At 35.9% G+C, this 57,671-nt stretch carries 60 protein-coding genes, 2 pseudogenes and 1 riboswitch; of the genes and pseudogenes, 54 read left to right on the forward strand and 8 right to left on the reverse strand.

The features are described 5' to 3' along the window. Positions 1-270: 270 nt before the first annotated feature. The 6 genes from crcB (Q1A47_RS00590) to Q1A47_RS00615 are packed head-to-tail and all read right to left on the reverse strand — an operon-like array spanning position 271 to position 4,042. A complete protein-coding gene (gene crcB / locus Q1A47_RS00590; RefSeq protein ID WP_026681611.1) occupies positions 271-615 on the reverse strand; it encodes a fluoride efflux transporter CrcB in 345 nt (114 codons plus the stop codon). Next, positions 612-1,010 carry a fluoride efflux transporter CrcB gene (crcB, locus tag Q1A47_RS00595; protein ID WP_051388332.1) on the reverse strand — a complete coding sequence of 133 codons (399 nt, stop codon included), beginning with the start codon at positions 1,008-1,010 and terminating at the stop codon, positions 612-614. Before crcB (Q1A47_RS00595) ends, crcB (Q1A47_RS00590) begins: the two co-directional genes overlap by 4 nt. Next, positions 989-1,408: a Fur family transcriptional regulator gene (locus Q1A47_RS00600; RefSeq protein WP_026681609.1), complete on the reverse strand. Its 420-nt coding sequence runs from the start codon at positions 1,406-1,408 to the stop codon at positions 989-991. Before Q1A47_RS00600 ends, crcB (Q1A47_RS00595) begins: the two co-directional genes overlap by 22 nt. Before the next feature lie 10 nt (positions 1,409-1,418). Next, on the reverse strand, positions 1,419-2,255 hold the full coding sequence (locus Q1A47_RS00605; protein WP_026681608.1) for a metal ABC transporter permease: 837 nt from the start codon (positions 2,253-2,255) through the stop codon (positions 1,419-1,421). Between the two features lie 17 nt (positions 2,256-2,272). Next, a complete protein-coding gene (locus Q1A47_RS00610; protein ID WP_026681607.1) occupies positions 2,273-3,028 on the reverse strand; it encodes a metal ABC transporter ATP-binding protein in 756 nt (251 codons plus the stop codon). Between the two features lie 51 nt (positions 3,029-3,079). After that, complete coding sequence (locus tag Q1A47_RS00615; protein WP_026681606.1) at positions 3,080-4,042, reverse strand: metal ABC transporter solute-binding protein, Zn/Mn family; 963 nt, start codon at positions 4,040-4,042, stop codon at positions 3,080-3,082. A gap of 225 nt (positions 4,043-4,267) precedes the next feature. Between Q1A47_RS00615 and Q1A47_RS00620 the strand changes: the two genes are divergently transcribed. The 4 genes from Q1A47_RS00620 to Q1A47_RS00635 all read left to right on the forward strand — a co-directional run bounded on the left by Q1A47_RS00620 (position 4,268) and on the right by Q1A47_RS00635 (position 10,997). Further along, complete coding sequence (locus Q1A47_RS00620) at positions 4,268-5,188, forward strand: proline dehydrogenase family protein (RefSeq protein ID WP_166529764.1); 921 nt, start codon at positions 4,268-4,270, stop codon at positions 5,186-5,188. Positions 5,189-5,537: 349 nt separating this feature from the next. Continuing rightward, complete coding sequence (locus Q1A47_RS00625) at positions 5,538-7,937, forward strand: 3-hydroxyacyl-CoA dehydrogenase/enoyl-CoA hydratase family protein (protein ID WP_026681604.1); 2,400 nt, start codon at positions 5,538-5,540, stop codon at positions 7,935-7,937. A 19-nt stretch (positions 7,938-7,956) separates the two neighbouring features. Next, positions 7,957-9,132, forward strand: coding sequence for an acetyl-CoA C-acetyltransferase (locus Q1A47_RS00630; RefSeq protein WP_121605614.1), 1,176 nt, complete (start codon positions 7,957-7,959; stop codon positions 9,130-9,132). 80 nt (positions 9,133-9,212) lie between these two features. Beyond that, the gene (locus Q1A47_RS00635) at positions 9,213-10,997 is read left to right on the forward strand and encodes an acyl-CoA dehydrogenase family protein (protein WP_026681602.1); all 1,785 of its coding nucleotides are present in this window, start codon (positions 9,213-9,215) and stop codon (positions 10,995-10,997) included. A gap of 346 nt (positions 10,998-11,343) precedes the next feature. Here the strand turns inward: Q1A47_RS00635 and Q1A47_RS00640 are convergent, their stop codons facing one another. Further along, positions 11,344-11,511 (reverse strand): hypothetical protein, encoded by a 168-nt coding sequence (locus tag Q1A47_RS00640; protein WP_299629745.1) that lies wholly within the window; start codon positions 11,509-11,511, stop codon positions 11,344-11,346. A 645-nt stretch (positions 11,512-12,156) separates the two neighbouring features. On the opposite strand from Q1A47_RS00640, the gene Q1A47_RS00645 reads away from it, so the two are divergent. The 44 genes and pseudogenes from Q1A47_RS00645 to Q1A47_RS00860 all read left to right on the forward strand — a co-directional run bounded on the left by Q1A47_RS00645 (position 12,157) and on the right by Q1A47_RS00860 (position 49,512). Continuing rightward, positions 12,157-12,513, forward strand: coding sequence for an arsenate reductase family protein (locus Q1A47_RS00645; protein WP_026681601.1), 357 nt, complete (start codon positions 12,157-12,159; stop codon positions 12,511-12,513). A 199-nt stretch (positions 12,514-12,712) separates the two neighbouring features. Beyond that, positions 12,713-13,096, forward strand: coding sequence for a glycine cleavage system protein GcvH (gcvH, locus tag Q1A47_RS00650; RefSeq protein WP_026681600.1), 384 nt, complete (start codon positions 12,713-12,715; stop codon positions 13,094-13,096). A gap of 227 nt (positions 13,097-13,323) precedes the next feature. Beyond that, complete coding sequence (locus Q1A47_RS00655) at positions 13,324-13,680, forward strand: toprim domain-containing protein (RefSeq protein WP_026681599.1); 357 nt, start codon at positions 13,324-13,326, stop codon at positions 13,678-13,680. Positions 13,681-13,723: 43 nt separating this feature from the next. Continuing rightward, positions 13,724-14,062 (forward strand): thioredoxin family protein, encoded by a 339-nt coding sequence (locus tag Q1A47_RS00660; protein WP_080668689.1) that lies wholly within the window; start codon positions 13,724-13,726, stop codon positions 14,060-14,062. A gap of 68 nt (positions 14,063-14,130) precedes the next feature. Then, a riboswitch (SAM riboswitch) is annotated at positions 14,131-14,241 on the forward strand. 104 nt (positions 14,242-14,345) lie between these two features. Next, positions 14,346-15,377, forward strand: a complete 1,032-nt coding sequence (locus Q1A47_RS00665) for a methionine ABC transporter ATP-binding protein (protein ID WP_121605610.1) — start codon at positions 14,346-14,348, stop codon at positions 15,375-15,377. Next, positions 15,367-16,035 (forward strand): methionine ABC transporter permease, encoded by a 669-nt coding sequence (locus Q1A47_RS00670; RefSeq protein WP_026681596.1) that lies wholly within the window; start codon positions 15,367-15,369, stop codon positions 16,033-16,035. Before Q1A47_RS00665 ends, Q1A47_RS00670 begins: the two co-directional genes overlap by 11 nt. Before the next feature lie 39 nt (positions 16,036-16,074). After that, positions 16,075-16,905, forward strand: a complete 831-nt coding sequence (locus Q1A47_RS00675; RefSeq protein ID WP_026681595.1) for a MetQ/NlpA family ABC transporter substrate-binding protein — start codon at positions 16,075-16,077, stop codon at positions 16,903-16,905. Between the two features lie 282 nt (positions 16,906-17,187). Beyond that, on the forward strand, positions 17,188-17,358 hold the full coding sequence (locus Q1A47_RS00680) for a hypothetical protein (protein WP_166529766.1): 171 nt from the start codon (positions 17,188-17,190) through the stop codon (positions 17,356-17,358). Positions 17,359-17,635: 277 nt separating this feature from the next. Then, the gene (sufC, locus tag Q1A47_RS00685; RefSeq protein WP_026681594.1) at positions 17,636-18,421 is read left to right on the forward strand and encodes a Fe-S cluster assembly ATPase SufC; all 786 of its coding nucleotides are present in this window, start codon (positions 17,636-17,638) and stop codon (positions 18,419-18,421) included. A gap of 18 nt (positions 18,422-18,439) precedes the next feature. Next, positions 18,440-19,747 carry a Fe-S cluster assembly protein SufD gene (gene sufD, locus Q1A47_RS00690; RefSeq protein ID WP_026681593.1) on the forward strand — a complete coding sequence of 436 codons (1,308 nt, stop codon included), beginning with the start codon at positions 18,440-18,442 and terminating at the stop codon, positions 19,745-19,747. Next, on the forward strand, positions 19,747-20,967 hold the full coding sequence (locus Q1A47_RS00695) for a cysteine desulfurase (RefSeq protein WP_121605609.1): 1,221 nt from the start codon (positions 19,747-19,749) through the stop codon (positions 20,965-20,967). The genes sufD and Q1A47_RS00695 overlap by 1 nt, the downstream gene beginning before the upstream one ends. After that, positions 20,957-21,388 carry a Fe-S cluster assembly sulfur transfer protein SufU gene (sufU, locus tag Q1A47_RS00700; protein WP_026681591.1) on the forward strand — a complete coding sequence of 144 codons (432 nt, stop codon included), beginning with the start codon at positions 20,957-20,959 and terminating at the stop codon, positions 21,386-21,388. The genes Q1A47_RS00695 and sufU overlap by 11 nt, the downstream gene beginning before the upstream one ends. A 61-nt stretch (positions 21,389-21,449) precedes the next feature. Next, on the forward strand, positions 21,450-22,847 hold the full coding sequence (sufB, locus tag Q1A47_RS00705) for a Fe-S cluster assembly protein SufB (protein ID WP_026681590.1): 1,398 nt from the start codon (positions 21,450-21,452) through the stop codon (positions 22,845-22,847). Between the two features lie 82 nt (positions 22,848-22,929). After that, positions 22,930-23,117, forward strand: a pseudogene (locus Q1A47_RS00710) (ketoacyl-ACP synthase III); the annotation flags it as partial. Between the two features lie 192 nt (positions 23,118-23,309). After that, a complete protein-coding gene (locus Q1A47_RS00715; protein WP_166529788.1) occupies positions 23,310-23,966 on the forward strand; it encodes a Type 1 glutamine amidotransferase-like domain-containing protein in 657 nt (218 codons plus the stop codon). A 301-nt stretch (positions 23,967-24,267) separates the two neighbouring features. Further along, a pseudogene (locus Q1A47_RS00720) lies at positions 24,268-24,552 on the forward strand (hypothetical protein); the annotation flags it as partial. Between the two features lie 37 nt (positions 24,553-24,589). After that, positions 24,590-25,105, forward strand: coding sequence for a GrpB family protein (locus Q1A47_RS00725; RefSeq protein WP_166529767.1), 516 nt, complete (start codon positions 24,590-24,592; stop codon positions 25,103-25,105). A 165-nt stretch (positions 25,106-25,270) separates the two neighbouring features. Continuing rightward, positions 25,271-25,798: a GNAT family N-acetyltransferase gene (locus Q1A47_RS00730; protein WP_166529768.1), complete on the forward strand. Its 528-nt coding sequence runs from the start codon at positions 25,271-25,273 to the stop codon at positions 25,796-25,798. Positions 25,799-25,928: 130 nt separating this feature from the next. Beyond that, on the forward strand, positions 25,929-26,246 hold the full coding sequence (locus Q1A47_RS00735) for a hypothetical protein (protein WP_166529769.1): 318 nt from the start codon (positions 25,929-25,931) through the stop codon (positions 26,244-26,246). 157 nt (positions 26,247-26,403) lie between these two features. Beyond that, entirely contained in the window at positions 26,404-26,595 is a 192-nt protein-coding gene (locus Q1A47_RS00740; RefSeq protein WP_026681585.1) for a hypothetical protein, read from the forward strand. Positions 26,596-26,986: 391 nt separating this feature from the next. Then, complete coding sequence (locus tag Q1A47_RS00745) at positions 26,987-27,754, forward strand: GNAT family N-acetyltransferase (RefSeq protein ID WP_026681584.1); 768 nt, start codon at positions 26,987-26,989, stop codon at positions 27,752-27,754. 165 nt (positions 27,755-27,919) lie between these two features. After that, on the forward strand, positions 27,920-28,801 hold the full coding sequence (locus Q1A47_RS00750; RefSeq protein ID WP_026681583.1) for a GNAT family N-acetyltransferase: 882 nt from the start codon (positions 27,920-27,922) through the stop codon (positions 28,799-28,801). A gap of 211 nt (positions 28,802-29,012) precedes the next feature. Next, positions 29,013-29,246, forward strand: coding sequence for a hypothetical protein (locus Q1A47_RS00755; protein WP_299629766.1), 234 nt, complete (start codon positions 29,013-29,015; stop codon positions 29,244-29,246). Positions 29,247-29,367: 121 nt separating this feature from the next. Beyond that, positions 29,368-29,790, forward strand: coding sequence for a PH domain-containing protein (locus Q1A47_RS00760; RefSeq protein WP_026681581.1), 423 nt, complete (start codon positions 29,368-29,370; stop codon positions 29,788-29,790). A 106-nt stretch (positions 29,791-29,896) separates the two neighbouring features. After that, entirely contained in the window at positions 29,897-30,184 is a 288-nt protein-coding gene (locus Q1A47_RS00765; protein WP_026681580.1) for a hypothetical protein, read from the forward strand. 300 nt (positions 30,185-30,484) lie between these two features. Then, positions 30,485-30,790 (forward strand): hypothetical protein, encoded by a 306-nt coding sequence (locus tag Q1A47_RS00770; RefSeq protein ID WP_026681579.1) that lies wholly within the window; start codon positions 30,485-30,487, stop codon positions 30,788-30,790. A gap of 158 nt (positions 30,791-30,948) precedes the next feature. Then, positions 30,949-31,938: a zinc-dependent alcohol dehydrogenase family protein gene (locus tag Q1A47_RS00775; RefSeq protein WP_166529770.1), complete on the forward strand. Its 990-nt coding sequence runs from the start codon at positions 30,949-30,951 to the stop codon at positions 31,936-31,938. Positions 31,939-32,117: 179 nt separating this feature from the next. Continuing rightward, positions 32,118-32,966: a sialate O-acetylesterase gene (locus Q1A47_RS00780; RefSeq protein ID WP_026681577.1), complete on the forward strand. Its 849-nt coding sequence runs from the start codon at positions 32,118-32,120 to the stop codon at positions 32,964-32,966. A gap of 246 nt (positions 32,967-33,212) precedes the next feature. Next, complete coding sequence (gene asnB, locus Q1A47_RS00785; RefSeq protein ID WP_166529771.1) at positions 33,213-35,147, forward strand: asparagine synthase (glutamine-hydrolyzing); 1,935 nt, start codon at positions 33,213-33,215, stop codon at positions 35,145-35,147. A gap of 224 nt (positions 35,148-35,371) precedes the next feature. Beyond that, positions 35,372-35,596 (forward strand): hypothetical protein, encoded by a 225-nt coding sequence (locus Q1A47_RS00790; RefSeq protein WP_121605591.1) that lies wholly within the window; start codon positions 35,372-35,374, stop codon positions 35,594-35,596. 64 nt (positions 35,597-35,660) lie between these two features. After that, on the forward strand, positions 35,661-35,888 hold the full coding sequence (locus Q1A47_RS00795; protein WP_026681575.1) for a DUF3953 domain-containing protein: 228 nt from the start codon (positions 35,661-35,663) through the stop codon (positions 35,886-35,888). A gap of 69 nt (positions 35,889-35,957) precedes the next feature. Next, positions 35,958-36,269 carry a TIGR04104 family putative zinc finger protein gene (locus tag Q1A47_RS00800; RefSeq protein WP_166529772.1) on the forward strand — a complete coding sequence of 104 codons (312 nt, stop codon included), beginning with the start codon at positions 35,958-35,960 and terminating at the stop codon, positions 36,267-36,269. A 163-nt stretch (positions 36,270-36,432) separates the two neighbouring features. Next, positions 36,433-36,774 carry a hypothetical protein gene (locus Q1A47_RS00805; protein WP_281948873.1) on the forward strand — a complete coding sequence of 114 codons (342 nt, stop codon included), beginning with the start codon at positions 36,433-36,435 and terminating at the stop codon, positions 36,772-36,774. A 60-nt stretch (positions 36,775-36,834) separates the two neighbouring features. Further along, entirely contained in the window at positions 36,835-36,951 is a 117-nt protein-coding gene (locus Q1A47_RS00810; protein ID WP_080668688.1) for a helix-turn-helix transcriptional regulator, read from the forward strand. Positions 36,952-37,144: 193 nt separating this feature from the next. Next, positions 37,145-37,948 carry a CPBP family intramembrane glutamic endopeptidase gene (locus Q1A47_RS00815; protein ID WP_034679140.1) on the forward strand — a complete coding sequence of 268 codons (804 nt, stop codon included), beginning with the start codon at positions 37,145-37,147 and terminating at the stop codon, positions 37,946-37,948. Between the two features lie 415 nt (positions 37,949-38,363). Then, positions 38,364-38,915 (forward strand): AAA family ATPase, encoded by a 552-nt coding sequence (locus Q1A47_RS00820; RefSeq protein ID WP_026681571.1) that lies wholly within the window; start codon positions 38,364-38,366, stop codon positions 38,913-38,915. A gap of 597 nt (positions 38,916-39,512) precedes the next feature. Beyond that, entirely contained in the window at positions 39,513-40,979 is a 1,467-nt protein-coding gene (locus Q1A47_RS00825) for a PTS fructose transporter subunit IIC (protein ID WP_166529773.1), read from the forward strand. A gap of 3 nt (positions 40,980-40,982) precedes the next feature. Next, complete coding sequence (locus Q1A47_RS00830) at positions 40,983-41,438, forward strand: PTS sugar transporter subunit IIA (RefSeq protein WP_166529774.1); 456 nt, start codon at positions 40,983-40,985, stop codon at positions 41,436-41,438. A gap of 32 nt (positions 41,439-41,470) precedes the next feature. Continuing rightward, a complete protein-coding gene (locus Q1A47_RS00835) occupies positions 41,471-44,110 on the forward strand; it encodes a glycoside hydrolase family 38 C-terminal domain-containing protein (protein ID WP_166529775.1) in 2,640 nt (879 codons plus the stop codon). 48 nt (positions 44,111-44,158) lie between these two features. Beyond that, positions 44,159-44,962, forward strand: a complete 804-nt coding sequence (locus Q1A47_RS00840) for a MurR/RpiR family transcriptional regulator (RefSeq protein WP_121605584.1) — start codon at positions 44,159-44,161, stop codon at positions 44,960-44,962. A gap of 85 nt (positions 44,963-45,047) precedes the next feature. After that, the gene (locus Q1A47_RS00845) at positions 45,048-46,433 is read left to right on the forward strand and encodes a glycoside hydrolase family 1 protein (protein WP_166529776.1); all 1,386 of its coding nucleotides are present in this window, start codon (positions 45,048-45,050) and stop codon (positions 46,431-46,433) included. A gap of 34 nt (positions 46,434-46,467) precedes the next feature. Beyond that, a complete protein-coding gene (locus tag Q1A47_RS00850) occupies positions 46,468-47,367 on the forward strand; it encodes an ROK family protein (RefSeq protein WP_121605582.1) in 900 nt (299 codons plus the stop codon). A 454-nt stretch (positions 47,368-47,821) separates the two neighbouring features. After that, positions 47,822-48,913: a hypothetical protein gene (locus Q1A47_RS00855; RefSeq protein WP_166529777.1), complete on the forward strand. Its 1,092-nt coding sequence runs from the start codon at positions 47,822-47,824 to the stop codon at positions 48,911-48,913. A 185-nt stretch (positions 48,914-49,098) separates the two neighbouring features. After that, complete coding sequence (locus tag Q1A47_RS00860; protein WP_258469539.1) at positions 49,099-49,512, forward strand: YbaN family protein; 414 nt, start codon at positions 49,099-49,101, stop codon at positions 49,510-49,512. An 83-nt stretch (positions 49,513-49,595) separates the two neighbouring features. On the opposite strand, the gene Q1A47_RS00865 is transcribed toward Q1A47_RS00860, so the two are convergent. After that, a complete protein-coding gene (locus Q1A47_RS00865) occupies positions 49,596-50,261 on the reverse strand; it encodes a Crp/Fnr family transcriptional regulator (protein WP_121605580.1) in 666 nt (221 codons plus the stop codon). Between the two features lie 73 nt (positions 50,262-50,334). On the opposite strand from Q1A47_RS00865, the gene Q1A47_RS00870 reads away from it, so the two are divergent. The 6 genes from Q1A47_RS00870 to Q1A47_RS00895 all read left to right on the forward strand — a co-directional run bounded on the left by Q1A47_RS00870 (position 50,335) and on the right by Q1A47_RS00895 (position 57,389). After that, positions 50,335-51,093, forward strand: a complete 759-nt coding sequence (locus Q1A47_RS00870) for an HAD-IIB family hydrolase (protein ID WP_166529778.1) — start codon at positions 50,335-50,337, stop codon at positions 51,091-51,093. Between the two features lie 721 nt (positions 51,094-51,814). Next, positions 51,815-53,122 carry an NtaA/DmoA family FMN-dependent monooxygenase gene (locus Q1A47_RS00875; RefSeq protein WP_121605578.1) on the forward strand — a complete coding sequence of 436 codons (1,308 nt, stop codon included), beginning with the start codon at positions 51,815-51,817 and terminating at the stop codon, positions 53,120-53,122. A gap of 116 nt (positions 53,123-53,238) precedes the next feature. Further along, positions 53,239-54,225: an ABC transporter substrate-binding protein gene (locus Q1A47_RS00880; RefSeq protein WP_026681560.1), complete on the forward strand. Its 987-nt coding sequence runs from the start codon at positions 53,239-53,241 to the stop codon at positions 54,223-54,225. 552 nt (positions 54,226-54,777) lie between these two features. Next, positions 54,778-55,596 carry a sulfite exporter TauE/SafE family protein gene (locus tag Q1A47_RS00885; protein ID WP_121605577.1) on the forward strand — a complete coding sequence of 273 codons (819 nt, stop codon included), beginning with the start codon at positions 54,778-54,780 and terminating at the stop codon, positions 55,594-55,596. A gap of 13 nt (positions 55,597-55,609) precedes the next feature. Continuing rightward, complete coding sequence (locus Q1A47_RS00890) at positions 55,610-57,007, forward strand: bifunctional UDP-sugar hydrolase/5'-nucleotidase (RefSeq protein ID WP_166529779.1); 1,398 nt, start codon at positions 55,610-55,612, stop codon at positions 57,005-57,007. Between the two features lie 79 nt (positions 57,008-57,086). Further along, the gene (locus Q1A47_RS00895) at positions 57,087-57,389 is read left to right on the forward strand and encodes a YunC family protein (protein ID WP_026681557.1); all 303 of its coding nucleotides are present in this window, start codon (positions 57,087-57,089) and stop codon (positions 57,387-57,389) included. Positions 57,390-57,671 lie beyond the last annotated feature (282 nt).

Here is a 57,671-nt window from a genome sequence, read left to right on the forward strand (position 1 = left end):
GGTGGTCAAGCAGTAGCTATTATTCCATAATAGCTACTAGAGGAAGCGTAAATCTGAGCATTTAGTGATAAGGACTGAGCGAATTTTGCCCGGTTTTTCTTATCTAGGAAATGATAAAATTAGCTCAAGTGGATAAATAGGGGCGTGTTCAGCTCCAGCGCCTAGAAACTAGGGGACTTCACGAATCGAATAACTGTAAGATATGAAAGTAAAAAAGGCCGGCGCGCAAGTTTTTTAACGTATGGGCCAAATACCTGTTTTAACATAATCTTATAGAATATAAAAAATGCTAGCAACAGTTATAAATGATATGAGAAGCGAAGCAAACACATAACAAATCGCTAATTTGTATTCTTTGTTTTGGAGTAGCTTCATTGTTTCATTACCAAATGTTGAAAAGGTGGTATATGCTCCGCAGAATCCTACTCCAAATAGTAGCCACCAGAATTCAGAGATAAACTGGGTTATGTAAAAATGCCATAGTACGGCTAATAACATTGATCCTGTTATATTGGCTATCCATGTACCTATTAAACGTCTCGTAGTAAATAATGAAATCTGGTAACGTGCAATACTTCCTATAAATCCTCCTAGGGCAACTAATAGAAAATTCATACATTTCCCCTCTTTCTTCCAGTCAATGAGCTTTTAAACCCTAGGAAACAAAAGAAAAGACCACCAAGAACACTAATTATACAATAAAGAACAGCTAATAGCTGACTTTTATTCCATAGCTCTATGGTTTCCACTGAAAATGTAGAAAACGTCGTAAAGGAGCCTATTAAACCAACGCTTAATGACGCAAACATTGGAGGAGATAGAATTTTTTTCACTTTATCATTATGTAAGATATAGCTTAATATAAAGCATCCCATTAAATTTACACATAAAGTAGCAAAGGGAAACCCCTCTGCTATTATAATTAATGATATTAAGTAGCGAAACAAAGATCCCACTACGCCACCTAATCCAATTGCTAGGGAGTTCTTTACGTTAACGCTAGCTTGCATCCTGGACACCTTCCATAAATTTCAAACTTATGTCCTTCGATTGCATAGTCGGCTAAAGCTTGTTCCACTTCATCCATTGGACAAACTTTGATTTCCTTTGTTTTACCACAATCTTTACAAATAAAATGATGGTGGTGATGATGTGTGCAATTTATACGAAAATGTTTTTCACCATTTAATTCCGTCGTTTCTAGTATACCTATTTCATTATATAAATGGAGATTTCGATAAACTGTATCAAAGCTAATACCGTCATAGCTTGATTCTAAATACTGAATTAGATCTTTTGCTGTACGGTAGCCGTCTGCATCAGCGAAAAAGGATAGTATTTCTTTTCGTTTACCGGTTGTTTTATATCCTTTTTCCTTTAAAAGTTCGATAGCTTCATTAATATCCATTCAGCATCCCTCACTTTTTTATTGTATGTTTGAATCGCTTTATAAATATAGAAAGTAATAAAATAATAATGGAGACCATTACAATGGTTCCACCTGGAGGTATACTTAAATAATATCCAGATATTAATCCTATAATAACAGCTAGTTCACCAAATACAATAGATAAAAGTAACATTTGCTTAAATCCTTTTGCTAAACGCATACTTGCTGCTACTGGTAACGTCATTAGTGCAGAGACGAGTAAAACACCAACAATGCGGATGGATGCAGCAATGACAAGTGCTGTTAAAACGATAAAGAGCAGATGAATAGATTTAGCATGTAGACCTGATATTGTTGCGTGTTCTTCATCAAATGATAGGGTAAACAACTCTTTAAAAAACAAAGCAATTACAATCATTATAAACGCGGATATTCCAGCAATGGTATATAAATCATTTTTACTCACAGCAGAAACAGAACCAAATAAATAATTAAACAACTCGGTGTTAAAGCCGTCAGCAAGAGAAATGAAAATAACACTTAGACCAACACCACCGGAGAGAATAATTGGAATTGCTATTTCTTGATAGGCTTTATAAACACCTCTAAGCTTTTCTATAAAGATTGATCCAAAAACAGAGAAAGCCATCCCACTATACAAAGGACTTAGCATGATAGCAAATTTCTTTTCTAATAAAAGACCAAATGCTATCCCTGCTAGTGTAACATGAGATAATGCATCAGCTATTAAAGAAAGTCGTCTTACTACAATAAAAGTACCTAGTAATGGGGCAATAATGCCTATTAGTAGTCCTGTTAAAAATGTATGTCGTAAAAAATCAAATTCTAAAAAGTCGGCAATCATACTTCTTCCTCCAAAGGTTAATGATCGTGTGTAATGATATTTACATGATGGCCATGTAGACGAGATAAATCTGTATCTGTTAAAGCTTGATATTCTTCTGGATTCCCATGGAAATGCAGGGTTTTATTCAAACATACTATTTCAGTGGCATGCTTAGTCATGGTTCCTGTATCATGTGTAACCATTAACATGGTAATCTTTTTCTGACTATTTAATTGATATAATAATTCGTAAAATCGCTGCACATTTTCTTTATCGACGCCAACAGTTGGTTCATCAAGAATTAATAATTCAGGATCATTTACGAGTGCTCTAGCGATAAAAATACGTTGCTGTTGGCCACCGGACAGGTTGCCAATATTTTCATGTGTGTATGCTCCCATGCCAACCTGTGCAATCGCATCGATTATTTTTGCTTTGTGCTTTCTAGTAAAGAATTTAAAATACCCGACTTTTGCAGTCAAGCCCATAGATACTACTTCAAACACGGTAGCAGGAAAACCTTTATTAAAGGAATTGGCTTTTTGTGAAACAAAGCCAATTTTATTCCAATCTGAAAAGTGTTCTAGTGATTGACCAAAAAGCTCAACGGAACCTGTATCTGGTTTTTGCAGGCCAAGAATGATCTTGATTAACGTTGTTTTCCCCCCACCATTAGGTCCGATTAGGCCCATAAACGAACCACGCGGAATAGCAAAATTGATATGATCGAGTACTTTTTTATTCTCATATGAAAAGTCAATGTCTTTCATTGTAACAATAGTCTCTGCCATATATTTACTCCTTTCCGAAATTCAACGAATGAGGCGCATGCTAAAAACGGCTCATTTCGTTACTGTATCTAGTGTTTGTAAATTTTGTCTCATTAATGACAGATAATCCTCTTTATTCGCTACATCCTCTTCCGTTAACACAGCTAAGTTATGAATGGTTACCGCTTCTGCTCCGATATGTTCTTGTATAATTTTAGATACTCGGTTGGAGGTATTTTGTTCAAAAATTAAATAATCAAGTTGATACTCATTTGCTTGTTCAATAATTTTTGTTAACTCCTTTTGGGATGGCTCACTGCTCGATGACAAACCATTAATGGAAATTTGTTCAAGGCCATAACGATCCTCCCAATACCCATACGCTGCATGAGAAACTAATATATGCTTATTCTCTTTATTAGTTAGTACCTGTTTAAACGCATTGTCCAATTCATGTAGCTGAGATTCGAGGTTTGCAAAGTTCGTTTCATACAATTTTTGTTTATCTGGATTTAATGTAATGAGTTCATCTTTAATTAATTCGGCTAATTGCACCATTCGTAAAGGGTCTAACCAAATGTGAGGATCATGATCACCGTGATCGTGTCCGTCATGTGAGTGATCAGCATGTTTTTCATTATGGCTACTGTGCTCACCATCCACTTCAGTATGAAATAATGATTCCTGTTCTCCTAGTTCAATAAGGGCTACGTCTTCTGCAGAGAGCGCATCGGCTGCACTTTCAGCAAAACCCTCCATACCAGCGCCAAGGTAAATAAATGCGTTACTCTTTGCAATTTCCGTAATATCCTTGGAGGTGGGCTCATACGTGTGGGCATCTATTCCAGCAGGATAAACGGATTGAACATCAGCCGTATCTCCAGCTATTTGTTCAACAGCAAATTGAATGGGGTAGATTGAAGTATAGATGGTCAAATCCCCATTCTTCTTCGTAGATGCTTTATTAGAGGAACATCCAGTAAAGATGATTCCTACTATAATAATAGAAATAAGAACGATGTAAGACTTTTTCACGTTTTTGTTCCTCCCTGTTCAAATGTCTTCCATTATATTACCGTAATCATTACGAAATGTAAATAGGAATGATTACGATTGATTTAGCTGATTAGTAGTCCTTTCGAAATAATTTCGATATGAATGAATTATAGTAGGAAAAAATCATTTAAAAATGCTAAAATAACTTTATAATAAATGAGTAGAAAGAAAAATTAAATTTTTTAAAATATAGGGGGCGTGTAAGTGGAACAGCTAATGCGCAGCTTCTTCTTATTCTTATCAAAAAATAAATCGTTAACGAAATTAGCCAAAAGGTATGGTTTTAAATTTGGAGCTGGAAGATTTGTAGCTGGTGAAACCATTGAGCAGGCATCTCGAAAAATAAAGGGAATGAATGCAGCTGGATTTGTAGTAACGGTGGATCATTTAGGTGAATTTATTGATAATGAACAAGAAGCTAGAGAGTCTGCTAAGGAATGTGTCCACGCCATAACAGTGTTAGCTAAGGAAGAATTAAATGCTGAACTATCACTGAAGCTTACTTCAATTGGATTAGATATATCCAGAGAACTTGTCATGCAGAACATGCGAATGATTTTAGATGTGGCTAAACAGCATCAAGTTAACGTTACTATTGATATGGAGGATTTTGAACGGACTGAACAAACGTTACATATATTTAAAGAGCTTCGAAATGAATATAGTAATATTGGAACTGTACTACAGGCTTATTTATATCGAGTAGAAGCGGATATTGAAGAGTTAACCGCCTTTGATCCATACTTACGACTTGTGAAAGGAGCATATAAGGAGTCACATGAAGTAGCATTTCCAGAGAAAAAAGATGTTGACGAAAATTATAGGAAGATTATTAAATTAAACTTGCTTCAAGGCAATTATACTGCAATAGCAACCCATGACGAAGCTATTATTAACTATGTAAAACAATTAGAGCTAGAGTATCGTATTCCAAAAGAGCGCTTCGAATTCCAAATGCTTTATGGAATTCGGATTGATTTGCAAAAGGAGCTTTTAAACGAAGGATATACGATGCGTGTCTATGTCCCTTATGGAAGGGATTGGTATGGTTATAACATGCGACGACTTGCTGAACGTCCAGCAAATGTTATGTTTGTATTGAAAGGAATCGTAAATAAGAAATAGGATTGATATTGTCTTCATAATATTTACCTAGCATCATTAATTTACTTATATTAAAGCAGTACGGATACAGTTGATAAGTGCCAAACAAGTGAACATAACACTTGCTTTATCGATGCATATAACTGGCAGGAAGTACGTATAGTAGCTAAAGGCTTTCATTTAAGAAACCAAATAAGGAAATGATGAGGAGAGTAGCAACAACCGTGGTACGTGATAAAAAATTTTATAAATGGATTGCGAAAAATCTGTAAATACTTTATAGTTATAGATAAGTGGATAGGAAACTATCTTTTATTTTTCGAAATAAAATGAATGAGTATTCATTCAAAAAGAGATTGGGGGATAAAGTATGAAGCAATCAATCAGGCGTGCAGCTGTTTTAGGGTCTGGTGTTATGGGATCTGGAATTGCTGCTCACTTGGCTAATGTTGGAATTCCTACATTAATGCTTGATATTGCACCAAAACAATTAACGAAAGATGAAGAACAAAAAGGTCTTACCTTGGATGATCGTGTTGTTCGGAATAGAATTGCAGCACAAAGTAAGCAAGCACTTCTAAAGCAGAAGCCATCACCACTTACTACGAGGCAGAGCCTCGACTTAATTGAAATTGGGAATATGGATGATGATATGGAGAGGCTTGCAGAGGTAGACTGGATTATTGAAGTTGTAGTTGAAAATCTGGACGTTAAGAAGAAAGTATTTGCAAATGTAGATAAATATCGAAAACAAGGTACGATTGTTACTTCGAACACTTCGGGTATATCCATTGAAGCAATGGCAAGTGATTGTTCAGTAGATTTTCGAAAGCACTTTTTAGGAACACATTTTTTTAATCCACCACGCTATTTAAAGTTATTAGAAGTAATACCTACGAAGGATACCGATCCAGAAGTATTAGCATTTATGAAAGCGTTTGGAGAGAATGTGTTAGGTAAAGGAGTAGTGGAAGCAAAGGATACGCCTAATTTTATCGCTAACCGTATTGGCACCTATGGGTTGTTAGTAACGGTTCGTGAAATGCTAAGAGGAGGCTATAGTGTAGGAGAAGTGGATTCTGTTACAGGGCCAATGATTGGGCGACCGAAAAGTGCAACATTTCGAACCCTTGATGTCGTGGGGCTGGATACCTTCATTCATGTAGCGAAAAATGTTTATGACCAAGTTGAAGGTAAAGAGAAGGAAATATTTGATATACCTAACTTTGTCATGGAAATGAAGGAAAAAGGCTGGCTAGGTGCTAAGTCTGGTCAAGGATTCTTCTTTAAGAAAAAAGATAAAAGTGGCAGTACAATTTATGAATTAAATCCAGAAACACTAGAATATGAGAATCGCAAAAAACTTAAAACAGCTGCTACTGAAATGGCGAAGCAGGAAAAAGGGTCTCGTCGGAAATTGAAAACGCTTATATCGAATAAAGGAGATCGTGCAGGTGATCTCGTATGGTCCATTCTGAAGCCGGTTTTCATTTATTCTGCAGAGCTTACTGGAGAGATTGCAGATGATATTGTAGCAGTCGATGAGGCTATGAAATGGGGATTCGGATGGGAAATAGGACCATTCGAAACATGGGATGCAATTGGTTTGCGAAAATCAGTGGAGCGAATGCAGGCTGAAGGCGAACGTGTTCCTGAATGGGTATTACAATTATTAGCAGATGGAAATGAATCATTCTATAAAACAGATAATGGCAATGTTTATTATTATGACGAAGGTACGTATAAACAACAGAAGTTTAATAAAAAGGAAATTAATCTAAAGCGATTAAAAGATGTGAATGGCATCATAAAAAAGAATGTCGGAGCTAGTTTTATAGATCTTGGAGATGGAGTAGCGGGATTAGAGTTCCATTCACAAAGTAATGCTATAGGCCTTGATATTATCCAAATGGTTAATTATGCACTGGAAGAGGTTAGTAAGAATTATGAAGGACTAGTTATTGGGAATCAAGGGAAAAATTTCTGTGTTGGAGCTAACTTAGGAATGATGCTGATGGAAGCACAAGACGATAATTTCTTTGAACTGGATATGGTTATTCGTCAATTTCAAAATATGGCAATGGCCATCAAGTATGCTGATAAACCAGTAGTAACTGCTCCGTTTAATATGACACTTGGTGGCGGTGCAGAAGTATCTCTACCAGCTGCATCCATACAAGCATCAGCTGAAACCTATATGGGGCTAGTTGAGTTTGGAGTTGGGTTAATACCAGGTGGCGGAGGAACAAAGGAGCTATATCTGAAGCAACTTCGAAATATGCCTAAAGGGATTCATTTCGACTTAACAAAAGTGGCAAATGACGTATTTGAAAAAGTTGCTATGGCTAAAGTATCAACTTCGGCTGCCGAAGCTCGTGATAATGGCTACTTGGATCAAAGAGACAAAATTAGTGTTAATCCTGATCACCTTTTATATGATGCGAAGGAAAATGTGTTAGCTCTTGCGAAGTCTGGTTACCGAGCACCAATACGTGAAAAGATTCCGGTTGTAGGTGATCCTGGCTATGCAGCAATGCTTTTGGGAGTTAAGTCATTACAGCTCAGTGGGTATGCATCAGAACATGATGTTAAGATTGCAGAAAAGCTAGCATATGTTTTATCTGGTGGAAGGATCAAAGAAGGAACAAAGATTGATGAGCAGGTCATGCTTGATCTAGAAAGAGAAGCATTTTTAAGTTTAATCGGAGAGCCTAAAACACAACAACGGATGCAGCACATGCTAGTAAAAGGGAAACCATTACGTAATTAATGAAAAAGGGGGAAACATTGTGAAGGAAGCAGTCATTGTTGCAGGTGCAAGGACCCCTGTAGGAAAAGCAAAAAAAGGATCGCTTGCCAATTCTAGACCGGATGATTTGGCAGCGATAACAATAAAGGAAACCTTAAAACGAGCAGGGGATTACGATGGAAATATCGATGATGTCATAATTGGCTGTGCAATGCCTGAAGCAGAACAGGGAATGAATATGGCGCGTAATATCGCTGGGCTTGCAGGCCTGAAGCATGACGTACCAGGGATTACAATTAATCGCTACTGTTCCTCGGGATTACAAAGTATAGCGTATGCAGCTGAACGAATTATGGTAGGTGCTAGTGACACGATAATAGCTGGTGGAGCAGAATCAATGAGTCTAATCCCGATGGCCGGCCATGTCATTAAGCCTAATTCAAAGCTTGTTCAGGATGCACCGGGTTACTATATGGGAATGGGCCATACAGCCGAAGAAGTAGCAAATCGTTTCAACATCTCCAGAGAAGATCAGGATGCGTTTGCTGTTCGTAGTCATGAGCGTGCAGGGAAAGCGCTAAAAGAAGGAAAGTTTAAGGATGAAATTGTTCCAGTAGAAGTTATTCACCGTTTTATTAACGCCAAGCATAAGCCAGAAGAAAAGCAAATAACGTTTTCAATGGATGAAGGTGTGCGTGAAGGAACTTCAATGGATATTCTAAATAAATTGAAGCCAGCTTTTCATGTGCAGGGAACCGTTACAGCAGGCAATTCATCACAAATGAGTGATGGTGCAGCATCAGTACTTGTAATGGACCGTGAGAAAGCGGAAGCAGAAGGATTAAAACCCATTGTTAAATTTCGATCATTTGCAGTAGCTGGAGTAGAGCCGGAAATTATGGGGGTAGGTCCAGTAAAAGCCATTCCTAAAGCATTAAAAATTGCTGGACTTGAATTATCTGATATTGGTTTATTTGAGTTAAATGAAGCATTTGCTTCACAGTCAGTTCGAGTAATTGAAGCATTGGGTTTAGATATCGATAAAGTGAATGTAAACGGTGGAGCGATTGCTTTAGGGCATCCACTAGGAATGACTGGTACAAAGCTAACGTTAAGTTTAATGCATGAAATGAAGAGACAGCAAATACAATATGGAGTTGTAACGATGTGTATAGGTGGCGGAATGGGAGCCGCTGGAGTATTTGAACTAATTTGAACTACTCGATGACTAGGAAACGATTAATTTAAGATAATCACATCGGTATTTCAGAAAAAATAAAGAAGGGATAGATGAAAATGAGTGAAACGAAGGAGAAGGTGTTTAAAGGTGGCGGTTTTTTAGTAGAAGATTTATCGAGTGATGATGTAATAACACCGGAAGATTTTACAGAAGAACATAAGATGATTGCAAAAACGACAGAAGAATTCGTATCCGGTGAAGTCCTTCCGAAATTAGAGAATTTGGAGAATCATGAGTTTGAACATTCCGTGGATTTATTAAAGAAAGCAGGAGAATTAGGATTACTTGGAGCCGATGTTCCGGAAGAGTATGGCGGGTTAGGATTAGATAAAATTAGTTCGTCACTAATTACAGAGAAATTTTCACGCGCTGGTGGTTTTTCTGTAACACATGGTGCCCATGTCGGCATCGGTTCTTTACCAATTGTTTTCTTTGGAAACGAACAACAAAAACAAACCTATTTACCTAAACTGGCAACTGGAGAATTGTTAGCTGCATATGCATTGACAGAGCCTAGCTCTGGTTCCGATGCGCTCGGTGCAAAAACAACAGCAAAATTAAATGAAGCCGGAACACACTATATACTAAATGGTGAAAAGCAATGGATCACCAATTCAGCCTTTGCAGATGTATTTGTTGTATACGCAAAAATTGATGGTGAGCACTTTTCAGCGTTTATTGTGGAAAGGGACTTTCCAGGTGTATCTACCGGACCGGAAGAAAAGAAAATGGGGATAAAGAGTTCCTCTACGCGTACATTAATCTTGGAAGATGCTGAAGTTCCAGTAGAAAATTTATTAGGAGAAAAGGGACGTGGCCATATTATAGCGTTCAATATTTTAAATGTAGGGCGTTATAAGCTAGCTATTGGCGGAGTTGGTGGTTCAAAGCGAGCGCTGGAATTAGCTGTAAAATATGTGAATGAGCGTAAGCAATTTAATACACCAATCTCCAGCTTCTCTTTAACACAAGAAAAACTAGCTACGATTGCTGCAGAGACGTATGCGAATGAAAGCTCTGTTTACCGAACCGTCGGATTGTTCGAACAGCGTATGGGAGCTTTAACACAAGAACAATTAAATGATGGTAGAGAAGTGGCACGAGCTATTGCAGAGTATCAGATTGAATGTTCCATGAATAAATATACGTGTACGGAATTACTAGATTATGCGGCAGATGAAGCAGTTCAAATGCATGGTGGATATGGATTTATGCAAGAATATGAAGTGGAACGTATCTATCGTGACTCGCGAATAAATCGTATTTTTGAGGGAACTAACGAAATTAATCGTTTACTCGTTCCAGGCACATTATTGAAAAAGGCGATGAAAGGCGAGCTACCACTTCTTCAAAAAGCACAGGCACTCCAAGAAGAGCTGATGATGCTTATGCCGGAAGAGGTAGGTACTGAAACACTTGAGCAAGAAAAGCATCTACTGAAAAATGCGAAGAAAATTGTCTTACTTGGTGCAGGGCTTGCAGCTCAAAAATATATGCAAAAAATAGAAAAAGAACAAGAAATATTAGTGAATTTAGCAGATATGGTAGCTGAGGTTTACAATATGGAAGCTGCTATTCTACGTACTGAAAAGGCAATTAAAAAAGATGGAGAAGCAAAGCATAAACAAAAGCTACTCTATACGCAAGTATTCGTACAAGAAGCATTTAATCGTATAGAAGCTGATGCAAAAGAAACATTAATTGCTGTAGAAGAAGGAGATACACTAAGAATGATGTTATCTTCATTACGGAAGCTAACTCGCCATACGCCTACAAATGTAATTGCCAAGAAACGAGAAATAGCAAAGCAAATTATTAAAGAAGAAAAATATGTGTTGTAATATCATGCTGAGACAACAGCCCATTAAATGAACGAAACATCGAGACTAAGACAAAAGAATGAAGAAACAATTAAAAACGAACGATGTGGTACCACCCCCCTGAAGTTAGAGTGAAAAACTAATTTCAGGGGGGTTTGTGGCTAAATATAGTGAAGAATATAAAGTGAAGGTTGTGAACTACTAAGGCTAGAGAATGCCTACTTAAAAAAGCTAAAAGCTTTTCGGGAGAATCCGAATGCCTTCTACGAAAAGCACAGGCAAAGGTGGCATTCGAACTCAAAGAAGAAGGATTCCGATTAAAAGATATTTTTCCTATTGTGGGTATTCCTGAAGCAACCTATCACTATCATGTGAAAACATGTAAGAAGGCACATATACTTAAGAAATCTTCCGGCATTATCTTCTTCAATCGTTGTACAAAACCTGATTCTCGAGCAACATTGCGAAGTTCAGAAATAGATAAAATATCGTGCACACTCTTTACAAACGAGTCAAAATGATATTGCTTAGCCATACGTAATCCCTCCAAATTATTCCATTTATAATGTCAGAATAACGAATAACTTTTTGGTTTTTAAAATATCCTGCTTAACTTGACGGCTATGTGCTGTGCCCGCGGAAAGAGCGTATAGTTTCACGGTGCGGCGATGATATCTCTATTGATAACATGATTATTCGCATTTTGAGTAAAGAAGTTGTGTTTTGTCCCTGCCTCAGTGTTTCGTTTGGTTTGTATTAATTTGAAATTCCGCCTTCACCCATTTTATTTTGTATAAGTTAAAAAGTTCGATATCATCCCTAATTTAGTTATAACTTTATCGTAGATCCCTCATAAACAATCAGTTCACTTTTGTTTTTGGTTGGTGAAGTACAATATGATGAAAGGGGCGATGTTCTAGTGTCTAATTGCCGAGAGGATGGCGGAGATGCCTGTGGGAATAGCATGAGCGAAAGATCTCGCAGGTAGTAAACATAAGATACGGAAAAAGTTGACTCTGGGACCATGGCAAGCCTTCGACAAGAACCAATTTTTTCAATGTTGACCAGAGACATGACTTTCGAATCAGACCATCACTTTTTATAGGTCAACATTTTAGTCGAATTTACATCCGCTATTTTGCTATAATAAATCTAAACTAGATTACAAAGGAGAGTCTACATGGCAGTCACCGTTTATTGGTATCCAAATTGTGATACATGCAAAAAAGCAAAGAAATGGTTGGATGATCATCAGGTTAAATATCAGTTAATTCATATTGTTGAATCTCCACCGAAAAAAGAAGAATTATTAGATCTGTTTGATAAAAGTGAGCTTCCTGCCAAAAAGTTTTTTAATACAAGCGGAAAAAAATATCGAGAACTAAATATCAAGGATAAAATAAAAGATGCATCTGATGAAGAGATGGCAACAATATTAGCCACCGATGGCATGCTAATTAAGCGTCCAATTGTCGCAGATGACTCAAAAGTAACAGTCGGTTTTAAAGAGGAGATGTTTGAAAATACGTGGCTTTAATTTCTCTTTGAACAGAGCATGTTTAGGATAGACTTACGTAAAATAACAGACATAAAGAAACGTCCAAAATAAGACATGTATTTATGGACTTTTGGAAAAAACCGTATGAACAAATAATATGAAAAGTTAAAAAGAAATACTGGATAATTGCGCGTATACCTTGTATAGTAAAAGTGAATTACATATTGGAGGGGATAGTTTGAGCGTACCTAAAGAATTATTATACTCAAAAGAACATGAATGGGTAAAAAAAGAAGATGGAAAAGTTCGTATTGGGATTACTGATTTTGCTCAGGATGAATTAGGAGATATTGTGTTCGTAGAGCTCCCTGAACCTGGTGATGAATTAGAAGTAAATGAACCATTTGGTAGTGTAGAATCAGTGAAAACAGTTTCTGAATTATATGCTCCAATTAGCGGTAAGGTTATTGAAGTGAATGAAGAGCTAGAGGATAGCCCTGAATTCGTAAATGAATCTCCTTACGAGAAAGCTTGGATGGTCGTGATTGAACCATCTGAAGAGACAGAGCTTGATGATTTATTATCTGCTGATGCATATGATGAGATCGTAAATCAAGACTAATTGCATATCAGAAAAATAAATGGCTGATAAACAACCTTTGGTTGGAATCAGCCATGTTTTTACAGCTATACTAATTGCTCAACATTACGAATTGGACGTATCACTAAATAACTACATTTCATCATATAATAAAGGAAAGTCACATTTCGAAAAGACAACTACTGATAACATAGTAGAAGTGAGCGATATTAAAACCTTCCGCTTGATTTACTGAGGAGTGCTATGTGATGATAACTGACGAATTAGAAAAAATTATTATCGTAGAAGGCTTAACAGATAAAAAGCAAATTAGAAAGGTTATTACTGACGATGTAACGATTATATGTACGAATGGAACATTAGGTGTTGAACGATTCGATCAAATGTTAGAGGATTACGCATTAGATGATAAAGACGTCTACATTTTAGTAGATGAGGATGAATCAGGCCAAAAACTGCGAAAGCAATTGGCAAGAGAACTACCACATGCAGAACACATCTATGTTAGTAGTGAATATCGAGAAGTAGCAACAACTCCTGAAAATATTTTAGCTCAAGTATTAGTGAGTAAACGAATCGCTGTTAATCCGATTTTCTTAATCTAAACAAGGTGTAAAAGTAATGGGTAGGACTTAGCAAGCACTATGAATGAGTTTAAATAAGGTGATATGTTTGCAACAAATTACAGCCGAACTTTTGAAAAGAGACCACTACCTTCTTTATATATTTACTCCTTTTTGTGGTACGTGCAATTTAGCAAGGTCCATGCTAAAGAAAATTGAGTCTGTACATCAAGAAGACATTTTTTATGAGATGAATGCATCCTTGTATCCAGAATTTATGCAGGATAATCAAATAGAAAGTGTACCGTGTCTTGTTGTTAAGAAGGATAATCGAATTGTAGAAAAAGTGTACGCATTTCATTCCATACCTAATATTTATCGATATTTATTAGATTATAAGCCGGAAATGTTTAAGAATAGTTAGCTGAAAATCGTTGACATTGTTTATACAGCATGCTAATATATCTTTTATCGTAATTAAATAGTTGAAAACTCTTATCTTGAGCGGTGGAGGGACTGGCCCTATGAAACCGCGGCAACCTTCAAGCTATCATGCTTGAAAGGTGCTAATTCCTGCAAAGCCTAGGCTTTGATAGATGAGGGGACGAAAAGGCAAACAAACGTCTTTCTGTTCTCTTACAGAAAGGCGTTTTTAATTGTATTTAAGGACATAATACAAATGTATGTAAATAAAAGGAGGATTACGTGTGATATCGATACAGGGTTTGAGTAAGGTCTTTACTTCAAACAAAAGCAATACAGCAGCTGTAGATAATTTGACCCTTTCGATTGATCAAGGAGACATCTTTGGTGTTATTGGTTATAGCGGAGCGGGTAAAAGTACGTTCGTTCGATTATTAAATCGCCTTGAAGAACCAACCAGTGGTCGAATTACAATGAATGACAAGGAAATTACGACATTAAATAAACGAGAACTTCGATTAGTAAGGCAAGATATTGGGATGGTATTCCAGCATTTTAATTTGCTCTGGTCGCGAACTGTTGCCGATAATATTGCTTTTCCTTTGGAAATAGCTGGGATTCCTAAAGCGGAAAGGGATAATCGTGTAAAAACATTGATTGAGCTAGTTGGGTTAACGGGAAAAGAAACATCCTACCCCGCCCAGCTAAGTGGTGGTCAGAAGCAGCGAGTCGGTATTGCACGTGCCTTGGCAAATAAGCCAAAGGTTTTATTATGTGATGAAGCAACTTCGGCACTTGACCCAGAAACGACGAACGCAATATTAGATTTACTTGTTAATATTAATAAAAATTTAGGGTTAACTATTATTCTTATTACACATGAAATGCAAGTGATTCGAAAAATATGTAATCAAGTTGCTGTTATGGAAAATGGAAAGATTGTAGAACAAGGGAATGTACTCGATGTGTTTCTACATCCAAAGCAAACTGTTACTAAAAAGTTCGTCAAACAAATTATGGGGTCTGACGAGGAAGATAGTGATATATCACATGTTATGAACCGTTATCAAAATGGAAAGCTAATCAGACTTCATTTTGTTGGAGAAACAACGAACGACGCATTAATTAGTCAAATTATAAAAAAATATGGTGTGGACATTAGCATTTTACAAGGGAAAATAACGCAAACACAGGCTGGTGCCTATGGAACCTTATTTATTCAAATGGACGGTAATGAAAAAGATATGAACAAAGCTATTTCGTTTGTTCGTGAAGAAACCTCCGTAGAATTGGAGGTTATCCACGATGCTAACTAATTTATTACCAAATATTAAAGTAGAAGATTTTATAGAAGCAACTTATGAGACTTTTTATATGACGATCATTGCTTTAGTTGGAACGTTTATTATTGGGTTATTGTTAGGATTGCTTCTATTCCTTACTCAAAAAGGTGGAATTTGGCAGAATAAGTTATTAAATCTTGTTATAGCGACGGTAGTAAATGTATTTCGAGCTATTCCCTTTATTATATTGATTTTGTTGCTTTTCCCGTTTACTAACTTTTTAATTGGAACTATCCGTGGTCCAAACGCGGCGTTACCAGCATTAATTATTGGCGCAGCTCCATTTTATGGAAGGCTTGTAGAAATAGCACTGAGAGAGGTTGACAAAGGTGTCGTTGAGGCTGCAAAGGCAATGGGAGCAAAGACCAGTACGATTATTTTTAAAGTATTGTTACCTGAATCAATGCCAGCATTGATCTCAGGTATTACGGTAACAGCTATTGCATTAATTGGTTATACAGCGATGGCAGGTGCAATTGGTGCAGGTGGATTAGGCAGCTACGCCTACTACTCTGGCTTTCAACGTAGGGACTTTGATGTTGTACTTATATGTTCCATCATTATTGTATGCATTGTTTTTCTATTTCAATTTATTGGCGATTATGTATCAAGAAAGTTAGACAAAAGATAAGAACGATATAAAATGAACAAGTTAAGAGGAGCGAATAAAATGAAAAAATTGTGGTTATCCGTGTTAATCATTATAAGTTTAGGATTTGTGTTAGCTGCATGCGGCGGAGATGATGAAGCTTCCTCCGATGCAAATACGATTAAAGTAGGCGCTTCTAGCACACCTCACGCTGAAATTCTTGAAGAGGCTAAGCCATTATTAAAAGAAGAAGGCATTACATTGGAAATAACTGAATATGAGGATTACGTATTACCGAATGATGACTTAGCTAATGGAGAAATAGACGCTAATTATTTTCAACATATTCCGTATTTAGAGCAAACAATAAGTGATACTGGATATAAGTTGGATTATATCGATGGAATTCATATTGAACCCATTGGTGTTTATTCCAAAGGCATTTCGAGTATAGAGGAGATTCCAGAAGGAACAGAAGTAGTCTTAAGTAATTCTGTGTCTGATCGTGGTCGTGTACTAGGTTTATTTGAAAAGAATGGGATAATAAAATTGGCAGATGGAGTAAAGACATCAGAAGCAACGCTTGATGATATTACTGAAAACCCTAAGAATTTAACGTTTTCACCAGATTATGACCCAGCACTTTTACCAGAAATTTATGAAACAGATGAAGAATCATTAGTAGTCATAAACACAAATTATGCTATTGGTGCAGGGTTAATCCCAACTGACGATGCATTATTCATAGAAGATGAGGATTCACCATATGTTAATGTTATCGCAGTAAGAGCAGAGGATAAGGACAATAAAGCATTAAATAAGCTTGTAGACGTACTACATTCTGAAAAAATTCAGAAGTTTATTGAAGAAGAATACGAAGGTGCAGTCGTACCTGTTGGCGACAAAAAATAAGCAGACTAACGTTTTAAAAAAATTACTTTTAACAAAGTGAATATCAACAAGACATTGATCCAGCAGTTTGATGTAATAGCTTTTATGAAGAATAGGGAGTATATGTGCGTTATCAGTAGAAACTGTATGAGGATGTTTATTTGGCTTAAATAACCGTTAAATACTGATCAATAAACTGAATAATACGTTTAAATTCGTTTTGTTTTGGGAATCACCTCTGTGTTAACCTTATTATTGTCATAAAATAAGAAAGGATGATTCCCTATCAATAGCGGAATAGAAATGAATTACACTTCTGAAATGGAGAAGGCTATGCAACAGACGCATCATATCGGATTTGCTGAGTATGAAAGAAAGTTAGAAAAGCGATTGGCAATTGAAAAAAAGCGTCAGCAAGAGCATGAGAAGTGTAAGCATTTTGCTGCTGAGTATGACGGACACATGAAAAAATAATGAAATCGACTGAGAAAGTAAAGCGTTATTTAGAAATATAGATGAGAAAATAAAAGGTACGTATGTACAATAAGCATACGTACCTTTTATTTTTGATGATAATTGGGTATGCATGATATCCTATTAAATAAAGGATTTATTATACAATACTGACTCTGTTTAAAAGAGTTGATAATAAATTCTAAATGCTTTAAGATTGTAATGAGAATAAAGTGAGAATGAATCTTGCATTCATTTCAAAGTAACAATAAAACTAATTGTATTTGGAGGTATCGATATGGCAGGATCAACATTAGAAATTAAGAATCTACATGTCTCAATTGAGGATAAAGAAATATTAAAAGGTGTAGACCTTACAATAAAAGGTGGAGAATTCCACGCAGTAATGGGACCAAATGGTACAGGGAAGTCTACATTAGCTTCTGCAATTATGGGACATCCGAAGTATGAGATTACAGAAGGGTCTGTTCTATTAGATGGTGAAGATGTATTAGAAATGGAAGTTGATGAACGTGCTCGTGCTGGGCTATTCCTCGCTATGCAATATCCAAGTGAGATCAGTGGAGTAACTACTTCTGATTTCCTTCGCTCATCTATAAATGCTCGCCGTGGTGAAGGTAATGAAATCTCATTAATGAATTTCATTAAAGAAATGGATAGTGCGCTTGACTATCTTGACATTGATAAAAACATGGCACAACGATACTTAAACGAAGGATTCTCCGGTGGAGAGAAGAAACGTAATGAAATCCTTCAATTATTACTATTAAAACCAGAAATCGCAATTCTAGACGAAATTGATTCTGGATTGGACATTGATGCGCTTAAGATTGTATCAAAAGGTATTAACAGGCTACGTGATGAGAACTTCGGTTGCTTAATTATTACGCACTATCAGCGTCTATTGAACTATATTACACCTGACAAAGTACATGTAATGATGCAAGGTCGAGTGGTTAAGTCTGGTGGACCAGAGTTAGCGAAACGCCTTGAGGCTGAAGGTTATGAGTGGATTAAAGAAGAGCTTGGTATCGAAGACGAAACTGTTGAGCAAAAAGCGTAAGTAAGGAGGGGTACTACTATGACTGTTGAAACAAAGCTGCCATACGATAAAGAATATATTGATCAGTTTTCCAAGGAAAGAAATGAACCGGAATGGATGCTGGAATTGCGCCTTCAAGCACTAGAACAAGCGGACGCTCTAGAATTACCAAAGCCTGATAAAACTAAAATTGGAAAATGGAATTTTAGCCAGTTTAAACACACGGCTACTGGTGCTGCTATTCAGTCGCTAAAAGAACTTCCAAATGAACTTCAGGAATTCTTGGATCAGGAAAATGCTCCAGAAAACCTCTTAATTCAACGAAACCATTCGGTTGCTTATAATACACTAAGCAAAGAATTGAAAGATAAAGGAGTAATTTTTACAGATATCTTTACAGCGCTGCAGAAGCATGATGATCTAGTGAAACGCTATTATATGAAGGATGCAGTATCAATTGATGAACATCGCTTAACTGCATTACATGCTGCTTTAATGAATGGTGGGGTCTTTGTATACGTTCCGAAAAACGTTGAAGTAGAAGTTCCTCTACAAACTATTTTTTGGCAGGAAGATCCTGAAGTAGCGTTATTTAATCATGTACTTGTCGTAGCTGATGAGGGTAGTTCGTTAACTTATGTAGAGAATTATTTCTCACATAATGAGAAGGAAGCTACAGTTGCTAATGTAGTAACAGAGGTTATTGCACAAGATAATGCGAAAATTTCCTTTGGTGCTGTGGATAACTTTGCTCATGGAACAACGGCATATAATAATCGTCGCGGTGTTGCTTATCGTGATGCAACAGTTGATTGGGCATTAGGACAGATGAATGACGGGAATACCGTTTCTGAGAATATCACACACTTAGTTGGTGAAAATTCACTTTCTAATGCCAAAACGGTATCCGTCGGCCGTGGTGATCAAACACAAAACTTCACTGCGAAAATTGTTCACTTTGGTAAGAATTCCGAGGGCTACATTTTACAGCATGGCGTTATGAAAGATAAATCTACTTCTATTTTTAATGGAATTGGTAAAATTGAGCATGGTGCTTCTAAAGCAAACGCGGAGCAAGAATCTCGTGTACTTATGCTAAGTGAAAAAGCTCGCGGAGATGCGAATCCAATTCTCTTAATAGATGAAGATGACGTTACAGCTGGTCACGCTGCTTCTGTTGGTCGAGTTGACCCAATTCAGCTATATTATCTTATGAGTCGTGGAATTACGCAAGAGGAAGCTGAACGTTTAATTATACATGGCTTCTTGGCTCCAGTTGTAAATCAATTACCAATTGAAGCTGTAAAAAATCAATTAACGCAGGTAATTGAAAGGAAGGTTTACTAATGGATGTAAAGGCCATTCGAGAACAGTTTCCGATACTCAATCAGGAAGTGAATGGTCATCCTTTTGTTTATTTAGATTCTTCAGCAACTTCACAGAAACCAAAAGCTGTTATTGAAGCTGTAGATACCTATTATCGAAACTATAATTCCAATGTACATCGTGGTGTGCATACACTGGGAACAAAAGCAACGGAGGCTTATGAAGGGGCACGCGAAAAAGTTCGACGTTTTATTCATGCGAGTAGTACAGCTGAAGTGATTTTCACACGTGGAACTACTACTTCAATTAACACTGTTGCATACAGTTATGCAAGAGCAAATCTAAAGCCAGGGGATGAGATTGTTATTACGCCAATGGAGCATCATAGTAATATCATTCCTTGGCAACAGGCTGCTAAAGCTACAGGTGCTACATTAAAATATATTCCGTTACAGGAGGATGGCACGATTAGCTTGGATGCTGTTCGGCAAACAGTAACAAATCAAACCAAACTTGTCGCTATAACTCATATCTCTAATGTACTTGGTACTGTGAATCCAATTAAGGAAATTGCAAGAATTGCGCATGATCATGGTGCCGTCATACTGATTGATGGTGCACAGGGTGCCCCGCATATGAAGGTTGATGTTCAAGATTTGGACTGCGATTTTTATACATTTTCTGGTCATAAAATGGGAGCACCAACAGGGATAGGTGTTATGTACGGAAAAAAAGAACTACTTGAAAATATGGAGCCAGTTGAATTTGGTGGGGAAATGATTGACTTTGTAAACCTTTATGATTCCACCTGGAAGGAGCTTCCTTGGAAATTTGAAGGGGGAACACCAATTATCGCTGGTGCTATCGGTTTAGGAGCAGCAATTGACTTTCTTAACCAAGTCGGTATGGAGGAAATTACTGCGCATGAACAAAAATTAGCTGATTATGCCATGCAGCAAATGAAAACAATAGATGGAATAAAGATCTATGGTCCAGAAAAACGGGCTGCATTGGTTACGTTTAATCTAGAGGATGTTCACCCTCATGATACTGCAACGGTTCTAGATGCAGAAGGAATTGCTGTGCGCGCAGGTCATCATTGTGCGCAACCATTAATGCGTTGGCTTGATGTGACAGCAACTGCGAGAGCAAGCTTTTATATGTACAACACAGAGAAGGACATTGATCGGTTAATCGATGGACTTCAGATAACAAAGGAGTATTTTGGTAATGTCTTCTAATAACCTTGATACACTTTACAGACAAGTTATAATGGATCACTATAAAAACCCACGTAACAAAGGAAGTTTGGAAGGAGACATATTAACTGTCGATATGAACAATCCTACTTGTGGGGATCGTATTCAACTTCAAATGCAGGTAAAAGATGGTGTCGTAGAAGATGCGAAGTTTGATGGAGAAGGATGTTCTATAAGCATGGCTTCCGCTTCCATGATGACACAAGCTATTAAAGGTAAAAAAGTAGATGACGCATTGGAAATGTCCAGTCTCTTTTCAAAAATGATGCTGGGAGAAGATGTTGATACGGATAAGTTAGATTTAGGAGATATTCAGGCACTTCAAGGTGTATCGAAATTTCCTGCACGTATTAAATGTGCAACTCTTTCCTGGAAAGCAATGGAAAAGGGTGTAAAAGAGTAATAATAAGGTAATTGCTATTTCTCTATTAGCTTTATACTTATACCTGAAGGAGGGTTTATCAATGGCAAAAAACATGCCGGAAATCGAAGAGTATAAATATGGATTTCATGATCGTGATGTCTCGGTTTTTCGTTCAGGCAAAGGTCTTACTCGCGAAGTAGTTGAAGAAATTTCAAAAATGAAAGAAGAGCCGCAATGGATGCTTGACTATCGTTTAAAAGCACTTGAGCATTTCTACGAGCGCCCAATGCCGCAATGGGGTGGCGATCTATCTGAACTAAATTTCGATGAAATTGTGTACTATGTAAAGCCATCAGAAAGACAAGGAAGAACTTGGGATGAAGTACCAGACGAAATCAAACAGACATTTGATAAATTAGGAATTCCTGAGGCCGAACAAAAATACTTGGCAGGTGTATCTGCACAGTATGAATCTGAGGTTGTATATCACAGTTTAAAAGAAGATCTAGAAGAGCTAGGAATTGTGTTTAAAGATACAGATACTGCTCTTAAAGAAAATGAAGAACTCTTTAAAGAATATTTTGGGAAAGTTATTCCTGCTACGGATAATAAATTTGCAGCGTTAAATTCAGCAGTTTGGTCAGGTGGATCTTTCATTTATGTACCAAAAGGTGTTCAGACTTCAACACCTCTACAAGCGTATTTCCGTATTAACTCGGAAAATATGGGACAATTCGAAAGAACATTGATCATTGTCGATGAAGGTGCATCTGTGCATTATGTTGAAGGATGTACTGCACCAGTGTATACAACGAATTCCTTGCATAGTGCGGTAGTTGAAATTTTCGTTAAGAAAGATGGGTATTGCCGCTATACAACTATCCAAAACTGGGCAAACAATGTATATAATCTAGTTACCAAGCGTGCGACTTGTGATGCGAACGCAACGATGGAATGGATTGATGGTAATATTGGCTCGAAGTTAACAATGAAATATCCAGCAGTTCTACTAAAAGGAGAAGGTGCACGTGGAATGACGTTATCTATCGCACTTGCTGGTAAAGGTCAGCTACAGGATGCTGGTGCAAAAATGCATCACTTAGCACCAAATACGTCATCGTCCATTGTTTCAAAATCTATTTCGAAGCATGGTGGTAAGGTATCTTACCGTGGCCTTGTTCACTTTGGAAGAAAAGCGACAGGTGCCCGCTCTAACATTGAATGTGATACGCTAATTATGGATAACGAATCGACTTCTGATACAATTCCATACAATGAAATTAATAATGACAATATTTCATTGGAGCACGAAGCAAAAGTGTCCAAAGTATCCGAAGAGCAGCTTTTTTACTTGATGAGCCGTGGCTTATCTGAAGAAGAAGCTACAGAAATGATTGTAATGGGCTTCATTGAGCCATTTACAAAAGAACTTCCAATGGAATATGCAGTCGAAATGAACCGTCTTATCAAGTTTGAAATGGAAGGTTCTATAGGTTAACAACTAGGAACCCTTGTCACATCGATGTTTGTGGCAAGGGTTTTTATAATGGATTTTATGTTTGTGCCCAATTTGTGCTCTGATAGTTTTAAACGCTGCTTGTACAGGATTTACTTATGGATTGCATGTAGCCAATGGATTAATCACTTTGAATTTACAAAAAATTCTTGACATTGGAGTAGAAGCTGTATCTAAAGTTACTGATTATAAGATCGATCTACCTGTATTTTATTTGGTGATGGTGTAGGAGCAGTACCTGTAGAGTTTGAATAAAAAAACAAGTTTTTGTCCTAGTATTTGGCTTCAGACGGTGAATTGGGCAACAACTATATTGTTCAAACTGCAGTTGTGGAACAACAAACACTATGCCTGAATCGGGCCAGATTCTTGAAGAAGAAAAGGGGCATTAAACTTAGAAAGTAGAAATCTTATTTATATTTTGCTACGGGGGTACTTATGAAAATGAAAACTCACTATTATTTAGGTTGGTTTAACGATTTTTTTCCAAAGAACTTGAGTAGGGCTTTACAAGAGGATATAGTAGATAGAAAATCGCTTGTAATGATTAGCTCAAATCCATTTTTATATGAAGATGATGGTGCTACTGAACGATCGTGGCTTGATCAGGCTGACATTATATTTGATGAATATTATTTAATTAATTATCGCGTACAAAAGGAAGAGGCCCAAGTATTAATTCAAAATGCATCAACCATTTTCTTGTTGGGTGGAAACACCCTTAATCAAAATGACTTTTTGATGGAATATGAAATGTCGGATTTGATTAAAAAGAGTAAAGCCGTTGTGATGGGAGCAAGTGCTGGTGCAATCAACATGTCCGCAAAATGGTTATGCTCAAAAAGCCTTGGATATAAAGTTGAAATAAGCTCTGTTTACGACGGGATCGGCCTTGACGACTTTTCCGTCCTGTCACATTTTGATCTTGAAAATAACATTGCGCTGGTTCAAAGTGAACTGTCTCCCTTATCGGAACAAATGAATATTTATGCGTCGAACAAAGACTGCGCTGTCCGTATAAAGGGAGACAAAATCGACATTTTAGGCAATGTGTATTTAATTTCCCAGTCAAAGATTCAGAAATTGGATGAGACGCTTTAGTTGTAATAAATGACTTTGATATACATAGATGTACAGAACGGTATTCTGCAAAAGGGCGCAGTTGTAGAATAAGGGCTGCGCTTCAATAGGGCCATTTAATTGAAGATCAAGGAGTGAATGAGTTGCCTAAAGATATTGTTATCCGAACAGCAAAAGCTGAAGATGCTTCAAGAGTTTTACAAATACAAAAAGAGGTTGTACTAGAATGAACTTTCTTAACAACTGCTTCAGATGAATTTAATAAGACAGTAGAGCAGCAAAGGGATTGGATAGAAAATGTTTTGCATAATGATAAAGAAACTATGTATTTCTTGCTAATTTACCAGATGAAGTTCATATTCATACTCCCTTAAACACTGACGAAGGTATATTAGAATGGAAGTCAATCAATTGGATATTAGATTATGATAATAGGGGTGTAATGAGCAACTTAAAAAGATATCTACCAAGAGTATTGGAAGATGAGAACAATTTAGAGCATCCATTTACTTATGATAATCATACTATAATCGATTACTCAACTATTATACTTAATGAAGATGATACTAATAAACTATGTGGTGAAACGGGCCATTATGTGGAGTAAGGATAAATTACAAAATGCTTTACGAGGGGAGATACAATTGAAAGTTAGGTTATCGGAGTATGATGAAAATTGGAGTAAAATGTTTGAAGATGAGGCTCAATTTTTGGGCGAAGTGTTGGGTGATGAAATAATCAGGTTTGAACATTTTGGGAGTACTTCCGTCTTAGGGATGAATGCAAAGCCTGTTATTGATATGATGTGTCTAGTTAAAGACATTGAAAAAATTGATATGTTCAATGACCAAATGCGCTTACTTGGATATGACGTTGCTGGAGAATGGGGCATACAAGGTAGACGATTATTTCGCAAAGGGGGAGAGAAGAGAACCCATCATATCCATGTTTACCAGTTTGATAATCCCCAAATTAAACGGCATTTAGTTTTTCGGGATTATTTAAGAACCCATCCCAAAGAAGTTGAGCAATACAGATGTTTGAAAGAAGAATTGGCTCAACGATATGACGATACAGCTTACTACAGCAAAGCTAAAAAACTTTTCATAAAAGAAATGGAACAAAGGGCATTGAAGTGGTTTGAAGAACAGGGAAAGTAGCAACTGTTCCAGAAAAGGGTGCTTTTCCGGAATAAGAGTCAGTGGTCATTTTCATTAAAGGGCCATTTTCTGGAATATGGGGATTGTGGAATTTATAGCACTTTGAAATAATTGTTATTAAAGGGAAATCTCCAAATTAAGAAACTAAAAAAAGGGTGAGATTATATGTTTCCTACATTAGAGACAGATAGACTAGTATTACGAGAATTAACAAATGAAGATGCAGAAGGTATTTTTGCTTGTTTTTCTAACGACGATCTAACACGTTTTTACGGACAGGAAACATTGAAAAGTATTGAAGAGGCAGAAAAATTCGTAGACTTCTTCTCAAAAAACTATAGTGAAAAAAGAGGCATACGATGGGGTATTGAGCGAAAAGGAACCAACGGCATAATTGGAACAATTGGCTTCAATGCTTGGTCTCCAAAACATAAACGAGCTGAAATTGGTTACGAAATTCACCCAGAACAGTGGAGAAAAGGATACATTTCAGAAGCTGTATCTAAAGTTCTTTCATATGGTTTTGATCTTATGGGTTTAAACCGTATAGGTGCTGTTGTATTTATTGAAAATGATGCATCGAATAAATTATTAGAAAAAGTAGGTTTTCAAAAAGAGGGAGTTTTAAGAGACTATATGTACCAGGGTGGAAAAGCATATGATACATATGTTTATTCCCTTCTTAGGAAGTAATCTTCCGGAATCGGGTGCTTTAATGGAAGTAAGAAGCGCCTTGATTTCATTATCGGGCCATTTAATTGAATAATTTATTGTTAATTAGGCTTTGAGAAGGTGAATCGAAAAAAATGAGGTGGGATGAAATATGTTCGATGCTGGTTGGCTTAACATCGGCAGTTTGATACTTGGATTAGTAGCTTGGATAATTCCTATTGTTAGTCTTTTGGGAAATAAAAACCAAAATAATAAGAAATGGGTCACCCTTTCTATCATCAGTTTCAGCGCTTGTGCAATCGCTATATGTTTACAAATTTTTTTCAATCTTCATTTGGTGAAAATTGAAGATTGGGCTGCCTTGATGGATACAATAGGCGCTGTGGCCTTTCTTTCAGCAGTACTTGTTGTTGTCACCATTTTACTAAATGTATTTACGTTGATTTTATATCGAGATAAAGCTGCATAGTAAGACAATCGGGCGCTTTTCGGAATAAGGGTCAGCGCTCATTTTCATTATCGGACCAGTTTGTTGGAGAAGTGATTTTCATTTCCCAATTAAAAATCATAAGGAAATATAAACGGAGGAAATAGCATGATTGTAGTTAAAAGAGGATTGCCAGAGCATGTTGAAGGAATTTCTAAAGTTTTCCGAAGGTTGGCTGGACACATATGAGGGTATTAGAAGTCCAGAAAATATAAGAAGGAATAAGGAGACATTTTATAATTATGACCGTATACTTCATGAGTTAGATGAAGTGGACGGTTGGGACGGCTATTTTGTAGCACTTGACCTTGACAATAGTGAGATCAATTAAGGTAAAAGGAAATGGGAACTGGAGAATCAATGGCGAGAAGTAGAATTCTATACTAAGGAAGAAGATCATTTCTTTATTTATATAGAAAATAAGAATATGGTGCATCACTTAAAATCAGGTAGTAAAACTGATGAAGTGGAAGATTTCTTAAAGGTTATAGGTTTAAATGAAAAAGTGTAGGTTTAAGTATCGGTTTACAGTTTCCTGCAATCGGGCTATATCCTGAATAAGCACTTAATTAATCGGGCCAGATTACTGAGAAAAGAAAATGAATCGCTTCCATGTTTTCTGAAAATTATGGGAGGATATAAATACTGTGAACACAGTTTATTTAGAATTTAATTGACCTTAAAAAATAGCGCGCTACAAATATATTGAAAGGTGCAAAAACATGATTAAAAATCAACAATTTGTAATCAACAATTTTGAAGAAAAATTAAAAGTATTTACGCATGCAGTTAGTGGGGAACTTACAAGTGAAGAAGATTTCGTCATAGCGAATACAAAAGTCCCCACTGATACATTCAATGTATTATTACCAAAATCTCCAACTATCAAAAATGCAGTTAAGATTAGATATGGAATCGATAATTTTTCTTTTAAAGGATATCCCTTTAGTACTTGGATTGATGCTCAATTTTTAAACGATGAATGGAAAGAACTTATGCAAGAATATGACCTTAAAGAAACAGAACGTAATGTAATGATGAAACTTGAAAATACGCTTAATGTTAGTCAAAGTAATTCCCATCAGCTTATAATTACCCCTGTGAAAAGTAATGAAGAACTTATGAAATATAAAGAGGTTTTTATGAGCCTATTTGGAGGTTCACCAGAAAAAGATGCATTAGAAAGTTATTTTAATAGGTTTTCACAAGAAAAATTAGGTGTAGAAGTTCAAATGTTTATTGGATGCATAGGTGAACTGACTGTAACTACTGGTTTATTAATAGAAAGCAAAGATAGTTACGGTATTTATGATGTGATGACAAAAGAAGCATTTAGAGGTAAAGGTTTTGGCAGCGAAATGTTTCAATTTCTTTTAAATCAAACAAAGGATAAACAAAAACCAGTTGTATTACAGGCTTCAGATGATGGGAAAAGTATCTATAAGCGATTTGGATTTATAGATGTCGGAGAAATGGTAGTATTTGAATAAGGGGTTTTCTTATTAAGTTAAAGGGCGCTTTTCTTAAATAAGGAAAGCGCCTTCTTCATAAAAAGAACCATATTGTAGAATAAAATTGAAGAGTCAGTACAGCCAAGTTCTATTATAGGAAGAATTTCTTGAAAATTACTAAATAAGATTGGCGGAATTAAAAACATGATTAAAATTAAAAGGTTGATAGATTGTACAATAGCTGAAGCTGTAAAATCTTGGAATGAAGGTTTTGCGGGGTATTATATTGATACGACAACGACTCCTGAAAATCTTATAAAAAGGATGGTCAATGAAGATCTTTCACCTTTATTATCTATAGTAGCCTTTAAAGATAACCAACCTATAGGAATTGTAATGAATGGTGTAAGAAAGGTTAAAGGAAAAAAAGTTGCCTGGAATGGAGGAACAGGTGTTGCTAAGGAATATAGAAGCAAAGGAGTTGGAAAAATATTAATAGAGTCAACTCTCTCTATTTTAAAAGAAGAAGGAGTAGATCTAGCAACACTTGAGGCAATAAGTAATAATACTAAAGCCATTTCTCTATATAAAAATATGGGCTATTTAATCTATGACAATTTAGAGTATTTAACACTCAAGGGAAAGTTATTACAAAATCCGATTAAAGATTCAAATAGAAAATATAATGTCGAACGAGTAGCACCTCAGCAAATAGGTCAACTTCTGTTTTATAAAACAATGAATCCTTGGCAAACGCAATGGCAAAGTGCCAAAAATGGTGAAGGGATCATCGTCAAAGATGATAGTGGAAATGAACTTGGCTATGCTTATTATCAAAAAATATTTAATTCTCAAGGGAGACATCTAAGTACTATTTTGTTTCAGTGTGAGTCGAAACCAGACCTGACAGATAGTGAGGAAATTGTCTATTTTATGTTAGGGGAGGTTTTTGGAGATTTTAAGGATGATATCATTCGAACAATTCCTAATTTACCGATTACCAAAAGCGAATTACCTCTTACCATTTTGAAACAGATTGGATTTCAAACAATAGCTCAACAGGTTTACATGACGAAAGAAATGTAATCATTTTTTCTCAGTTTGATGTAGAAGTATGTTAACAAATAATATTAGAAGAGAAAGTAAAAGATACTAGATTAAAATTTTTTTGGGGAGGAAACAAATTATATCTACACCATACATATAGGTAATTATAACATTATTAGTTACGCTTACAGTGCTTTATATGACTGGGCTCATACGAATGGGGATCAATTTGATGGTCCTTTTATTGATTATGGCTAAAATATACAGCTCAGAAGTTCAAGTTTTTTCTGAACGTACTGTTTACATTTTATCCAGTGTAATCGATTTCTTCTTAGCATTATCTTTAATTACAAATAATTGGGGATTCTTTTTATTAAGTTTACTGCCAGTTTTTATAAATGTAATTTTTGCGTTTTTTACTAAGAAAAACAAATATATAAAAAGATTCAATCAAAGTCATTCCGAAAATATAAAGCCACAGTAATTCAGGAAGTGTATCTCGGGAATCATAACATTTACATTATGCCGCAACGGGCGCAGTTGTTGAATAAGTAGTGTTCTAGAATTGGGCCATTTGATTGAGTAAAACAAGGGGGACGATTAATTTGTATTTCCCATCCAAGAAAGACAATTGGTTAGCTTTAATAATTTGGGGAGTAACACTTTTAATGGGCTGGCAGATGATAACTTATAAAAGCGTAGTAAGCTATATTATAGGTTTGCTAATAATTTGTCTGCTTTTATGGTTGTGGTTTGGAACTGGTTATAAAATTGAAGAAGGACTTATTAAAATCAAATCAGGCCCATTTAGAAGCACAGTGAAGATTAATGAAATAAAAAGATTGAATGCTACAAAAAATCCATTGGCAGGACCTGCACTATCCATTGATAGAATAGAGATTATTCATCGGAAATATGATATAGCGATAGTCTCTCCAAAAAATGTAGCCGAGTTTATTCGAGTTTTATTAACTGAAAATCAATATATTCAGGTCGACAATAATCTTTCCAACGACAAGAATAATTAAGGTAAGACTATTCCAGAAAAGGGCGCGCTTCGCTTCTTGAATATGTGTGTGCTTCAGAGCTGGGTCATATTGTTGTATAATTTCGTGAAATATTGGGGGAACTGATATGAACTTTATTGAATCGATAGACCAGTTTTTAATGCAATTGGTCATAGTCCCTATTGTAGTAATTGGATTAGGTGTTTTGTCAGCAGTTACTACTAAAAGAATCTTTGTCGGACCTTTAGTGACATTAATTCTTAATTTGTTGTATGAAGTATGGTATGCAAAATATTATTATCCTGATTTGGAGATTAGTTTCACATCTTGGAATATATATTTTCCAATTATATCTCTAGTTATTTCTGGAATCTTTATATCAGCAAGGAAAACGAAACCAAAGGAGTCTCATTGAAAAATTAATAACAGGTAACACTTAGGTCACCTATCTGGAATTGCGCCTCAATCGGGCCATATTGTTATAGAAATGCTTATCCACATCTACGATTGTAGAAACCGAGTTTCCTTTTTTTCTTCAGTTAAAAGCCTAGTTAATGATTGTTTCTACTCAGAGATCTTATAACCGTACTCCAGAATAGGTCGCAGTTGTAGAATAAGAGCTGCGCTTCTATAGGTCCCATAATGTTTAATAAAATGAAACCTTTCATAAGAGCAGTCGTATTTCAATTAAATGCTTTATTTCAGGAGGGGTAATTTGAAACTTATATTTTATTTTTTCATCCTAGCTTTGATTGTATTTTTAAATATTGGTCTTTATTTACCTTTTTTAAAAGGCGATGAAGAAGATATTTGTAGTAATATAAACCGCTTGAAGAAATATAAGTGGTTTCAAGACCTTTTAAATAATAAAAACTATAAAGAACTAATTGTTTATGATAAAGATGTGCGTAAAGTCATTGGAAAGTTCAGTGGTAATAAAATTGATAGCAAACTTTTTCAGAATATATACCGAAAAAAGCTGCATAACACTTTACATCAAAAATCAAACCGTTTGGCTTAATAATAATGAAACATTCATTAATCGGGCGCGATTCTGGAATAAACAACTGCGTCCTGTGTTTAAGAAAAGGGGCAGATTGCTTAAGAACATGGAACTGTTTAGGAAAGAAAATGTGTTTACAATAAATGTAATTTTTTATGACCAAAGGAGAGGGTTTCTTGAAAGCTAAATGCCTTAAATTCAATGAATTTGGCAACCCCCAAGAAGTACTTAAAGTTGAATATAAAGACATTCAACCCCCAAAAGAAAACGAGGTTCTTGTACGCATGGTAGCTAGACCAATTAACCCATCTGATTTAATACCGATAAGGGGTGCTTACTCTCACAGAATTTCTTTACCAAATATTCCGGGTTATGAGGGAGTTGGAATTGTCGAAAACGTAGGTTCCTTGTTATCTCAAAATCTTATCGGCAAGCGGGTTTTGCCTATAAGGGGAGAAGGTACTTGGCAGGAGTTTGTTAAAACATCAGCAGAATTTACAGTGGCAATTCCAGATTCTATTGATGACTTTACAGCTGCGCAAATGTACATAAATCCAATTACAGCCTTGGTCATCTGTACTCAGGAGTTAGGATTAAGACCAAATGATATCCTCTTAGTCAATGCCTGTGGTTCATCTATCGGGCATATTTTTGCCCAATTATCTAAAGTGCTGGGCTTCCGGCTAATTGCGATAACTAGGAATGATGAGTATTCAAAGGATCTAATAAGGCTTGGTGCTTCTTATGTAATTAATACCTCTATAGATCCATTACGTGAAACAGTTATGGATTTATCTGGTGGGTTTGGGGCCGATGCAGCTATTGATTCAATTGGGGGATCAGTCGGTAATGATCTAGCTTTTTGCGTTCGTCCTGAAAGTACTTTTTTAACCTTAGGTCTTTTATCAGGAATCCAAGTAGACTGGGCTAGGATTACAAATGAGGCAAAAGTGAACGCAAAGTTATTTCATTTGCGGCATTGGAATAAAAGAGTCTCAGCCGATGTTTGGCAGGAGACATTTAACCATTTAATAACATTGGTTAATGGTAAAAAATTAAGGCTTATGAGACCTAAATCATATCACAGTTTATCGGAAATACAGGAAGCTGTTCGGATTGTTGAATTATCGAGGGGAAATCAAGGCAAAGTGATTTTAACGAACTGATAGGACTGCTTATTCCGTTAACGGGCGCTTTTCCGAATAAGGGTCAGCGCTCATTTTCATTAAAGGGCTATTTAGTTGAATAAAGACAAAATTGACTTGACAAAAAGACTAATTGAGTAATACTCTTAACCCCATTTAGTCTAATTAGACCATTGCAAACAAAGAAAGAAGGTTTTTCGATGAAATCTATATTATTAATCGGACAATCAAATATGGCAGGCAGAGGATTTATTGAGGATGTACCGCCAATTTATAATGAGTACATACATATGTTGCGAAACGGCAGATGGCAAATGATGGCAGAACCGCTTAATTTTGATCGTCACGTATCTGGTATTGGGCCGGCAGCCTCTTTTGCTCAGGCATGGACAGAGGATCATCAGGGCGAGTCCATTGGGCTAATAACCTGTGCCGAGGGAGGAAGCTCTATTGATGAGTGGTCAATTGATGGACTATTAACAAGACATGCGATTTCTGAAGCAAAATTCGCTATGGAAACAAGTGAAATAGTGGGAATTCTGTGGCATCAAGGAGAAAGCGACAGTTACGGAGAACGTTATCAGACGTATGAAGATAAATTGCTTTCATTATTTAAACACTTGAGAAAAGAATTGAATGCACCAGATATCCCGATTATTATCGGTGAATTGGGCCATTACCTTGGAGAGGTCGGATTTGGAAAAAGCGCTGTAGAATATAAACAAATAAACCAGATATTATCTAAAGTAGCTCATACCGAAAAAAATTGCTATATTGTAACATCAAAAGACTTAACAGCAAATCCAGATGGCATTCATATTGATGCAATCTCCCAAAGAAAATTTGGATTAAGATACTATGAAGCTTTTTCAAAACAAAAGCATGTTTTGGATATTTTGGACATAGAGCATGAATGGATTGAAAAGGAAGCAAAACGAGAACTAACTAAAAATGAACGTATATTTGTTCAAAGTATGAAGTTTGCCTTAGGACAATTAAGTTTTGAGGAGTTTTCTATGAATGTCTCCAATATTAATGAAAGCAAGTAAATTCTCTAATGTAATAATGCTTCACTTCTAAAAATGTCTTATCATGAAGAAATTGCTTAATTTCTATAGGATCGTGTGTACTCAGATATAATTTTGATTCTCATGTAAAACCATTATTTTACATATCATTTAAATGATGGTTCTTTATTTAAATTCATGTTAAAATATTTCTATTGCATTACTTTAATGTAACGTTAATATTACAATTTTGATAGGGCCTTCCCTTTTTTAGAGAGGATATATGATATGTGTGGATTTGTAGGTATGTTATTTGATACTCCAATGGAAAGATCTGAACAAGATATTGCGCAATTTAAGGAACAAAATAATATTATAACCCACCGCGGTCCGGATGAGGAGCAATATTATTTTGACTCCTATGTATCATTTGGGTTCCGCCGATTAAGTATTATTGATATAGAGAGTGGAACACAACCATTAAGCTATAATGATAAGCAAATATGGATGGTTTTTAATGGGGAGATTTATAATTATTTAGAACTTAGACAAGACCTGATTAAAGAGGGTTATCACTTTGACACTGATTCAGACACAGAAGTGATTGCAGCTTTATTTGTTAAGTATAGAGAGGAGGCATTTAAATACTTAAGAGGAATGTTTTCTATTCTAATCTGGGATAAAGAAAGGAAAGAATTTTATGGTGCAAGAGATCCATTTGGAATTAAACCGCTTTTCTATTATGAAAATGATTTAGGGACATGCTTTGCCTCAGAGAAGAAAAGTATCTCATTAATGATGGAAAAGGAGGAAGTAAATCTAGATGCATTACAACACTACTTCAGCTTTCAATACGTCCCAGAACCAATGACATTGTCCCGTAGGATAAAAAAGGTAAAACCTGGTCACTATTTTAAAAAGAAACCAGGTGAATCAATTGTATTTACTCAATATTGGCATGCTACATTTCAGCCAGTAACTAAGGACAAACATGATTGGATAAAACAAATTCAAGATGTAATGTACGATTCGGTGAATAAGCATTTGCGTAGCGATGTGCCGGTAGGATCATTTTTGTCTGGAGGGATTGATTCAACCTTAATTGTTTCTATTGCGAGGGAATTCAATCCAAATATTAAAACATTTTCAGTAGGATTTGAGCGAGAAGGATTTTCCGAAATGGATGTAGCTAAAAAAACTGCAGATAAATTAAATGTGGAAAATATAGCTACAATTATTTCTCCTGAAGAATATATAAATAGCCTACCAAAAATAATGTGGCATATGGATGATCCATTGGCTGACCCCTCTTGTGTGCCACTTTATTTTGTGTCAACGGAAGCAAGTCAACATGTAAAAGTAGTTTTATCCGGAGAAGGGTCTGATGAACTATTTGGTGGCTATAATATATACCGTGAACCGGAATCCCTAAAGGTATTTGATTCCGTTCCAGCACCTGTAAGAGGTTTGCTAGCTAAAGTTTCAGCTGTTTTACCTGAAGGTGTAAAAGGTAAAAGCTTCCTGTATCGTGGTACAACTCCTTTACGTGACCGCTATATTGGAAATGCTAAGATGTTTGAAGAAGAAGAAAAACGAAAACTATTAAAGAAATACAACGACCATGTACAATATCAGCAAATCACTGAATCACTATTTGATAATGTAGAGGAATATCCATTGGTAAATCAAATGCAATATATTGATATTAATACATGGATGCGTGGTGACATACTATTAAAAGCAGATCGAGTAACAATGGCTAATTCCCTTGAATTACGCGTGCCTTTTTTGGATAAAGAAGTCTTTCAGGTTGCTAGGCAACTTCCTGTTGATATGAAAATTGCTAATGGTACAACAAAACAGATTCTCCGAGAAGCTTCTCGTGGGATTATTCCTGATCATGTACTTGATCGTAAGAAGTTAGGCTTCCCAGTACCTATTCGCCATTGGTTGAAAAATGAATTGAACAGTTGGGCTAAACAACTTATTCGAAACAGTGAAACAGATCATTTGCTACACAAGGATTACATTTTACAATTACTTCAAGCGCATTGTCAGGGAAAAGTTGATTATAGCAGGAAAATTTGGACAGTTCTTATGTTTATGGTGTGGCATCAGAACTTTATAGAAGGAACATTCAAAAAGGAAGATATTCAAAAAATGGAACAAGAAAAGAAGTGCTGGTATACAGCTGAAGGTAAGACAACTTGTATCAATATGTAAAACAAGAATCGAAGATTGCTAGCAGTAACCATTTATCTATGGAAAGTATTATGGATAGGTCATCGAAAAAGCAAAGCCCCCACTATCTTTTAGGAAGGGGCTTTAACTTTTAACTTAAAAGCAGTCAAACTACTTTGATAATTGGTATGAAACAATAGGGATACCATGTTCCATTAATTTTCTTGGCTCGAGCCTGTTCGTAAATCTGAAAGGAGAGATTTGATATGGAAAATAGTACGGAACGCCAAATCTTAGAGGAGTTAAAAAATATAAATAAATCATTACAGCATAGGAGCAATAAAATAGATGACATGGAAAACGGTGGCAAACCACTCTTCATTATAGGAGATATATTAAAATCATTGTTCATTGGAGTTCTTATCGTTGGTCCAGCTATAGCAGTTGCAATAGTAGCTTTTCAAGTTATTAGTGGTTGGCTATTTAATTAATCATTTTCCTTATATAACTATTAATAAATAGCATATTACATTTTAGTTTTTGGGGGAGATATTATTGAAAGTACTTAGACTTGTGTTAGCTATTATTGTAGTTTCATTATCAAGTTATGGTTTGATAACGGATACATCTGAAGTAATAATTCCTTATATATTATTATTTTTAGGGACAATGCTCTTTGTTACAGGCATTATTGAATTTAAAAAACGAAAGCCAACTGCCATTACGCTTATGCTTGCATCTGGTTTTAGCTTTTTTGTTACAATCTATACTTTAATAAGCTAACAGTGCTAGCATTGCATAAATGTTGCACCTCGATTGAAACTCAGTGTTTAACAAGGAGTGATAAATTCAATGCCTATCTGTCAAAAGTGCAATAACAAGTGGAGCTGGAAACAAACCCTTAAGAAGATGTTTACATTGGATACCGGAATGACTTGCCCCTATTGTAGAGAAAAACAATATCTAACACAAAAGTCAAAAAAGAAAGCAGGGCTTCTGAATTTTTTCGTTCCTCTACCACTATTATTTAATATTTTCTTTGATATTCCTGGAATTATCTTGCTTCGTTTATTTCCTGTTTTGTTCTTTTTGATTATGTCACTTCATCCGTTTTTAATAAGACTAAGCAATATAGAAGAAGACTTTAATTTTTTTGAAAAATAAAGCAACCGACCAAGCTCTTCCCGAAGGCATAAGAATGAGCGTGTTTTGCTTTGCTATCATCTTTTATGTAGCACGGTGCTGGATAATTTATGTAAAAATGTTTTGACATAAGCAAGTCTTTTACGATACAGTAAATGGAAAGAATTTTTGACATTTTTAGAAGGTGATAGCATTGTTAGTAAAATGGACGGTTCCGTTTTTGGTTGGATTGGCTGTGTTTTTTATTATAGGCTGGGTTACTGGCACGGATGAATATGGTGGAGTTAAGACAAAGGATGATGAGCGTTCGCAGTTGATTAAACAAAAGGCAATCGTAAACAGTTGGTTACTGCTAATTGTATTTTTTATTATTAATTTTGTTTTTGACTTTTTTAACTTAAATGATGAGCGTTTAGCAATGGTAGAGTTTGAATATCCAGGCTTATTTTACTTTTTTATTGCGATTATTAGCTACTTTGTATATTACTGGATTTATAGACGGCGGATGAGTGGAAATGGAAAATAAAATTACAAAGCTTCGGAAAAACTAAGGGTTCACACAAGATCGTTAGCAAAAAAATGTAATGTGTCAAGGCAAACAATTAATGCAATTGAAAACGACCGATATGACCCTACACTGCAGCTTGCGTTTAAAATAGCAGCTGTTCTTGGTACAACTGTAGATGATGTTTTCAAAAAATAAGCTACCTCTATCCTGAAACATGAAGGGTACCATTCTCACATAAGAAGGTGACTTTCTAAATCGAGCCAGCTTGTTTAATGATTGTTACTGGAGTATTCAACAAAAAACATAGCGTTTCAGCCTCTAGTCTGAAGCATTTGATTATTAATAATTATATAATCCATTTACGAACGATTTAACGAGGTGGATTATTATGATAAAAGTGAAAAAAGCATTAAAGCACCCATTACTAAGTTTTGTTAGTACAAGCTATGTAATATTCTTTGTATTTTTTATATTTATCGGGATAAGTATGATTTTTGGAGCACCTAGTAGCATAACAAACCTCTTGCAAATCATCTCTGCATGGTCACCAACCTTTGCCTTCGTTATTTTATTTAGAAAGATCTATCCGGGTTTAAAGTTAAAAGACTTTGTAAAGGACCAATTTTCTCCCAAAATTAGGTTTTCCTCTCTTAGTACCATGGTGATTATTCAGGTTATGATTATCGCTGTGACTTTATTTCTTCTAACCATTACAAACGATACTCAAAACTTGGCACTATCCTTTACAGGTCTTGGATTATTGTTCTTTGCATTCTTAGATAATTTAGTAAGGGGACCTTTAGGTGAAGAATTAGGTTGGAGAGGATATGCTTTAAATGAACTTCAAAAAAAGTACTCTCCCTTGAAATCAGCCCTATTAGTAGGCGTTTTATGGGGATTTTGGCATACCCCACTATGGTTTGTCTCAGGCTATACTGCAGTCAATTTAATCAAGTACATCGTACTTTTTATGATTGGAATTATATCTTTTTCAATTATTATGACGCTGTTCTACAACCTAAATAAGAACCTAATGATACCAATTATTTCTCACCAACTATTTAATTTTTCTCTTGTGTTGATAAAAGGAGAATTATTAGATATTTTGGTATATGTTATGCTTGCTTATTTTGCTTTCGCAATTATATTAATTATAATAAATCCGAAGGAAATTCTATACAAGAAAACCTAGGTTAGTGATAAAGCTGAGGCGTGTGAATAATTGAAAGCGTGTGGAACACTTTGGAACATTTGCTTCTTTCAATTATTAGCGGTCATAAGAGGCGATGGTATTCTAGCACGAAGTTTATTCTGTTAACGGAGTAGGAGTTGAAAATCACTATTTCTAACAGGGATATATTATTATCTATCTGAGCTTATAACATTTGCGATTGTTAAAACGTTAAACTTTACCCGAATCCTTTTTTCCCCAATCAGCCCAATAAGATTTGAGCCTTCTCTTTATTTTTCCTATAACGCCAGGATTTTAATAATTCTTCTACATATATCATGCCGAAATTACATAAACGATTCACTACTATTTATTACTTCACAGTATGCTACAAATAGATTGCATCTTATTTTTGAACAAAGAAAGGAATTTTTTAATGATAGTAAGAAATGACTTTATCATTATTACCGGAGGACCAGGATCTGGAAAAACGACCCTGTTGCATGAATTAAAGAAACATAATCAATCGTTTGTTCCTGAGGTTGCAAGGGAGATTATTAAAGCACAGCTTGCTTCGAATGGTGATGCTCTGCCTTGGGGAAATGTAACAAAATATCGTGATCTCATGCTAGTTCAATCCATAGAAAGTTATCTTTCAGCATTGACGAATCCTTCTAGCCAACCCCTATTTTTCGATCGGGGCATTCCAGATACGCTTACCTATACATATTTAATAAACATTCCTGTTTCGGAACAGCTTGACTACGCCGTCAAAAGCTACAGGTATAATAAAAAGGTATTTATTTTACCACCTTGGAAGGACATATACCAAAATGATGATGAGAGAAAACAAGATTATGAAGAAGCGGTCGTAACTTATCAAGCTATGTTTAGGATTTATGAGCAACTTGATTATGAGCTTATTGAGGTACCAAAAATAGGGGTGAAGCAGAGAGCAAGCTTTGTCCTTAAGAATGTTAAATCATGAAGGTAATTGTTGTAATGGCCGTGCTAATTGAGTCGTGTATCCTTCGAAAGTATTTCGTAGCTAAAATATCTCTTCCTGTATTCTGCTATGACTGTTAATAAGCATGAACCATACTAGAAAAACAAGCTTTTTTTGTATGAGAAGTTTGATAGGAATTGCTACTTTGGGAAGGAAAAATACGAATCCTGCTAGCTACAATACATTACTTTCCCAATCTTACAAAGTGCCCCATAGGCTTTTTTCGATATTTTCTCTATAAGCCCCTGAGCCTTTAATTTCAATAGTTGATTTCCTCAGTCCCCTACTTTCCTAATCAGCTACATCTTTATATTCGCTTAAAACTGAATAATTGATTTATGAAAGTATTTTCATTAAATGCTGTAAAATTGATAGTTAAAACAGGTTTCATTGAAAGTATATACATTCAAACGATTTGAACATATAATGAGGTGCAAGAGCTAGAAGGCATTGTAATTATTATATTCATATAAGTATTCATTAAATGATTAGGCGGTGAGAGGTTATATTTAAGTACCATAGAAAGTGTAAGAGGAAAATAGTTCATAAATAAACGTTGTAAAGGAAGGTGGAATATACATGTCACAGAAAAAGATTGTTGGGGTTACAGCTTGTTCTGCTGGAATAGCTCATACTTACATGGCTGCTGAATCTCTTGAAAAAGCTGGAAAAGAAAAAGGATATCAGATTAAGGTGGAGACGCAGGGGTCAATTGGTATTGAAAACGGTTTGACTGATCAGGAAATTGAAGAAGCTGATGTGGTTATATTAGCTATTGAAATAAATATTGATATGTCTCGGTTTATTGGGAAGCGTGTCATGCGTGTCAGGGCATCTGAAGCAATAAAAAATCCTGATGCATTAATTGAAAGCGCTTTGAATGAAGCGAAACCTTATGGAGAAAAAGGTACAAAGGCTGGTATTGCAAAAATGGGAAAAACGGATGAGGGTGGTTTTTTCCAACATATTATGGCTGGAATTTCATATATGATTCCAATGGTAATTGCTTCTGGTCTTATTTTAGCTATAGCAAATGTTTATGCATTTCAACGCGATGAGGCAGGAAGAATTGTTGAATGGGGATTTGATATATCAACAGCAATGGGCGAATTAATGGCCAATTTATTTAGTGTTGGACAAGTCGGATTCTTATTAATGATTCCACTTTTTGCTGGGTTTGTTGCAAATTCAATTGCAGGCAAACCAGCTATCGCTGCTGCTATGATAGGGACTTATATTGCTAATGATGCAGAAATGCTTGGTGCAGAAGCCGGAGGAGGCTTCTTAGCCGCGATACTTGTTGCTTTTACTGCCGGGTATTTGGTAAAGCTACTTAAAAAAATCCCATATCCTAAATTGATTCAACCAATCGTTCCGATTATGCTGATTCCATTAATAAGTACCCTCTTAATAGCACTATTTGTCTTATATGTGGTCGGAAATCCAATGGCATCCATGATGAACTTTTTATACGATGGGTTAACGACCTTAAATGAAAACTATGCGGCAGCTCCTGTTATTATCGGTGTCATTATCGGAGCTATGGTTGGATTTGATTTAGGGGGACCGATTAACAAGACAGCTTTAGTGTTTGGTACCGCCGTTTTTACAGATACAGTTGCAAAATATGGAATCGAGGGAGCAAATTTTGTTCCACAAACAGCAACACAGGCTGCTATTTCAGTCGCTCCACTAGGAATTTGGTTAGCATCTTTACTGTTTAAGAAAAAGTTTTCCCAAACAGAAAAGGTGTCTGCAAACAGTGCATTTGGCATGGGAATTGTTGGGGTGACAGAAGGGGCTATCCCATTTGCAGCACAAGATCCTATTCGAATGATACCTGCTTTTGTTGCTGGCTCCGCTGTCGCTGGTGGTCTTGCTGCTGGATTAGGAATTAAGTTTTATGGAGGAATAGGATCACCATTAGGAGCATTTATAGGGTATATTGAGCAGCCAATTCCTTTTGTTACGTGGATATTTAGCGTCATGATGGGTGTATTAGTAACCGCCATAATTATTGGACTTACGAAAAGAAAGGTCGAGTAAAAGATGATAAATGAAATGTTTGATGCAAATCATGTTGTATTTAAATCAGATATAGAAACGAAAGATGACGCATTGCGTTTTATTGCTTCATTTGCAGAGCGTATTGGAATTGTTAAATCTTCTAAATCCTATTATAAAGGACTAAAAAAGAGAGAAAAAGAAGTGACCACAGGGTTTAAAGATGGAATAGCGATTCCGCATTGTAAACATAAAACGGTATTAAAACCTACATTGATGCTTGTGAAATTTACTCAACCAATTGAATGGGAATCAATGGATAAAAAAGCTGTCCATATCACATTTGCATTAGCGATTCCTGAGGGAGAAAATCAAGAGCATTTAAAAGCACTAAGTACCATTTCTCGTGCATTAATTGATGAAACATTTATCGATTCGCTTTTATCTGTTACATCTGAAGCGGGGATGTACGAATTGATTAGGAGAAAATTTAGTAATTAAAACAATTAGGATTAGACGAGGTAGGGTGTTAAATGACAAATAAGATTCATGTAATAGCGCATACACATTGGGATTATGAATGGTATTTCACAAGTAGTGAGTCGTTCATCCAACTTTGTTATCATGTAGATGAAGTGATTAAAGCATTAGAAGAAGGTGTCTTGGATTATTATATGCTTGATGGACAAATGAGTATTGTCGAGGATTATCTTGAAGTAAATACAGACAAAAAGGAAAGGCTTATGGCCTTAATTAAAAAAGGCAAATTGAAGGTTGGGCCATGGTACACACAGTCAGATCAAATGATTATACGTGGAGAATCGCTTGTACGTAACCTGCAAATCGGAATGGAGTTGGGAGATTCACTAGGAGGAGCAGATCGATTAGGCTATGTACCTGATGCGTTCGGACAATCTATCGATATGCCGAAAATATTTGCACAAATGGGGATAGATAAAGCTGTATTTTGGAGGGGATTATCATCTGATAAAGCTAATCAACGAGAATTATTTTGGGAATCCGAGGATGGTAGCCGGGTCTTAGCTTATAATCTAAAAGACGGGTATTTTGTGGGAGTTCAACTTATTGAAAGCAATAACAGTGAAGCTTTAATGAAGCAAATTAAGATAGGAACAACCTCATCCCATATTGCACTTCCTGTGGGTGGAGATCAACGATATGTAGACTTTAATCTAAAAGAAAGAATTGCTGACTACAATAAAGCTTTGTCATCTGATAGATTAATAGAAAGTAATTATGATGACTTGTTTGAAGGAATAAACAGCGAAAGAAAAGATTTGCCAAAGGTTCAAGGTGAATTATTGAATGCGGAAGTATCGAAAATTCATCGTTCTATATACTCCTCTAGGTATGATCATAAATATATAAATGATAAAGTGGAACGTCGGTTAATATATCAATTAGAACCTTTAATGGCTATTGCAACTCAGATAGGTATTCCTTATAAAAAGGAATTAGTGGATAAAATTTGGAAGCTAACCTTAAAAAATCATGCACATGATAGTGCAGGGGCGTGTAATAGCGATAAAACAAATCAAGCTATTCTACAAAGGCTTATTGATGCTGATCAGTTATCCTATTCTATGGTTGATTACTTAACAAGGAAGATTAGTGAATCTAGGAAAGAGATAAAGGATAATCAAATTACTGTTTTTAATACATTGCCAATGCGCAGGGAACAAGTGTTGAGGCTGAAGATTTCATTATCTCAATCCGACTTTGTAATTTATCATAATGGAAAAGAACTTCCTTATGAAATTATCAGTATGGAAAAACATTCAAATGAACCAATACGAAAGAAAGCAAACACGTCTCCAAAATCATATTATTTTGAGTTAGAAATAGCACTTAAACTAGAGCTTGCTCCACTAGGATATGAAGTTTTAGATGTTATCGAAGGGAATAAAGGAGATACTCCTCAAATAGTTGAAAATAAGCATAAAAGTTATATAGAAAATGAATATTATAAGATAGACTATGTCAATGGAGAGATTAATGTATATGATAAAGTCTCTGATACATTCTATGAAAATCTCTTCATGATTGAAGACACTGGTGATGATGGAGATAACTATGATTATTCGCCACCATTAGAGGATAAATCGATAATGCTTGGATTTTCGAATAGTTTCATCGAATGTTCTCAAGGGACGTTCGCGTGTTGTCTCAAATTATCTGGAACATTCATTGTTCCTTTATCTCAGGAAGAACGGATTCAGATGAAAAATACTTGCGAAATCCCTTATGAATGTTATATTACATTGAAAACAGGAGAAAGATCCATTGGTATTCAACTAGAGCTAGAAAACAACGCGTTAGATCACCGAATGCGACTACTTATAAATGGAAATGTAAATACGCAACAAAGCATATCAGATACTCCATTTGGAACAATTTCTCGCCCGATAACCGATCCAAATCTACAGTCATGGCAAGAAAAAGCATGGAAAGAAGAGCCAACTGGAATTTACCCAATGTTGAATTTTGTGAACATACATGACGGGCAAAGAAGTGTTACTGTCTTTTCAAAAGGGGTTAAAGAGTATGAAATAATTGGAAAAGATGACATGAAAATCGCGCTTACCTTATTCCGAGCAGTTGGATATTTAGGGAAGCCAGATCTACTTAGACGACCTGGTGTAGCTTCTGGAAATCAATTTAAATACATTCAAACACCAGATAGTCAGTTGCAGAAGAAGCTAAAATATAAGTTTTCGTTAATGCTTGGAAAGTCCTTTTCCGAGTCTGAAGCTTTTAGACACTATCAAGAATATGCTATTTCTGTGCCATATTATCAGCAGCAATCATTAAATCAATTTACAACAACATTAAAATATTTTGTCATGCAACCATTATCTAATGCCGTTCCTAATCATTTGTCTTTGCTTGATACGACTAAAGTGAAAAAGGTTGTTTTTAGCTCATTTAAAAAGTCATGGGATGGGAAAGGGTTTATCATTCGCTTTTTTAATCCTACCTGTAAAAAGATTGAGGACGGTGGGGAAGTGATATCGCATCATGGTTCCATACGATGGTCGTTTACCAACATGGAGGAAACCATAAATGAAAATGATGTCTATCAAGAAAATACGATTCAGCTAGGGATGTTTAAACCTAAAGAGATTAAAACAATTTATGTTCAGTTTGCATAAGAATTGAGACTTGTTTTGGCAATTACTGAAGCATGTGGGTGATAATAATTGTTGAATAGTGATTTGTTTTTAACTATAGAAAGCTCAAAATTAAAATTCACAGCAGTTGATGAGCAGATAGCTGATTATTTTTTAAGTGGCAAACCGCCACTTAAGCAATCTGTTCTTGCTCGAAAAATTAATGTATCAGCAGCTTCCATTACAAGGTTTTGTAAAAAAATAGGTTTTGAAAATTATAAAGAATTAATGTATTTTTATCGAAAAATGGTAAAAGAACATTCGAATGATAAGAATAAGGTTACAAGGAATTTACAGTATCGATATAAAGAAATGATTAATGAAATTGATGAAAAAATTGATATAGAAGATGTTAAATTGGTATGTAACTATATAAAAAGTCATAAGATTATTCACATCTATGGACTAGGGTTGAGTGCCATTGCTGGTGAAGACTTTAAGTTTCGTTTTACTAGGATAGGGAAATATGTAGAAGTTGTTCAAGATTATGATTCTATTGAGATGATCTCATCCCTTCTAAATAAGGAAAATTTAATTATATACTTATCATTACGTGGTGAAAACAAGCATGTCATTCAATCATTAAGACGTTTAAAAGAAAAAGGGGCTACGATTGTTATTATTACCTCAAATCAATCCTCAGATATAGGTGATCTTGCAAATGTAACCTTACTAACGTCACAGATTAAAAATGCAAATGAAGTGGAACAAATTTCTGGGCAAATTCCTTTATTGATTATTATTGACGTGCTTTATTCGCAATATATTAATATGTTTAGAGAAAATGTAAGTAAATGGATTGAAACGGAGCAAGCCTATTTACAGGGACATTAAAGACCAATCATCTTCATGTCTATTTAAAAAGTATTACTTATATCATTCGTAACGAACTACTATTTGCAAAGATGAGGTGTTACCGATGCATGCAAACGATTATATATTTCCAACAAATTTTAAATGGGGTGCGGCAGCTTCTGCAACTCAAACGGAAGGATCTGCTAATGATGAAAATAAAGCAAAGAATATTTGGGATTACTGGTATCAACTAAACCCGGAACGATTTCATGAAGGCGTAGGACCGATGAAAACATCCGATTTTTACCAGCGTTATACTGAGGATATTAAGCGGATGAAGGCAATTCATTTAAATTCCTTTAGAACTTCTATATCATGGTCTCGATTGCTTCCTGATGGAATAAATGTTAATGGGGAAGCAGTTTCCTTTTATCAAAAAATGTTTGATCAACTTATTGAACATGGTATTGAACCCATTGTTAACCTATTCCATTTTGATATGCCTTTACTTATGCAGGAAAAGGGTGGATGGGAGAGCCTTGAGGTAGTGGAAGCATTCAATTATTATGCTCATACGGCATTTGAACTATTCGGTGAAAAAATTAAGAGGTGGACGACCTTTAATGAACCTATTGTTCCTGTAGAAATGGGATATTTGAATCATTACCATTACCCTTGTGTCGTTGACATGAAGCGAGCAGTGGTAGTTGCTTATCATTCCATGTTAGCAAGTGCAAAAGTAATCCAGACTTATCATGAATCGAACCAAACAGGTAAGATTGGTATTATTTTAAATTTAACACCATCATACCCTCGTAGTGACACAAAAGGGGATGTCAAAGCTGCTCGTATAGCTGACCTATTTTTTAATAGAAGCTTTTTAGACCCTTCTGTTTATGGGTCTTATCCTGAGGAATTGACTGAACTGCTCAGATCATATGATTTATTACCAGAAACAAATCAAGAAGATCTAGCGATTATAAAAAATAATACTGTTGACTTTCTCGGAGTGAATTATTATCAGCCACGAAGGGTGAAGGAGAGAGAGAAGCCATATCAATCGGATCAAATCTTACCTGAAAAGTTCTTTGAATCATATATTTGGCCAGAGCGTCGGATGAATCCTTATCGTGGATGGGAAATATACGAAAAAGGCATTTACGATCTTGCTATTAATATTAGAGATAATTATGGAAATATCCCATGGTATGTAGCTGAAAATGGTATGGGAGTAGAAAATGAGGAGCGTTTTTCAGATGAGTCAGGTATGATTCAAGATGATTATCGAATTGAATTTTATAAAGAACATTTGAAATGGCTGCATAAAGCTATTCGTGAAGGATCAAATTGCTTTGGCTACCATGTTTGGACATTTATGGATAATTGGTCATGGCTCAACGCTTATAAGAATCGTTATGGACTATATCGTGTTGATATAAGGACACAAGAACGTTCCCTTAAAAAGAGTGGACAGTGGTTTGGCGATGTAGCTAGGAAAAATGGCTTTTAAATGAAAAATTATTGCACGATAGAGGTGGATCTATATGGCGAATGTTCTCACATTTGATCTCGGTGGGACCTATATAAAATATGGTTTAATAGATACAGAAGGGCATATACTTCATAAGAATTTTATGCAAACACCATCTACACTTGAAGATCTATTAATGTTTATTAAAAGCAAGGTGCTAACCTATACCAATAAAGAGATGAAAGGGATTGCGGTTAGCGCTCCTGGTTCCGTTTCAGAAGATGGTTTCATTTATGGGTCAAGCGCTATTCCGTATATTCATGGTCCCAATATTAAGCATCTTATTGAAAAAGAAACAGGATTAGCAACACAAGTAGAAAATGATGCGAACTGTGTTGGATTAGCTGAAGTATGGAAAGGATCTGCCAAAGGAAAAAAAGATGTATGTGTTGTCGTCATTGGAACGGGTATAGGTGGCGCATTGATAAAAAATGGAATCGTTCATAAAGGGAACACACTGCATGGTGGAGAATTTGGCTATATGATACTTAATCCACATAATCTAAGTAGTGGCATGAATACATTTAGTGAAGTAGCCTCTACCTATTCTATTATTAAGCGTGTCGCCAGTGAAAAACAACTAGAAATATCATCGTTAACAGGTGAAAAGATTTTCACCTTAGCTGACCAGGGAGATAAGGTGTGTGAGAGAGCTATTTCCGAATTTATCACGATGCTTTCGATTGGAATATATAATATTCAATATGCTTTGGATCCGGAGATAATATTAATTGGTGGAGGAATTAGTGCAAGAGATGATTTACTTTTACGATTAAGAAAAGAAATAGATAGGGTTGTCGGTATGGTAGATGTAGCAACAATTGTTCCAAGAGTTGATCGCTGTACATTTCATGCAGATGCTAATATGATAGGAGCGGTGTACCATTTTTTGCAAAGGCAAAAAAATGATTAATAGTATTCCTTTACCAAGAATTTATTTTGATTTTTATCACCATTATTTCTTTCATGGCAAAGATGAATCTGAAAAATAGATGAATAATAAAGACGGATGTGCTTATCTGTAATAAGGTAAGCTTTTTTTATGGTCTAGGAAATTATAACATCGGCCCATGTGAATAAATATGGGGCTCGCGTCCAGTCTTCAGCGCCCAGAAGCTAGGTGACTTCACGAATTGCCCTAATCTAAGTCATCATCGGCTCGTAAGCTCACCGTGACTTCTTTATCTCTGTTGTCTTGCTCCAGTAACTACATTTCTAATTGGACTTTTGTTTTGGAATAAATTGGAGCTACATGCTGCATTTTGAGCGAAATAATTGATTGAAAGAATAGGAATTGTATAAGAAGGGATACGTCTTTTTATATTGAAGTATATAATAAAAAGGATAGTGAAGGGAAAACAACGGAAATGAAATTACTTACAACAGAAAATCTAACAGAATTGGAGCTTTTAAATAATGCTTTGAGAAACGAGGGATTAAAAGAGATTTCAAAGGAAACTGAAATTAATAGGTTAGGTGAAGGTGCTTGGCATCATGCATATTTAATCGAAAAGGAACAGCTCGTCCTTCGTATTCCAAAGAGAGTTGCCTATGATAAAGAAGTCGTATTCAATCGAAAAGCGCTAACGTCGGAATATGCTGCTACAAAAGCATTTTACCAACATGCCAACAGAGCGAAAGAGGGAGTTTGTCCGAAGCAATTTAAGTTCTTTGTTGATGAGAAACTGACCTATACGATTGAATCGTATCTAGGCAAATCTATTGGCCTTCAGCGTCAGACAACAGATCTATCGAGAAGGTATGGAAAAGAGTTAGGAGCGTTTTTTCTTGCTCTTGAAAACTTAAATTCTCCTTATAAGGGCATAGGTCATTTGGAAATTGGACAAACAGGTGAGTTAAAAGGTGAACTAGATATGGATTTAAAGGCGTTTGTTCTTGAAGAAACCAAAGAATATCAAGAGGAATTAAATAAATTAATTGATAGTCCCTACGAATTTGATAGAGCAAAAGTTGTAAAAGCTGGGGAAAGCTTCATTTCTCGTCGTTCGATAAACGATGAGAAAATTATCCTGACAAATCAGGATACATCTCCTGAAAATATCATCTATACAAAGCGTGCTGCGAAAATTATAGATCCCTATCCACAGCTATATACAGGAGTATCTATTGCTGCCAATTATGTGTTTAATTATCAAGCCTTATTCCACTTGTTTCATAACACAAAAAGATATTGCAAAGGGAATTATCATCTTTATATACCTCAATTAATAGCGAGTGCAGAAGGCTTTATTGAAGGGTATACTGGTAGTTCAAAACAGAAGCGTGATGCACTACATATTGAAGTGTTCTTAAAGCTAGTTACAATGGCGTATACACACTATCAGTTAGTAAATGAAGCACCGTTAGACCGTGAACAAATAATTCGCTTTGGAACGAAAGAACAAGTGGAAGGGCGGTTACGAATTTACCTTAAGAAGCTTGAAGAATATCCAAAATAGTAATTATCTGTTACAATTTCACTCGGACTTACCCAATTATTGTTCCATGTTGTATACTTATGAAAGAGTATAGGTAAGATTTTTTTCGCAGACAATGAGAAAGCTATAAGTGCTTTCGTAATTATGTAGTTATAGCTAATAATATCTTATTTCTATGTCATCTATCGCAGTTTAATAAAAGTAAGGTGATAACCATTAAAAATATTAAAAGTATCCTGTTTTTTCTGCTTGGATCGATATCGCTAGGAATTGGTGTTGCAGGTATCGTACTTCCTGTACTGCCAGGTGGGCCATTTTTTCTTTTCGCGTCTTTTTGCTTTGCGAAAAGTTCAAAGCGAATCGAAAATTGGTTTAAGGGAACTTCGTTTTATGAAAAATATGTAGAACGATTCCGCCAAAAAAAGGGTATGACACGTAAAGAAAAAATTCGCATCAATTTGATTGCCGACGCTTTTATCCTGTTTTCCGTATTTTATGTGGACATTCTCTTGGTGAAAATTTTATTAGTGATACTTGCTCTTTATAAACATTACTATTTCATCAAGAAAATTAAGACGCTTAAACCGAAACAAGAAGAAATCGCCAAGGATTTTATATAGGAAGCTTTCGTTGTTCAGATTTATAAGAAAATTAGCTATACTCAGTGCTGCGAGACGATGCATTTTTGCATCGTCTTTTGTTGTTATTCATATCGAATGCCTTCTGATAATTGTTGAAGCACCGGCCAATTTTTAATATGTAGCTTTTCTTTATTACGGATAAGGACATGTTGTTCGCTTAACCTTTTCAAAACACGATTTAAGTGACGAGGTGTAGTGCCGATAAGTGAAGCTACTTCATTCGTGTTCGTCGTAAAAAGCTGTTTACCAAATTTTGCATCGGAATAAATGGTACACAGGTATGCAGCGAATCGAGCTTCTACAGGAGCAAGAGCATTAATTCGGGATGCCACAGTACAGGTTTGTAGCTTGTAACTTAACTCCTCTAAAAGCATCTCTGTAAATGGGCTGTAAGTTCTTAAATAGCGCTCATAGATGGTATAAGGTATATAAATAAAAGTAGCTGGATGTATCGTAATAACATCTGATTGGATTGTTTTTTTCTGAAAATATTCGATGTCACCAAGAATTGATACTGGTGAACAAAATCGCAGGAGAAGCGATTTTCCTGTTACTTCATTTGTAGTTACACGATATTTCCCTTCTGTCAATATATAGAAGCCTGAAGCTTTATCTCCTGTATTGACAACCTGCTGACCTGCTTGAAAGGATTTCAATTCTATATACGGTTCTAGATGATCAGGAAATGGAAGCTGAAAGGTTTGGATATAATTCATTAATGTAGTCATTTCGTTCTCCTTCGGGACATTGGTCCTTTTTATTATAACAAAACAGGATTATACTGTAAGCGAGGTGAAAGAAATGATTTTTGTATTTGATTTAGATGGTACGATTTGTTTTAATGGTGAGTCATTAAGTTATGAGATGCGTGAGGCATTAGATGTTTGTATTCAGCATGGACATGAGATCATATTTGCTTCAGCTCGACCGATTCGTGATTTATTACCAGTTTTGCCGAAGAGATATCGCCATTTTCGAATGGTAGGAGGAAATGGAGCTTTCACATTTGAAAATGGAAAAATGCATGTGCGCACGTTTACTCCTAACTTAGTTTTAAAAATAAAGCGATTAATTGAAAAGTATCACTTAACCTATTTAGTAGACAGTGATTGGGATTACAGCTATACAGGTGAGGTGCAGCATTCTATATTTCGTAATCTAGACCCTGAAAAGCGAGCTGAAAATAAGTCATTAGACGAATTAAAGATGATAACCAAAATCGTCTTATTTACGACTACTGATGAAATCAAGCATAATTTGAGTCATTTACCTGTACAGATCTATGAACATGGGAGAGAGAATTTGCTTGATATATCTCCATTAGGAATACATAAAATGAACGGATTAAACCAATTGGGAATACAATCAGGGGAATTTATCGCATTTGGGAATGATCAAAATGATTTAGAGTTATTTAGAAATGCTACATATAGTGTTTGTGTAGGAGAACACGCCATGAAAGAATATGCAACAATTTCCATAAAAAAGGAAAATGTTCCCGCTACGATAAAAAATATTAGTGATTACGCCAAGCATTATAATGAAGCTTTAAAAACTTGATGATTATTAACAAGTTATTCCACCATTTTACCTTGCCTGTTGACCCGAGATTCTGTTATATAGATACCTTTATTTCAATCACTTGGGGTCCCCTTCTTCTGTAAACACATATTTCTTTTTCTCCAATAATAAAAGCATCTCCATAGTAGTCGTTTATTTTAGATATGACTCTCGGGGGGCTTTTTCCTCTAGCTCATTTAATTAGGTATCTTCAGATATACAGGTTTTTCTTTTGTGAATTTTGTTGCCTGCGTCTACTACAGAAATACGATTGGGACTGCGTAATAACATTAAATCTTGATATAGACTTCGTGATTTCGTTTCTAATTAGAAAAAAGTACAAAATTATTCTGGATTTTATGCTTCACAAGCATTATAATGATAATGATAATCAATATCAATTAGAAAATCTACTGACTTTCTATTCTGTCTTTTAATGATGTAGGAACAGCAAATGTCGTTTGGTGTTGTAGCCAATCATGTTACAGAAGAAGTAGAAATAAAAAAGGAGGCATGGTTACTAGTTGTTTAACTAATTATTGGGCAGGGCAAGTGTGTTCCTTTTTGTTCTAAGGAGTTCATTGGTCAAGGCGACATAATTTCCAAAACAATGTTACCATTCATAGACTATTATATGGCTGCTGTGCCCATATGTAGAAAATACTTCTGATTAAAGCATTTTCCGGGTACAACTTACTTTGTAGGAAAGGTTTTGGTACATATGACCACAAATAGGCAGCTATGCATCGGTTTGTCCTTGTCAACAACATGGATGAAGGGGAATGGCTGGAGACATACAGACAGTGGTGTAGAAAACTTATATTCAAGCGACTTTTATGTGCAATTAGCGAAGATGGCAGAAGAGGCGAAACTTGATTTTATCTTTAGGCCAGATACATTGTTTCTGAACAAAGAGGTACTGGGGAATTCACCTGGCTTTGGCAGCTTAGATCCGACGCTTCTGCTAACTTCGATTGCTCGTGAGACCAACCGAATTGGACTGGTTACTACTGCTTCTACCACTTTCAACTCACCATATACTGTTGCTAGGCAGCTTCAGTCTTTGCAGTGGATTAGCAATGGGCGTGCAGGGTGGAATATCGTCACTTCCATTGAAGGTGCTGGAAATTTCGGGGATGATCCGATGCCGTCATCACCGGAAAGATATCAGAAAGCAAGTGAATTCACAGACATTGTCCGCAAGCTATGGGATAGTTATCCGAACGAATCGCTGGTTATTAATCGTTCTACAGGACAATATGCGGATAAGGAAATGGTTTCTCCGATCAATCATTCCGGTGATTTTTTTAGTGTTGAAGGACCGCTTAATGTACCGGCACATAAATCAGGGACCATTCCTTTGTTCCAAGCAGGCGCCTCAGAATCGGGACGTAACTTTGCAGCTTCGGTAGCGGACGCTATTTTCGCAGCCACTCCAGATATGGCTTCAGGTATTGAATTACGTGATGACCTAAGGAGACGAGCGAAGAAGCATGGACGCCATCCAAGCGCAATACGAGTTTTGCCTGGATTGTATTTTTTCCTAGCCAATACGCGTGAGGAAGCACTAGAACTACATCGGAAAGCGCATGCACATCTAAGTCAAGAGCATAGATATGCTTCAGTAAAATCCATACTTGGTATGGATATCAGTACACTACCTTTAGATCAATCGATAACAGTCGATATGCTACCCGATCAAAATCAATCAGTTCGCAGTAGGACGCATGCTGATTTGTTGCGCAGGTTAATTACACGACAGCAGCCCACAGTGGAAGAACTGTTGTCAAGGCCGGAGGTAGTCGGTTCTGCACATTGGGTCGTCGTAGGAACAGTTGAGGACGCGCTAAATGAAATTACGGAGTGGTTTGAAACAGGTGCTGCAGATGGGTTTATTGCTTTACCAGGAGGCTCGAAAACATCGATGGAACTGTTCTTTAGCGAGCTGATGCCAATGCTAGTTGAGCGAGGGTTGTTTAGGAGTGAATATACTGGGTCTACCTTACGTGAGCATTTAGGTATCACATAAACTGTCACTGAAATAAGTCTGATTGGATATCAGTTTTTATCAGTGAAACAATTAATTGGAAGATAGCTTAGATTTTAAGTATTACTATTATTATAGCGGGAAGGGGTTTAGGAAAGATGAAAAGATTTATGTTCGTTAGTTTAATCGCATTACTAATGGTTGTATTAGCTGCATGTGGAGGAGATAAAGATAGTGAGTCAAGTTCTTCTAATAATAGTGAAGACACGGCTCAAGCAAATGAGGATACTAGCGAGGAAAGCGAAACAAGAACAATTGAGTATCTTGGTGAAGCGTACACTGTACCAAAAACTGTAGAAAAAGTTGTTGTGACAGGAGCAATGGAAGCAATGGAGGATGCTACAGTACTTGATGTAAACTTAACAGGAGCGATATCTGTGGGAGGAGAGTTCCCAGAGATTTATGCTGCAGCGACCGAGGAAGCTGAATCCATTGGAGAAAAACAACAGCCAAATTTTGAGAAGATACTGGAATTGAAGCCAGATGTAATACTTGGAACAACGAAATTTCCTGAAGAAGTACAAGAGAAATTGCAGAAAATAGCTCCAACTATTTTAGTTTCGCATATTTCAACAAACTGGGAAGCTAATTTGAAGCTAATGGCTGAATTAACTGGAAAGCAAGCAGATGCAGAAACAATCTTGTCTGAATATGAATCAGATATGGCTACTGCAGAAGAATCATTAACAGAGAAGCTCCAAGGTAAAAAAGTAGCAGCTATTCGAGTTCGTGGAGGGCAAGTTTTCGTCTATCCAGAAGGTGTATTCTTTAACCCTGTACTATATGATGAACTGGGATTAGAAGTTCCAGACGAGGTGAAGAAAGCGAAAACACAAGAGGCAATATCTGTTGAACAACTAGCTGATATGAATCCGGATTATTTATTTGTGCAATTCTCTACTAGTGAAAATGAAGAAAATGAAACTGCCTTCGAGGAAATGAAAAAGAATTCGATTGTACAAAACATCAATGCATTTAAAAATGATCACGTGTTTGTGAACGTAGTTGACCCACTAATGGAGGGTGGTCCAGCTTATAGCCGAATTGAATTTTTAAAAAATGTACAAGAACATCTGGAAAAATAATGTTACGTTTTAATTTGTAGTTTTAATAGAGTCTATAGACTTTATAATTAGTAGGATTCATAAGTTAAGGTCTATGTCTAATAGAATCTTCTATTAAATTTATTCCATATAGTATATTTTTATATATAATTATCCATACTATAAATGGAAGGAGGGGACAAGCCCCTCTTCATAGCAGTGCCCATAATTGTTTGATGAGTAGGATTGTCATAATTATGGGCCAAGTTTTTATCAATATAATATTCTCTTTGACTTGAATATATATCATCCACATCCCTCCTTTGCTTTTGTATATATTATCTCCAGAAAGATTATTTTTGATTCAATTATGGGACGAAGTTATTAATTTTTTTGGTATCGATTACGTGAAAAAAAGACTTTATATGTTGACGAGATAGCAGTCTTAAGCCTTTTGGTTTACGGCTGTTTTTCAATATTTCATTAGAGGTTTTGAAGTTTATGTTAAACTGAATGCTTCCATATAGGAATTATTAAAAATCAATGCTAATATTGAATAAGACAGAAAAAATGGTTGGATGGAAGGGATATTGATTGGTCTTTGTTATTTGTATACTTATAGGAATTTTGACAGCTTTTGTAGGTGGTTTAATGGGGCTAGGCGGTGGAATTATTCTTATTCCAAGCCTATTATTTTTAAACCAGCTTTCCGATGCATTTTCTTGGGCAACCCCTCAAGCTATTGTTGGAATATCATTAGTCTCTATGGTTTTTACCGCCATGTCATCAACTATTGCTTATTACAAGCGTGGACGTGTTGATTATAAAACAGGTCTACTGTTTTTATCTGGTAGTTTACCTGGCGGCATGATAGGGTCTTGGTTAAATCAATTTATTGATGGTGATCAATTTCTACTCTACTTTGGATGTATTACAATTGTCATTTCGCTCCTTTTCTTTATTAAGCGAAAAGAGCCAACAAAGCAGATAAGTAATAACATAAGTGAGATAAGGACATTCGAATTAAATGGAATAACATATCAATATACGGTGTCTAAATGGGTAGCTTTTGTACTATCATTAATAGTAGGAGCTTTGTCTGGGTTATTTGGTATTGGCGGTGGATCCATTATGGTGCCTGCGATGATATTATTATTTGGGATACCGGCGCATATTGCTACTGCTACCTCGATGTTTATGATCTTCTTTATTAGCATTATTGGAGCTGGAACACATATTGCTTTAGGGCATATTGAATGGCAGTATGTTTTCTTGTTTATTCCTGGTGCATGGATTGGTGGAAAATTAGGTGCTTGGGTTAACCAACTTCTAACAGGCAAAACACTAGAATGGATATTACGAATTGTATTAATCATTATTGGGATTCGCATGATTTCTCAAGGGCTATCATAAGGAGCATAACATAATGAAAGAGAATATCTATTTTTATTATACGAATGATTTACATAGCAATTTTGATCAATGGTCTCGTGTTACAGGATATCTTAAAGAGACAAGGGATAGTCGACGTAAATTAGGCTGTTCTTGTTGGGCAGTTGATATTGGTGATCATGTAGACCGAGTTCACCCTATATCAGATGCCTTTATGGGAAAAGCAAATGTTCAACTTATGAATGAAGCAGGGTATGATGTCGTTACGTTAGGTAACAATGAAGGTATTACGTTATCGCATCAGGATCTTTTCCATCTTTATGATGAAGCTGATTTTGAAATAGTATGTGCCAACTTACATAGTAGCGATCAAATAGAACCAGCGTGGCTGCAACAGAGTACGATTCTACAATCCGCTCATGGAGTAAATATAGGAGTTATCGGTTTAACGGCACCATTTAATGCCTTTTATCAGTTACTAGATTGGTATGTATCACCTCCATTTGAACAGTTACAACAGGTGATTGATAATGTGAAAAAACAGGCAGACATTGTCGTTCTGCTATCGCATTTAGGGTATAGTGAGGATCAAGAAATTGCCAAAAACTTCCCTGATATTGATGTTATCATCGGCGGACATACACATCATCTGTTGCGTAATGGCGAGTATGTTAATAATACATTAATAACTGCTGCCGGAAAACATTGTCATTATGTAGGAGAAGTTATTCTAACTTGGGACCATGATGAGCATAAACTGAGTCGTAAAGAGGCATACGCGTTGAATATAACTCATTTACCAAAAGATAAAACTACAGAACGAAGAATAGAGCAATTATCTAAACAAGCTACTACCATTCTTGCTAAACCGATTATAGAATTAGCATATCCTTTAGAGGTAAATTGGTTTCAGTCAACGCCAATATTGCAGGCTTTAACAGAATCTATTAAGAAACAAACAGAGGCAGATTGCGCCATGCTAAATGCTGGACTCCTATTAGAAGGTTTACCTGCTGGTAAAGTGACTTATGGTGATGTACATCGCATTTGTCCGCATCCGATAAATACATGTGTCGTAGAGTTGAATGGTGACGAATTACTGGAGGTAATAAGAGCATCACAAACAAAAGAATTTATGCAATTACAATTAAAGGGTTTTGGTTTTCGCGGAAAAGTATTAGGTAAAATGGCGTTTGCTGGACTTGAAATGGATATGGAGGAGTTAAAAAATGGGGAGTACTTTGTAAAACAGGCATTTTTAGGGTCTTATCCATTAGATCCAGAAAAAACGTATACGGTTGCTACTGCGGATACGTTTACATTTGGCAGGCTGTTACCTGAAGTTGCTAAATCAGAAATCAAACAATATTATTTACCAGAATTCTTAAGAGATATATTAGTTTATACATTAAAAGAAGGATTTAAGGATTAAGCGTTTAGGCTTTTGTGACAATAGGCCCTTCATTTGCATATAGATATGAAGAAGAGAATGAAGGAGGCCATACACGTTTATGATTACAGTAAACCCGCTAGAAGTAGATGGAATCTTTTTTACGGCTATCGTTGTAGAATTACCAAAAACGAACTTGTTAATTATTTCGAATGAAGTCGGTTATATCATGTGTGCAGCTCTAGATGTGGATATATTAAATGAAAAATTAGCAGATCGAAAGGTAGTAGCTGGTCGTGCGGTAGGTGTTCGGACAATTGATGAGCTTTTGCATGCACCGTTACAAAAAATAACAGATGCATCCAAGCAATATGGTTGGGAAGAAGGAATGATAGGGAAAGATGCATTGATCCGAATCTCTTAGCTGTCGAGACAGGGAAAAAATTATTACTTTATTCACATCGTAATCCGAACGAATCAGTTCAGATTATTTGTTTACTCGTGCTCACCGCTCCAGCAAAATATTACGCTTTTTGCGGACATGGCTTCAGCTTCCTTGGATAGCAAAGAGCGTTTTGCTGCGCGGGGTCTTAAGCTTGCGCTGTTCCCACAGGATATGGAAGAGTCGGTAGCGATACATCGTACACAGAAAAAACGCTCTGTTTTCAAAGCGCCTACGGATTTTGACTGCGCCATGTAGTAACAT

This window comes from uncultured Virgibacillus sp. (genome assembly GCF_947495635.1).
In the GTDB taxonomy this organism is placed as follows: Bacteria; Bacillota; Bacilli; order Bacillales; family Amphibacillaceae; genus Virgibacillus; species Virgibacillus salarius.

What these genes read in the sequence shown, in the direction of transcription:
- crcB (WP_026681611.1), bottom strand. Translation starts at nt 615, where the DNA reads ATGAATTTTCTATTAGTTGCCCTAGGAGGATTTATAGGAAGTATTGCA.
- crcB (WP_051388332.1), bottom strand. Translation starts at nt 1,010, where the DNA reads ATGCAAGCTAGCGTTAACGTAAAGAACTCCCTAGCAATTGGATTAGGT.
- Q1A47_RS00600 (WP_026681609.1), bottom strand. Translation starts at nt 1,408, where the DNA reads ATGGATATTAATGAAGCTATCGAACTTTTAAAGGAAAAAGGATATAAA.
- Q1A47_RS00605 (WP_026681608.1), bottom strand. Translation starts at nt 2,255, where the DNA reads ATGATTGCCGACTTTTTAGAATTTGATTTTTTACGACATACATTTTTA.
- Q1A47_RS00610 (WP_026681607.1), bottom strand. Translation starts at nt 3,028, where the DNA reads ATGGCAGAGACTATTGTTACAATGAAAGACATTGACTTTTCATATGAG.
- Q1A47_RS00625 (WP_026681604.1), top strand. Translation starts at nt 5,538, where the DNA reads ATGAAGCAATCAATCAGGCGTGCAGCTGTTTTAGGGTCTGGTGTTATG.
- Q1A47_RS00635 (WP_026681602.1), top strand. Translation starts at nt 9,213, where the DNA reads ATGAGTGAAACGAAGGAGAAGGTGTTTAAAGGTGGCGGTTTTTTAGTA.
- Q1A47_RS00640 (WP_299629745.1), bottom strand. Translation starts at nt 11,511, where the DNA reads ATGGCTAAGCAATATCATTTTGACTCGTTTGTAAAGAGTGTGCACGAT.
- Q1A47_RS00645 (WP_026681601.1), top strand. Translation starts at nt 12,157, where the DNA reads ATGGCAGTCACCGTTTATTGGTATCCAAATTGTGATACATGCAAAAAA.
- Q1A47_RS00655 (WP_026681599.1), top strand. Translation starts at nt 13,324, where the DNA reads ATGATAACTGACGAATTAGAAAAAATTATTATCGTAGAAGGCTTAACA.
- Q1A47_RS00660 (WP_080668689.1), top strand. Translation starts at nt 13,724, where the DNA reads ATGAGTTTAAATAAGGTGATATGTTTGCAACAAATTACAGCCGAACTT.
- Q1A47_RS00670 (WP_026681596.1), top strand. Translation starts at nt 15,367, where the DNA reads ATGCTAACTAATTTATTACCAAATATTAAAGTAGAAGATTTTATAGAA.
- Q1A47_RS00675 (WP_026681595.1), top strand. Translation starts at nt 16,075, where the DNA reads ATGAAAAAATTGTGGTTATCCGTGTTAATCATTATAAGTTTAGGATTT.
- Q1A47_RS00680 (WP_166529766.1), top strand. Translation starts at nt 17,188, where the DNA reads ATGAATTACACTTCTGAAATGGAGAAGGCTATGCAACAGACGCATCAT.
- sufC (WP_026681594.1), top strand. Translation starts at nt 17,636, where the DNA reads ATGGCAGGATCAACATTAGAAATTAAGAATCTACATGTCTCAATTGAG.
- sufD (WP_026681593.1), top strand. Translation starts at nt 18,440, where the DNA reads ATGACTGTTGAAACAAAGCTGCCATACGATAAAGAATATATTGATCAG.
- Q1A47_RS00695 (WP_121605609.1), top strand. Translation starts at nt 19,747, where the DNA reads ATGGATGTAAAGGCCATTCGAGAACAGTTTCCGATACTCAATCAGGAA.
- sufU (WP_026681591.1), top strand. Translation starts at nt 20,957, where the DNA reads ATGTCTTCTAATAACCTTGATACACTTTACAGACAAGTTATAATGGAT.
- sufB (WP_026681590.1), top strand. Translation starts at nt 21,450, where the DNA reads ATGGCAAAAAACATGCCGGAAATCGAAGAGTATAAATATGGATTTCAT.
- Q1A47_RS00715 (WP_166529788.1), top strand. Translation starts at nt 23,310, where the DNA reads ATGAAAACTCACTATTATTTAGGTTGGTTTAACGATTTTTTTCCAAAG.
- Q1A47_RS00730 (WP_166529768.1), top strand. Translation starts at nt 25,271, where the DNA reads ATGTTTCCTACATTAGAGACAGATAGACTAGTATTACGAGAATTAACA.
- Q1A47_RS00735 (WP_166529769.1), top strand. Translation starts at nt 25,929, where the DNA reads ATGTTCGATGCTGGTTGGCTTAACATCGGCAGTTTGATACTTGGATTA.
- Q1A47_RS00740 (WP_026681585.1), top strand. Translation starts at nt 26,404, where the DNA reads ATGTTGAAGGAATTTCTAAAGTTTTCCGAAGGTTGGCTGGACACATAT.
- Q1A47_RS00745 (WP_026681584.1), top strand. Translation starts at nt 26,987, where the DNA reads ATGATTAAAAATCAACAATTTGTAATCAACAATTTTGAAGAAAAATTA.
- Q1A47_RS00750 (WP_026681583.1), top strand. Translation starts at nt 27,920, where the DNA reads ATGATTAAAATTAAAAGGTTGATAGATTGTACAATAGCTGAAGCTGTA.
- Q1A47_RS00755 (WP_299629766.1), top strand. Translation starts at nt 29,013, where the DNA reads ATGGCTAAAATATACAGCTCAGAAGTTCAAGTTTTTTCTGAACGTACT.
- Q1A47_RS00765 (WP_026681580.1), top strand. Translation starts at nt 29,897, where the DNA reads ATGAACTTTATTGAATCGATAGACCAGTTTTTAATGCAATTGGTCATA.
- Q1A47_RS00780 (WP_026681577.1), top strand. Translation starts at nt 32,118, where the DNA reads ATGAAATCTATATTATTAATCGGACAATCAAATATGGCAGGCAGAGGA.
- asnB (WP_166529771.1), top strand. Translation starts at nt 33,213, where the DNA reads ATGTGTGGATTTGTAGGTATGTTATTTGATACTCCAATGGAAAGATCT.
- Q1A47_RS00790 (WP_121605591.1), top strand. Translation starts at nt 35,372, where the DNA reads ATGGAAAATAGTACGGAACGCCAAATCTTAGAGGAGTTAAAAAATATA.
- Q1A47_RS00800 (WP_166529772.1), top strand. Translation starts at nt 35,958, where the DNA reads ATGCCTATCTGTCAAAAGTGCAATAACAAGTGGAGCTGGAAACAAACC.
- Q1A47_RS00815 (WP_034679140.1), top strand. Translation starts at nt 37,145, where the DNA reads ATGATAAAAGTGAAAAAAGCATTAAAGCACCCATTACTAAGTTTTGTT.
- Q1A47_RS00820 (WP_026681571.1), top strand. Translation starts at nt 38,364, where the DNA reads ATGATAGTAAGAAATGACTTTATCATTATTACCGGAGGACCAGGATCT.
- Q1A47_RS00825 (WP_166529773.1), top strand. Translation starts at nt 39,513, where the DNA reads ATGTCACAGAAAAAGATTGTTGGGGTTACAGCTTGTTCTGCTGGAATA.
- Q1A47_RS00830 (WP_166529774.1), top strand. Translation starts at nt 40,983, where the DNA reads ATGATAAATGAAATGTTTGATGCAAATCATGTTGTATTTAAATCAGAT.
- Q1A47_RS00835 (WP_166529775.1), top strand. Translation starts at nt 41,471, where the DNA reads ATGACAAATAAGATTCATGTAATAGCGCATACACATTGGGATTATGAA.
- Q1A47_RS00845 (WP_166529776.1), top strand. Translation starts at nt 45,048, where the DNA reads ATGCATGCAAACGATTATATATTTCCAACAAATTTTAAATGGGGTGCG.
- Q1A47_RS00850 (WP_121605582.1), top strand. Translation starts at nt 46,468, where the DNA reads ATGGCGAATGTTCTCACATTTGATCTCGGTGGGACCTATATAAAATAT.
- Q1A47_RS00855 (WP_166529777.1), top strand. Translation starts at nt 47,822, where the DNA reads ATGAAATTACTTACAACAGAAAATCTAACAGAATTGGAGCTTTTAAAT.
- Q1A47_RS00865 (WP_121605580.1), bottom strand. Translation starts at nt 50,261, where the DNA reads ATGACTACATTAATGAATTATATCCAAACCTTTCAGCTTCCATTTCCT.
- Q1A47_RS00870 (WP_166529778.1), top strand. Translation starts at nt 50,335, where the DNA reads ATGATTTTTGTATTTGATTTAGATGGTACGATTTGTTTTAATGGTGAG.
- Q1A47_RS00875 (WP_121605578.1), top strand. Translation starts at nt 51,815, where the DNA reads ATGACCACAAATAGGCAGCTATGCATCGGTTTGTCCTTGTCAACAACA.
- Q1A47_RS00880 (WP_026681560.1), top strand. Translation starts at nt 53,239, where the DNA reads ATGAAAAGATTTATGTTCGTTAGTTTAATCGCATTACTAATGGTTGTA.
- Q1A47_RS00890 (WP_166529779.1), top strand. Translation starts at nt 55,610, where the DNA reads ATGAAAGAGAATATCTATTTTTATTATACGAATGATTTACATAGCAAT.
- Q1A47_RS00895 (WP_026681557.1), top strand. Translation starts at nt 57,087, where the DNA reads ATGATTACAGTAAACCCGCTAGAAGTAGATGGAATCTTTTTTACGGCT.